A 44,605-nucleotide genomic window follows, 5' to 3' on the forward strand; every position below is an offset into this window, starting at 1 on the left:
ACAAACTAATTAAAAATAAAATTTACAATTTACATTGACTTATCACCACATGACTTAACTAATATTATATCATATGTATTCAATAAATAGGCGAAAAGAAAATAAAAAGATCATATTATTACATCAAGACTAATAATATGATCTAATTTAGTTAATTATTTCTTACTATATCAATTGGCGCTGCGCCAATTATCTTCTCAATCATTCCGCAGAACTTAATCAGAACAGAAGGTTTAGCTACCCAAGCAATGGTTGCTACAATGACGGGAACCATTTTAGCTATCATCCTTGATCCTATTTTCTTGTTTGTTTTCAAAATGGGTGCAATCGGTGTTGGGATTGCCAACGTTACAGGTTATCTAGTCACTGATGCTATTCTCATTTACTACGTTTTATACAAAACTGACTACATCAAATTAAAGCTAAAATATAGCAAAATTAGCGGCAAAACAATCAAAGATATCGTAGCAATCGGCATCCCCGGTTCAATCACCAACTTCGCTCAAAGCTTTGGCATGGCACTTCTTAACTCATCTTTAGCTCTATACGGTGCAAACAAAGTTGCCGCAATGGGAATCACCCAAAAGATTTACAGTATCGTTATCTTGGTAATCGTTGGTTTTGCCTTTGGTTCACAACCTTTAATTGGTTACAACTATGGTGCTAAAAACTGGAAACGATTAAAGAAAATTCTAAACTTTGATATTCTTGTACAAGTTGTCTACGCTGTAGTTTCAGGTGGACTGTTGTTCCTCTTTGCTCGTCCAGTTACTGCTTTATTTATGAATCAACCAGATATCGTTAATGCCGGCAGTTACATGTTAATTGCGACCATCATTACTACACCAATCGTTGGTATCATTTTAGTTTACACTACCGTCTTCCAATCAGTAGGTAATGCTTGGGCTGCCTTCATCATGGCAATTACTCGTCAAGGCGTTGTCTACTTTATCGCATTAGAAATTCTAAAAGTCACATTTGGCTACCACGGTATCGTTTGGGCTCAAGCAGCCAGTGATATCATCACCTGCATCATCGGTTACTTTATTTATGAAAAGAGCCTGGATCTCAAGGATAAAATCAAAGATTAGCCAAAATAAAAACTGCTCTCTTATTGAGAACAGTTTTTTTCATGCTTATCTTTCAATTAAAGCAATTTTTCAAAAGCGTCTTCATACTTAGGAATATCGCCGGCACCCATAAATACGATGACAGAATTCTTATTCTTAGTTAAATCAGCAATATTATCCAAATCAATTACTTCAGAACCTGGAATATTTTTAACTAAGTCTTCGCTTGAAATATCACCATTAGCTTCACGAGCTGAAGCATAAATTGGAGTTACATAAGCCTTGTCTACGCCACGTAAAATTTCTTCGAAGTCTTTTTGATACTTCTTAGTTCTTGAGAAAGTGTGTGGTTGGAAGACGACAACCAACTTCTTGTCTGGGAACTTTTGACGGGCAGCTTGGATAGTTGCACGCATTTCAGTTGGGTGGTGAGCATAGTCATCAATAACTGCAATGTCGCCAAAGTCTTTTTCACTAAATCTACGCTTAGCACCCTTAAAGGTAAGAAGACCATCACGAATGTCATCCATTGGTACCTTTTCAGTGTAGGCAACCGCAATAACAGCAGTTGAGTTCAAAATGCTGTGGTCACCAAACAAGTGAATTTCAAATTCGCCAAGATCCTTGCCATGTGCTAAAACATGGAACTTAGAACCAGTAGTTGACTTCTTAATGTCAACGGCTTGGAAGTCATCAGTATCTTTAAAGCCATAAGTATACTTAGGAATATCAGTCTTAAGGCTTTGAAGACGCTTGTCATCGCCCCAAACAAAGAGTGCCTTCTTAGTTTGATCAGCAGCTGATTGGAATGCACTAGTGTAATCAGCTTGATCCTTGAAGTAATCTGGGTGATCAAAGTCGATATTAGTCATAATTTGGTAATCTGGGTGATATGCCAAGAAGTGACGACGGTATTCATCAGCTTCGTAAACGAAGAAGCGTGAGTCTGGAACACCCTTACCACGACCGTCACCAATTAAGTAAGTAGTTGGTGCAACTTCACCTAAAACGTGTGACAAAAGACTAGTGGTTGAAGTCTTGCCGTGAGTACCTGAAATACCGATTGAAGTGTGCATTTGCACGATTTCTTCAACAGTATCTGGGTAGCTTTGCCACTTAACGCCTTTATCAAGACATGCCTTAACTTCTGGGTTATCTTCCTTGAAGGCGTTACCCTTAACGATTACTTGTTCATCGTTACTCTTGATGTTGCTTGGATCAAAGTTCTTAACATCAATTCCTACTTTTTCAAGTGGCACTTGAGTGAAAGTATATTTTTCGATATCACTACCTGCTACGTTGTAGCCTAAGTCATGTAAAAGCAAGGCAAGGGATGCCATACCTGTACCCTTAATACCAATGAACCAAATTTGCTTATTCTTGTCTAACATTTATTTACCCTCGAATTTTTAACGTTTTTATTCGTTAACTATTTTACCATTTTTGTATGATATAATTTTGAAAAATTACAGAAAGGTACCCAATATGAAATTTGATAAATTTTCTCCCGTAACTGGCAATGACTTAACAATCGTCCAAGGTCAATCACGCTACGGCGTTGACTGCCAAGATAGCACAATCGATATTTATGATTTAACTACTGACAAATACTGGCAAGATAATCCTTTTCCAGGTAATCAATTGGTCTTCTTCAATTTTCAAACTGGACAAAAATTTGAACCGATGTCACGTAAAGAAAACCAATTCTTCTTTAGCGTTATCTACCAAAATGGTTATTTCTATTTTTTACATGCCCAACTTGATCAAGATCAACTAACCTTATTCAAATATCTTCCTAGTCAAAAACCTGAAATTATTCATCAAATGCCACTTACTGGTTTACATACTCTTAATTTATCGCTAGTTAATGATCGAGCACATGTCTGGATTGCTTCTTTTAATGATGCCATTGACTTCTACTATCCGCAAAAATTTTCCGTAGTTAATGAACCCGATCAAAGCCTGCTTTTCATCGATGATAACAAGCTTTACTTTGAACAAAATAGTGACTTTTATTCAGATAACGAATACGAACACATTCCTGATCGGATAATCATCAAAGATTTTAATGATCATGTTCTCAACAACATGCAAGGAAATATCATCTTGCTATCTAATGGTCTATGGCAAAAAGTTAATGATAGTTTCATCTTGCCTTATTGGGGAGAACAGCACCCGTTAAATGGTCAAGATCGGTATTGGGTAACAATTTCTGATTATACTAATTTTGAAGATCTACGTAAGAGTTATTGGAAAAATAGAATCTATCCTGGTAATCGTCTGATCTTTTTTGATCAAAAGACTGGCAAAATTCTTTCACCATTTTCAGCTAAGCCTAATATTTGTTACGGTGAAGCAATTTTCAATGATGGATTTTTCTATTTTACTCAAGTAAACATTGAAGCAAACGAATTACATATTTTTAAATACTATCCTGAACAAGAAGCAGAAATTATTTTTACCTGCTCATTAAATGCGGTAAATTTAAATGATCTATATCTAATACGTTCTGATAATCAAGTACAATTAATCAGCAATACTGATCAGAACTCAGAAACAGAAAAATCCGTAGTCAAAGGTGTTTTCCCTGAAAAATTCACCCTAACTTGTACTGAAAGTAAACTGCCTCTATTTATGAAGAATCATCAAATGTATTTCAGTGATTATGAAGAGCAATACAATGACAATGGTGATTTTGTTAAATACGTTTACTACACCTGTAGCAAAAATTTAAACAATAAATTGATTTCAAAAGAACTTGGCTTGTACACTCTAGCTCCAGACGGCAAATGGTGGTTAAGCTAACAAAAAAGTTGATAAATTAGCTTCAAAACTAGTTTATCAACTTTTTACTTTATATTTTTATTAATTATCATGTGCTATTATTTTTCTTGACCAATTAGGTAGTTCAGAAGTCATAAAATGCTTATTATCAATCCGCTGATAAGTTCTAATTAATGAGTCACCTGAATTGTCATAGATACTTACAGAATCAAACTTTCTTATCAATTCGTATAATGTATTTAAGGATCTATCATATTTTTTCTAACACCGTGACCACCGTTTGCTACTCGAATTTTAACACGCTCAATTGCCAGTTCGGCTGATGATAAACCTACATGATGTTTAATATGTTCTTTTAATTCATTTGCGGCAATTCGCATTGCCGCTAAATTTTTAGAATTATCTTGCCAATCCCTACCATTTCGACGACTTATTTCATCTGCATTTATTTCATATGGTATGACTTTATTAAACTAACTTTGAGTTAATGTGGATTTTCCCGCTCCATTCACACCAGCAAAAATATACAAAATAGGCATTAATACGGTCCACCTTGACTAATAAGTTTTTGCTGTTTTTGTGCCAGAATATAATTATAAATACTATTCCATAATGTCCATTCATTTTGATCTTTTGCATCATTACAATGTTGCTCAACATCAATTAGACTAACGGCATTAATTGAGCGAATAATTTGTTCAGTATCTGACATAAAATCATATCCTTTGAGTATATATTATACAAAATTAAATCAAAAAAAGATTGCAAAACCATTCAGGTGTTGCAATCTTTTTTATATACTAAATTCAAATTATAAGGTAATTTCACCACTAGCGATCAATTCGTCGCACTTAGTTGGTTCAAATTCTGCACCAACTTCAAAGTTGTCAGGAACAACCATAATACCACGCTTTTGTGGTGCGTGTGGAAGTCCTAATTCACGAGCTGAACAAATCATACCATATGAATCAACACCGCGAAGAGCGCCTGGCCAAATTTGTTCACCATTTGGCATTAAAGTACCTGGAAGAGCAACAACAACCTTTTGGCCTTGTGCAATGTTAGGAGCACCACAAACGATTTGGTGTTCTTCACCGTCACCTACTTCAACAGTAGTTACGTGAAGGTGATCTGAATCTGGGTGCTTTTCACAGGTCTTAACGTAGCCGTAAACAAGAGTTGGCTTGCCATAAGCTAACTTATCATCAAAACCAACTTCAGCAAGCTTCTTATTTAATGCTGCAAGTTCATCATCTGAAAGCTTAACTGGACCATTTGGCAACTTGTCAAAGTCGATTAACTTATCAACATTGAAAAAGTTAAAACCAATAGTCTTGCCTTCATCGTTAGTTACGCGAGTAACATCTTCTTTTTCTTCAAATGAACTACGGCCTTCATCATGACCCATAATCACGATCAAAGTATTAGGATAAGCTTCTTTATTAGTACTAGTAATCATGCTTCTCTATTTTCTCCTTTTAATCAAGTGATCGTAAAAAGTTTTCTACTTCATCTTTAGTTTTACGGTCCTTATTTACTAGTCTACCAATTTCTTTGCCATCTTGGTAGACAACAAATGAAGGAATTCCCATAATCATTAATTTTTTTGCAACATCCATTGAGCCATCACGGTCAATTTGGTAAAACTTAGCATCTGAGAAATCTTTTTCAATTTCTGGCAAGAATGGATCTAAGAAACGGCAATCAGGGCACCAGTTTGCAGAAAATTCCAATACAACGCGGCCTGACTTCGTGATTTCTGTTAATTGATCTTCTGTTAATTCTTTAATCTTTTCCATAATTTTATCCCTCATTATCAGCTTACTATTTATAAGTATTTTAATGATTAAAAATTCATTTTACAAGTGCTATGCTTCAAAACTTGCATGCAATGCATAAATTGGATTGCCTTTAGCAGCAAATTTATGCTCGTATTCAGTTTCAATATTCTTCTCCACGATTTCAGGCTTTTCGTGATGTAAGTCTACTGAAACGAAATCAAAGTGCATCCCAAAATTATTCATACTTTGCACAGAATAAGCAAACAAACCAGAATTATCTGTCTTAAATTCGATATGACCGTCATTAGTTAAGACTTGTTGATATTTAGCTAAAAAGCTCTTATAAGTCAATCTACGCTTCTCGTGGCGGGTCTTTGGCCATGGATCACTAAAGTTTAAGTAAATGACATTTGTGCTGTTTTCAGGGAAGAAACAGTTAATATCAGCCGCATCCCCACGCAAAATTTGTAAGTTATCTAGACCCTTTTCAAGCTTAGTTCTCAAAATAATCCCAGCTGCAGTAGTTTGAAGTTCAAGTGCTACATAATTTTTATCGGGATTATTTTCAGCTAATGTAGTAATAAAATTTCCTTTACCAGAACCTACTTCAATTTCAATCGGATTGTCATTACCAAAACGTGCTGCCCAATCAATCTTCTTGTCAGGGTCAGGATTTTGCAAAACACTTTCAGGATGTTCATTAACGAGCTTTACAGCCCAAGGTTTATTTCTTAATCTCATTCTTTCAATTCCTATCTCTTTATTTTTTGTTGTTTAACTCTAACTGGCAAATAACCATAATTGATAATCATCGTGAAGACAAACAATACCACAATACTAATCCAAAGATGAGAATCATTTGGCAATAATATCAACCAGAATACGCTGACTAATAACCATTGAATCAAAAGTCCTAAGTTTAAGACTTTGACTAAGTCTTTCCCGCGATTATCACGCACAATGGGATAAACACGATACATGATGTTTGAATCAAATTCGGTTGCCATTGGCAATAATTGGTAAACGGTCAAGAAAATAACTAAGCAGGACAAACCAAGTGCCCAGCGCCAATCTTGTACTAGCCAGGAAATCAAAATGGCAAAAACTATCATTCTAACTAATAAATTCAAGTATTCTGGATTTCTAAGCAGTGATCTCCGGTACAAGAATAAGTTAGGATTTTCTTTAGCAATTGCCTTAGGTAAAAGAAAATCAAGATATTTTCTACGTTTAATCGTAACTTGTTTTTCTTCAACATCGGTGAACATGCTAAAGATACTGTAAACGCGGTCTTTTCTTGCCTTTTCACTTTCAACGGCATAGCGCCAGTTAAAAACTCCCTTATCTTTTTTTGTACCTAAGTGACCCATCATCATTAAAACAATGACTTCAATCGGATATACATAAGAACCAAGGCTACCAATTAATAAAACCACCAAGGTAATTAATAAGCTAACCCAATTAGGAAAATTGTAGTAAAAATACAAATTCTCTTTTTCAATTAATATCATGACTGCCTTTAAGAGAATCGTCCCAATTAAAATTAAAGCATATGACCAGACTGGAATTCCTGCCTTAATCGTAGCAAATGGAAATAAAATTCCCCCTAAGAGTACAATCAAGATTGTTGGCAAAACCAAGCTATACTTGATCATTGGTTTGAGATATTCATCCATCTGCTCATCTTGAGTGAACAAAAACTGCATATCAGCATCTTTTAACAAAGTAACCAAATGCCCCGTTAATAGCGGTAGCCACAATAAAAAGCCCACTAATGGCTTGTAAAACCATAAGTTATTGGGGATCACTTTCATGGCTTGTGCATACCAGAACATCAAAGCCCCGAATAAAAAGATCAAAGCCAAAATAAAGAAGTCATTGAAAACCAGTGTTAAATACTTAACTGATTGCTTAAGGTTTTCGTTTAACCTTTTTTTCGCTAAATCACGCATTGCCATTATCCTCTCTATTCAAAGCTAAATAGAGTTTATCAAATGGATCATCAGGCCTTAAACCATAGTGCTGACGAATTTCTTGCAAATTGCCAATCACTTCAATTGTTCCGCGATTTAAAACAGCATAATTAGAAATTGCTTGTTGCGCATCAGCTAATACGTGAGTAGTCATCAGCACCATCTTGCCGTTAGCAATTGACTGCTTAATTAAATCTATCAAATTGGCTACCGCAAGTGGATCAAGCCCAGTAAATGGTTCATCAATAACGAGCAAGCTTGTATCTGCTAAAAAGGCTGACACGATCATTACCTTTTGTCGCATCCCTTTAGAGAAGTGAATTGGTAACCAATCAAGCTTATCATCTAATCTAAACATTTTAAGCAATTCATGTGCTCGATCCCATGACTTACTTGCATCAAGGCCATAACTAAGCATGGTTAATTCCAAATGTTCCTTTAACGTTAATTCTGGATACAAAACCGGTGTTTCAGGAATATAAGCAACTTGCCGCTTAAATTTGGTTGGTTGCATCGTCAAATTCACGTCATTGAGTAAAATCTTACCCTTCTGTGGTCTAAGCAAACCTAAAATGTGCTTAATCGTAGTCGACTTACCCGCACCGTTTAAACCAATTAAGCCCAGTGCTTCTCCTGGCTTAATCTCCAAATTAATATCTTTAATAACTGGGACACCAGTATAGCCCCCAGTTAAGTGTTCAATTTTTAATGTCATTTCTTCGTTTCTTTCCTTAGTAAACTATCATGTTTTATAATATCATGGATATTAGTAGAAACTAAAGTCTAACAAATAAGAGGTAATTATATGGAAAATAAAAATTTAGTTGACGATTGTTTATTCTGCAAAATTATCCGCGGTGAAGTTCCAAGTTACACTGTCTTTGAAAACGACGACGTTAAAGCTTTCTTAGACATTTCTCAAGTTAACCCAGGCCACACTTTGATGATCCCTAAGAAGCACATCACTAACTTATTTGACTACACTAAGGAAGATGCCCAAAGATATTTGCAATACATTCCTGAAATTGCTAATGCAATCAAAAAGGCATTTCCTAACGTTACTGGTATGAACATTACCACTAACAACGGTAAGTCAGCTAACCAAGTAGTAATGCACTCACATATTCACTTCATTCCTCGTTTTGAAGGCGATGGCTTGAAGCTCATGACTCGTAACAACGCCGATCAATACGATGAAGCAAAATACAATGAAGTAGCTGATAAGATTAAAGCTCAATTTTAAGGAGAAATAATGAAACATTTTCTTTTAGGTACTATTTTTGGTGCAGCAGCTGGAACCGTTTTTTCTTGCATGAAAGATAGCGAAGGCAATCGTCCCGGCAAACCACTCAAAAATGAATTTGATGCATTTAAGCATGAAACTAGCCGCTTTAATCAAGCTTTACAAAAAGCCAAAAAAGCTAGTCAAGATTTAAATGATCAAATGCCTCAAGCTGAACGAACTATTAGTGATATCAGTGATAATATTGAAAAATATTCAAGACATATTGAGCCAACTGTTGATAAAATCAAACAAAAAAGTGATCAATTAAATCAAGATTTTGGTGAAAATAATATCGTTAAATAAGAAATATTAAAGAAAATTTGATTTTTTTATGAATATTGCTTATTTGAAAACGAAACAACTAATTTTATGGTATATTAGTTGACAGTTACTTAATTAAGGATGTGGAGATTTATTTATATGAAGAGTTATATGAAAAAAGTTGCTGCAGTTGTTGCTGTAGCTGGTGTTGCTTTATCTACTGCTGCCTGCTCAAATAGCGGCAACAATGCTACTGTTGCTTCATACAAGGGTGGTAAGATCACTCAACAACAATACTACGATGAAATGAAGAAGTCTCAAGCTGGTAAGTCAGCTTTGGCTAACATGATTATTAACCGTGCTTTGGAACAACAATACGGCAAATACGTTTCATCAAAGAAAGTTGACAAGCAATACAACAACTACAAGAAGCAATACGGTTCACAATTTAGTGCTGTTTTACAACAAAATGGTATGACCGCTTCAACATTTAAGCAAAACTTGAAGACTAACTTGCTTTCTGAAGCAGCTTTGAAGCACATTAAGAAGATTTCTAAAAAGCAAGAACAAGAAGCTTGGAAGAATTACCAACCTAAGGTAACTGTTCAACACATTTTAGTTGCTAAGAAGTCAACTGCTGAAGACATTATCAAGCAATTGAAGGATGGTAAGAGCTTCAAGAGTTTAGCTAAGAAGTACTCACTTGATACTGCTACTAAGAATAAAGCCGGTAAGCTTCCTGCATTTGATTCAACTGATAACACTTTAGACAGTGCATTCAAGACTGCCGCATTCAAGCTTAAGACTGGTGAAGTTACTGAAAGTCCAGTTAAGTCACAATCTGGTTACCACGTAATCAAGATGATTAGTCACCCAGCTAAGGGTAAGTTTGCTGATCACAAGAAGGCTATCGATGATGAAATTTACGCATCAATGGCTCAAGATCAAGCTGTTATGAAGGACGTTATTGCTACTGTATTGAAGAAGGCAGACGTTTCTATCAAGGATAACGACTTGAAGGATGTATTATCAGCTTACGTTTCAACTGGTGCTACTAAGTAATAAATTTTACTAAATTAAAAAATCCAATTCTCGCTTGAGAGTCGGATTTTTTCTTTACTCTTAATTATCTATCCTTTTAATAACAGAGTAAGTAACCGCTTTAATGCTACAATTAAAGTATAGAAAGAAGCTTTAATTATGAATGAAATCAAGTTAAAAGGTGGTCACTTATCACTTTCCGAATTAAACGCAATTTTTACTACCATTCCACAAGAATTTGATGTTCTTGATGAAAATGATATCGTCGTATGGTCATCAATGAATGAGCATCGCATCTTTCCTAGAACCGAGAAAGATATTGGTAAAACTGTCTTCGAAGTGCATCCCGGTCACTCACAAGGACGAGTTAAAGCAGTTTTAAAACAAATGCACGAAGGTGAGCGTAATTCAATTTCAATCAATATTCACAAAAACGGACAGCCATTAAATATTTCTTTTTATAGCCTTCATGATGATAATGGTAAATATTTAGGCTGCGTAGAAGTTACTCAACCCGTCCAAAGTTATCAGGTTAAAGGTAGTAAATGGCGTAATTTTATAAATATAATTCACAAAAAATAATTACTAAAAAAGCAGTACAAACGATAATTTGTACTGCTTTTCTCTATTCTAAATGTCGTGCCTTTTCCAGTGCTGGATCATGCTTAGGGTGATAATACCTCTTACCATCTTGGCTAAGCAATGGTTCTGTAAACTGCCCCTTAGGCGTATGCTGCAAAGCATTCGTTACAGCATACACAGTCGCATCTAAATCATCAATGCGGTGAAGCAATTCAGCTTCAAGCAAGGCTGGCAACTTAGGTGACCCATATTCAAATTTACCATGATGCGATAAGACCATATGTCTAAGCAAAAGCAAATCTTCTGATTCAAGATCAAAGTTTAATTCATTAGCTGCAAGCATAATTTGTTCATCTATTAATACTAAATGACCAACTAGATTTCCTTCAGCCGTGTACTGTGTTGCAGCAGGTCCTGTAAGCTCTAAAACTTTGCCCATATCATGTAAAATACATCCTGCGTAAAGCAAAGACCGATTAACTTGCTCATAATTATCAGCCAAACCTTTAGCATCCTTTAACATCGATAATGTGTGAAATGCTAATCCGCCTCGAACCGCATGGTGATTACTTTTGCCCGCTGGATAATCATAGAATCTTTTACCCCATTTTTTAAGCAAATATTCTACGATTGTCTTCCAAGTCTTATTTTGAATCTGAGCCACAAAATTGTTAATCTCCTGCTCCATTTCATTAATTGGTTCAGGAGCAGATTTAATAAACTGATCAAGCTCATATCCTTCTTGTGGACCTACAACACGCAAACTATAAATTCGAATCTGTGGTCGCCCTTGGTACTCTTCTCTTTTACCATTTAACTCAACGATCGTACCAGTACTAAAGGTCGCTGCATCCTGATTATTAGCATCCCAATAATTGCCACGGATTTCACCTGAGCCATCGCCAAATTGCATAGCTAAATAAAGATTATTTTTCTTATTATTACGCAATTGTGAATTCTTAATTAAGACCACAATATCCATTTCTTCGCCATCGTTATAATCTAACAATCGTTTAAGCATCTTGAGTTCCTTTCGTAAAAGTTAAAGGCGTAATTTCTAATTGATCAACCAATTTTTCTTGAGCAGTAAAAATCAATACTTGATTATTTTCACTAATCTTTTCAAGTAATTTCTTAATATAGCTGATTCGACGATCATCAAAATTAACAAATGAATCATCAATTAAAATTGGTAAATTAATCTTATCTTTGATTTGTTCAATAAATGCTAATTTCAATGCAAAGTAAAGCTGTTCGGCTGTCCCACGAGACAAGTATTTCACTTCACGCTTCTTACCATCTTTACGCATAACCGTTAGCTTTTTATCTAAAACGATATTTACGTAGCGACCACCAGTAAGCAAAGCAAAATATTCCTTAGCGGCATTCAGCATCTTAGGGAAACGCTCATTGGAAGCTAAATCGAGTGAACGGCTAATCCACTTAGAAGCTAGCAAATTAGCCAGATACTCTTGACTGCTGTTAACGAAATTAGTTTCGGTATTGGCTAGCTCCTGCTTTGCCTCAAAAACTGCAGTAGAATCAGCCAAATTGTCCAATTGAACCTGCAATTTAGCCACCTGCTGCTGTAATTCATCAATTTCTTCAGTTACATCAGAAGATTGGGCAGCCAGACTTTGAAGTTGTGCTAAAACCTTGCCTGGTTCTTTGGCTTCTTGTTTTAATTCATCTAAATCATCATGCAAACTTTTTTCAAGAGCATCATATTGAGCTTTAATTTTAGCTTGATCTAAAGACTCTTGATAAGCTGCATCATAATCCGCCATATTTTCTACATTAGCTTGCGCAAACACAGCCTTTAATTTTAAACCAAGCTCTTTTAACTCTTGCTTATCCTGATTCAGTGAACTAGTTAAATTAGACTTCTTCTGCGTTAATTCTTGTTGTTTATTAATTTGTTCTTCGATCTCATCTAATCCATTCAAAACCTGATCAAAATCATCGTCGATCGGCTCTCTTAAGACATTCTGGACATTGGCAGCTAATTGAGCAACTTGCTGATTAATTTTATTTAATTCTTCCGCATTAGTCTTTTCGGCACTCTCTTTAAGCTTGTATTGATTTAAATTAGTCAACACACTATTCAGATCCAACATATCAGGATCCAAATTATATTTTGAATAAAAAGCTTGCCTTTGATTTTTAACTGCCTTTTGTTTTGCTAAAATATCCGCTGCTTGTTTACTTGCCTGTGTATTTTTGACATAGCCAAAGCCTGCAAGTCCAATACCAGCTATTAACGCAATAATCCCTAACACTCCAGCAGTTCCTAATAAAATTAAACCTAGAACTACTAGTACAGCACCAACAATATACCAAAGTTTATCACTAGGGCTAATTTCATTAACTTCTTCATTTTGTTTTGCTGGCAACGCTAAGAAATCTTCTTTTAGCTGCTTAATATCTTCTGTATTTAAATCGCGCAGCTCATTAATTTCAGGTGATAAAGCAAGTAGTTGCTGCTCTTCTTGCTTCAACTGATCAGCTTTTTGTAAACAATTACGATATTCAACCTGCCATTGCAATAACTGCGGCTTTTGTTGAACAACTTTCTTAGATTCGTTTAGATCAATTAAGTCTTCTTCTGTTAACTCAGATAATCGCTCTTGTAAAGATTGCATCATCTTTTGTAAATTTCGCCCTTGAGCCATTAAATCTTGAGCTTTTTGGTAGTTTTCACTATCAAATTTGATATCTTTTATCTGCTTTTGTAAATCTAATAAAGTTGTATAGTTGCTTAATTCTTTCTGTAAATCATGCAAACTTGCCTGTTTAGTTTGAATATTTGCTAAAGCCTGCTGTGCCTTTTTCAACCGATCTTGATGATCTTTCAGATCCTGAGCAAGCTCTTCATAATCACTAAATTCCGCTTTAGTTTGAACTAACTTGTCACGATCCGTTTCTATTTGCTTTAATAGGCGGTTAACTTCTGGCTTTTTCCCAGTCTTTTTAAAAAGTTTGCCAGCTTCCTTGGCAAAATCATCACGTAATTTCAGTAATTGACCACTATTAGCCGCACCTAAATAATAAATACGCTCCAGCAAATCTTCCTGACTCAGACTAGTAACTTGGCCCAACATTTCCTGATTAAAAATAAAGCTATCAGCATAAAAAGAGCCATCAATATTTTGAATCTGGTCAAAAAACAAGCTTTCAGGGACAACTTGACCGTCTTTTTTAACGGTTAAAATTCCTTTTTTAGTTTTATCACCCTTGGCATAAAGACGTTCCAGCTCATATTCTGAATCACCGTTTTCAAAAATCAAGCTACCGCCCATTGGACTAACATGTGCTAGCGGCGTATAGTCTTCAAAAAATGGCGAAGCATTGCTACGCAAATGAAAACCAAACATTATTTGCTTAATAAAAGCTACAGTTGTACTCTTGCCGGCTTCGTTAGCACCAAAAAAGATATTAATTTGGTCACCAGGTAAATCAAATTTTTTATTAGAGAATTGGCCAAAGTTGACTATCTTAATTTGTTTCAGTCTCATCAGTAATTCCTTTCAATTTACCCATTAACTTAACCTCAGTTAGTTGCTTCACAGCCTTAATAAAAGCGGGATCTTCCGTTAATTGAGCTGCTATAGGATCCTTTTTCTTCCAATCGCTAACAATCTTATCAAACTCATCATTTTCAAATATTTCTGCCTTAGCTTGCTCAAAGGCTTGCTGATCATTTTCATTAAGTTCCAAATTAGAACTTATTTTCAACCGTACATCTACTAATTGCGAATCAAACGGCAAATTCTGTGAAATGTTTTGCCAAAAATCCGTGTCTTGCACTAACTCTTGTTCTTCATCAGTCATAAATTGGGCGCCAGCAGTAGTTAAACTGAAATAAGTTTTTTGTTTTGCATTATTTAGACTTGCAATAATTTCATTTTGTAAATCAGCTTTACTAATTTGAGTATCTAATTCAACTTGTACTCCTTGCCATAAAATTGGGCCTGTCGTCTTAAATTCAATACTTGTTTTTTTAGTATTCTCATCAATCACGCCAAGGTAGCATCCCTTAGCACCCATTTCATTGATGTGACGTCCTTGAATATTGCCTGAATAAACAATCCATGGCTTTTCACTCAAATTACGCCGAGCATGAATATGTCCTAAAGCAAAATAATCATAATTCAATGCTTGAACCTCAGATACCGTAAAAGGTGCATAAACATTTTTACGGCTATCAGCTTCTTTTTCTTGGGCGTGCATTAAACCAAAAGTATAATTATGTTCCTTTCCAGGAAAATCTGGAATTTTATCTTCTGTAATATGATTATTTAAATATGAAAAGCCCACAACATCGTAGTTAAAATTATCTTTAGTCTTAAATGTTGCTTTTTCTACTGCTTCATTTGCACCAAGCAATTTAAAATATGGGCTCTGATTAACCAATAAATCTTCACGTCGCATATGATCATGATTACCAAAAATCATTACTACTTGGATCTGCGCATCTGTTAAACGTTTAATCTGCTGTGCAAAAAACAACTGCGAACGTGGAGATGGCTTAGCACTATCAAAGGTATCACCTGCAATTAAAACCAGGTCGACCTTTTCAGCCAACGCCAAATCTACAATCCGTGTTAATGATTGGTCTGCTGCTTGATATATCTGATTAAATTCCTTAGATGGCAAAAAAGATAGCCCGCGAAATGGACTATCTAAATGCGCATCTGCAAAATGAATAAATTTCATCGCAAATTCTAGTTTCTAAGACCTTCATAAAGATCATTAATTGGCTTAGTGTAAGCCTTTTGGATTTCACCTAACAAATCATACAAACCTTGTTCACTCTTAAGAAGAGCAACGATCTTATCGTTCTTTTGAACTTGAGCATTCAATTCTTGGTAAGCCTTTTGATCTTCATCAGATAAAGGTTGACCACTTTGTTGAGCTTGCATGATCTTAGCTTGAAGTTCATCCATCTTCTTAAACATTGCTGCACTTTCACTGTCTGCTTGAACAGCCTTAACAGCGTCACCTACAGCCTTGTATTGGTCAGTCTTAGTTAAATCTTGTGCTAATTGATTAGCTGAATCATAAATATTAATCATATGGGTCCTCCTAAATTTTATCGGCCAAATAAACCTTTGACATCATTATACCATTCATTAATTTTCTGTCCTGCAGATCCGATACCATCTTGAATTTTTTGTCCCAAACCGTTGGTCCAATCAAAATTGGATCCATTGTTTTTGACAAGCTGACCTGGTGATTTTTCGGTAAATTGCGTTTGAGCAGTATATGGTAGGATCCCTTCCATTTCTGCTTTGTACAATCGTGTAATTCCTGTTTCAGATACTCCTTGCATATAACGCTGCTTACTTGTTTGATCAAAACCAACCCAAGTAGCTAACACGATATCAGGAGTATAACCGACGATCCATTGATCCTTTGTTCCAAAACCATATGAGTTAGGAACTTCAGTTGAACCAGTCTTACCAGCAACACGGAATCCATTAGGTTGAGCAGTCTGAGCAGTACCATTAGTGAAAACGCCAAGCATCATCGTCGTCATTTCTTTAGCAGTATTCTCAGAAATAATTCTATGATTACCTGGATTATTATTTTCGACTAACACATTGCCACTTGCATCAGTAATTTTAGTAATAAAGTAAGAATTATTAGGTAAATTACCTTTATTAGCAAAAGCAGAATATGCACGAGCCATCTGTAAAGGCGAAACCCCTGTAGAAAGTCCACCTAATGCCAAAGCTAGGTTGCGATCTGACTTAGGTACCTTTATACCAAAATTCTGAACAGATTGTACACCCTTATTTACACCAATTTTATCAAGCAGCCATACTGCAGGAACGTTTTTACTTTCCGCTAAAGCTTGGTACATCGGAATCTTATCAGAATAGCCATTATCAACATTATGCGGCTCATAACCATTTTTACCAAACTTTTGCAACTTGTTAGAAAGCTCAGAATCATAATGATAACCATCTTGAAGAGCCGGTACATAAACAGCGATTGGTTTAATTGATGAACCAGGCTGACGCTTCATTTGAATTGCACGGTTATAACCACGGAAAACGTGTTTACCGCGACCACCGATTACAGCTCGTACAGCACCTGTTTCTGGATCCATTGCCACACTTGCACCCTGACATTCTGTGCCATCAGTACCATTTTGTGGGAAAAGCCAGCTTTCATTAAAGGTATCTTGCAATCTTCCCTGATAATTTTGATTAAGAGTAGTGTAAATCTTAAGTCCCTTATTCATTACTTGCTCTTCAGTCAAGCCGTATTTGCTAATAGCTTCATCTACTACAGCATCAAAGAAATATGGATAACGATAGCCATCTTTATTTCTAAAGGTATTCCGCAAAGTTAACCCTTGCTTAGAGTAAGCTTTAGCTTGAGCAGCAGTTAACTTACCATTATCAGCCATTAATCCTAAAATCAAATTACGCCGCGCCAAAGCATTGGCCATATGATCAACAGGATTATAAAAACTTGGATTACGTAAAATTCCTGCTAATGTAGCAGCTTCTCCTACTGTCACATCACTGGCATTTTTACCAAAATACCTGCGACTGGCATCCTGCACGCCCCAGACACCATTGCCAAAATATGCATTATTCAAATACATCGTTAGAATATCTTTTTTGGAATAAACATGGTTAATTTCAATCGCAAAGAATAATTCTTCTAATTTTCGTGAAAAAGTCTGCTGCTGGGTCAAAAGCGAGTTTTTAGCCAGTTGCTGGGTTAGAGTCGAACCACCACCAGTTACTTGTCCGTGGTGAATAACCAAACTTACTGCTGCACGCGCCATTCCCTTAATACTAAAACCAGGATTTTTCCAGAAAGTACGATCTTCTGTCGAAATTACTGCATTTTGAATATTGGGAGAAATTTTATCATATTCAACGAATGTACCTTTTTGTGAATATAAAGAACCAGCTTTTTTGCCTTTATAATCATAAATAGTTGTCGTTGTTGAAAGTGAAGCCTTCAAATTTGAGATATTCGAAGTCTTAACTTTAATTGTATAATATGTACAAGTTATCAATATAAGAGTGAGCAGGATTAAAATAATCCAGCGTCCGATAAAGAAGCGGCGATCAATTCGATGCCAAACATCTTTAAAACCGCTTCTTTTTGGTTGGTCGTTATTCATTAATACAATGCTCCTTTTTAGAAACAAGAAAATTGTATCACATTGCTAGTACACTTGTTTAGACTGGCAACAGTCTTAGGAAATATTTATGGTTTATCATTTTACACTTTTTTATCCTAAAAATCTCGAACCCTTACCCGTCAATGACGTATTGCGTAAATTGCTTATTCCGAGAAAATGGCGTCACTACTTGCGCATTGAACAAAACATTACAATTAACGGCAAATACCGCTATTTTAATCAGGAAATTTCGCCAGGCGATAAAATTGACATCACATTAGATCAAGTTGAATCTACCCAGCAAAAATATCCAACTAGTGGAAAGTTACCCGATATCATTTACGAAGACGATAATTTATTGATTATTAATAAAAAGAAGGGGCAAAAAACTCACCCCAACTTAAATGAAACTGACACAGCTTTAAATGATTGCGCCACTTATTTAGGACAAAATCCCTACATTGTTCATCGATTAGATATGCTTACAGGCGGCTTACTGCTTGTTGCAAAAAATCCTGCAGTAGTGCCGATTTTAAATCGTGAATTAACCACCAAAACTTTTCATCGTGATTATTTAGCTAAAGTTGATCATGCAGAGAAATTAAACGATCAAGGTACAATTAATCAGCCAATTGATCATGATCCTGATGATCAGCGAAAAAGAATGATCTCACCTGCTGGACTTCATGCCGTAACACATTATCAAGTGTTAAAAAGAAATGATGATAATACAGCGGTAGTCAAACTAACTTTGGAAACTGGTCGTACTCATCAAATCCGTGTGCATTTAGCATCCCTTGGTACACCAATCGTTGGCGACCCGCTATATAACCCCAGCTTTGCTGGAGAAGATTTAGCGCTTGACGCTTATGAAATTTCGTTGATTAAACCTTTTTCTTTTGAGAAATTAACAATTAAATTACCAAAAGAAAAAATCAAATTGTAAACAAAAACCGTAGCCTTATCAAAGACTACGTTTTTTAGTTATAAACTATTTATTCTTCACTCATAACAACATTATTTTTAATGCTCACTTGCACCAGTAGATGCATCTGCATGATCTGCTTCTTCACTAGCACCGCTAACAAAATCAGCCTTCTTCATATCGCATCCTTCGGTATCCATGCCTGGCATCCAAACATCTTCTGGCTTCACTCCTCTTTCTTCGGCAAAGGCCTTAGTCAAAGTCTTCATATCCATTAACTTATAATTCTTAGGATGATCTGGATCAAAGATTTCGATTTGTGCCATCATACCGGCATCTTCATGTTCAATGATATGGCAGTGATACATAAAGACTCCCTCAAGTGGGAATTTAACCAATAAGCGCACAGTTTCTCCTGGTGCAACAGGAACTGTATCTTTGTAAACACCAACTTCATTTGGATATGGCTTTTTTCCATTACTAGATACTACTAAAAAGTGCGTGCCGTGAATATGGAATGGATGAATCATACCTTCTTTTTTTGAATTAGTATTAGTAACGTCCCAATATTCAGCTTGACCGACTTTTTGTTTCATATCGATTCTTTGCATAGCAAAACGTTTACCATTCATCTTATCACAGCCATCCATGGTGACCTTACGAACGGGCAAACTTGGGTCAACTTCTGGAATTTCTGGTGTAAACAAAGTGGCAGGAATTTCTGAATTATCATCCTCAAATTTATGAATCCGGAATTCGATCAATTTGAAGTCATCAGTGTAAAGACTTACTACGTCGCCCTCATGGTATTGACCAAAATCGACTATAACTTGTAATCTCTCACCTGGTGTTACTAACAACTTCGTCATCTTGATTGGATGTGGTAAGAAAGAATCATCTCCTGCAATTTGAGTCATAACTAAATCGTCATCAAAGTGCAAACGCCATTCACGTCGGTTAGAGCCACCTAAGAAAAGCAATCTGACCTTTTGCGTAGTAACATCAACGTAAGGACGAACGACTCCATTAATTATCGGAGTATCGCCAAAAATCCCCATTTGATTGTACTCAGCCCGATAATCCAATTGGTTATGTTCATGGAAAGTACGATCTTGTAAAATAACCGGAAATTCATCAATACCATACTTTTTTGGAATTGGCAGCTTAGCTTCGTTTTCATCAGTTACTACTACACCCATCGCAAGACCCATCTAAACTTGGGCAGCCGTTGATGGACATGGATGAGCATGCAGCCAAGTTAAAGCAGCTGGTTGATTAACTGTAAATTCGATCTGCTTTTCTTCACCGGGATAAACTGGGGCATGACAACCACCATCCGTAATAGGCCCTGGAACTTCTATACCATGCCAATGATAAGTAGTTAATTCTGGCAAACTATTTTTTAAAGTTACATGAACACGTTTGCCTTTCTCAACTACCATCGTCTTTCCTAATAAAGGTGCATTATAGCCCCAAGTCTTAGTCTTCTCACCAGGTAAAATTTGACTTTCACCTACAATTGATTCTAGTGTGAACCAAACATCAGTAGCAGTTTCCTTATCAGGCTTTAATACTGGTGGAACAGTTAACGGCTGAGCTTCTACTCCTTCAGGAATTTTCAAATTCTTATAGTCAAAGTGATTTTTGTCAAAGTCTTCCTTATCTTCAAAATAATCTCTATAAATTTTTTCAGACATTTCTTTCACTCTTTCGATACTCTTTATGTTTTTACTCACTTTTGTCTTAGCACCCTCTTTCTAAGCAAGCAAAGCATTTGAATTCTGTTATTTTTTAATTCGACTACTTCTTAGCTATATTAATTTTTATCACTTAAATTTATTACAAATACTTAATAATTCTTAAAATAGTTATTTAATCGTTAAAACAGCTTTATTAATTTATGAAAAATAAAAAGATTGATTATTCGCATCACATAATGTGATTTATAATAATCAATCTTTTCATCTACCTACTATTATTCATAATGCAACACACTAGCATCAAATGAATTTGTATCCTTCACTCCTGTATACATCATCATTTCAGCCAATTCTTCATTCATCTTTTTCAGATTATCTTCTGTCGCCCTAGTACCACTCTTCAATAATTCTGATAAAATTCCGCGACCAATCAAAACTGCATCTGCACCCAAAGCTAAAGCCTTATATGCATCATATCCACTCATTAAAGACCCATCAGCATAAATCTCCATACCGCTACCAGCTAACGCTTTCTTAATTTCGGGCAAGATTGATAAAGGCGGAATACCAAATGGTACGCGTCCATGGTGATGAGATACTACAATCGCCTTGCAGCCAGCTTGACGCGCCTTAAGTGCATCCGAAACTGACAGCACTCCTTTAGCAATAAATGGTAAATTGGTACTTTCAGCATAATGCTTTAAATCTTCCATCGTAATTGGACCTAATGGAATACCATCAACTACATCATATTTACCATTCTTACCTGCAATATGGTCTATGTCGATCCCAACAGCAACGGCACCTTTTTCTTCGGCGAATTTAATTTCATCTAAGATCTTATTGTGATCCGCAAATGGCTTAATGATTCGAATAGTATCGCCGCCTTGAGCAACAATCTCACCATATTCTTCATTTGTTTCCATACCGATCCAATTCAGTAAATCCATGTTGCGTGCAGCTATTGCCTTTTCCTGCATTGGTTTTCTAGTTTTATCACTTAATACTTTGTTCAAGTGAGATACAGCGGCTGGCATTAATGGGGATGAATATTTTCTACCTAAGATTGTAGTAGTTAAATCTGGTTCTACCGCATCGATCACGCGCATCTCCACTAAAATGTTATCTAAGAAGACACGATTATGAACATTAGCGTCATCAGCCTTGCCACTAGTTACTGGAATCATTCCTTTAGGACCAGGCCATTCACTTTTGACTTGCACTGTCTCTTCACTCTTATTTTTATCAGGCTCCATCAAAGATGAACCAGAATTAACATCAATAGTTTGGGATGCGCCCGTCACTACATCATTTTGATTGTCTTTATTCATAAAAATCCCCTTTCAAATCACAACGTAACAAGACTGATTTCAAAAATATTATTATTCATCGCCAGATCCTGCGCCATCTTAAAATAAGTCATATTTTTAGGAAACTTAAGGTTGCAAACGCAGATATACACATTTTGCGCATCAGTTTGCTTATTAGCATCAACTTTAAAATTAAAATGTTTTACCTGTATTTTATTCTACTTAAAGTACGGCTGTAAAACTTGATCAAGTGTATGACGATCAGTATATTTTAATTCAACCTGCTTATATGTATTTACTTTAACAATTTTACGTAAAATGACTACCACCAGCAAAACAAACGCTCCACCGACAATTGCAATGCAGTAATATCCCATGCCAATTGCTAAACCGATACTTGCAGTAGCCCACAAAGATGCCGCTGTAGTAAGTCCCATTACAAAATGGTGAGTAATAACGATGGTGCCTGCGCCGATAAAGCCAATGCCGCCAATCACTTGAGCGATTAGACGAGCTGGATCGACTCCGAGAACGGTTGACAAATCGTGGTAATTTTTAGCGTAATACAGAACCTGATTACAAATTGCTTCTTGTATCAATGCTAAGATACACGCTCCTAGACAAACCAAGATATGCGTTCTAAGGCCAGCTGGATGATTATGCTCTTCTCTATCCAAGCCAACAATTGCCGCAAAAATTGTAGCCATTGATAAACGTAAAATTATTTCTAAAAAATTAAGTTTGAAACTCATCATAATCTGGGGAACTTGGTTCCATACCCAATGGGCAAAAATTATTCTTTCTTACACCTTTATTCAAAAAAATAATTAAGAATAGTCAACGAAAGCTATTTTCGAGCAAAATTCTTGCATTTTTTCAAAATAACTATACCTATTTTCTCAGTTAAGAGTATAATCTTTGGTTGTACTATTTTTCACATATTTTTTCTACTGGAGGAGTAAAAAGTATCTACTATGGAACATACTTGGTTAATGAAATATTTCGCTGAATTTTTCGGTACGATTATTTTGGTAGTTTTAGGCAACGGTTCAGTTGCCAATTCAGTATTGCGTGACACTGGAGGTAACAGTCGCGATGGACAAGCCAATGGTGGGTGGCTGCTTATCGCATTTGGCTTCGGTTTTGGTGTCATGCTTCCTGCAATGTTGTTCGGTTCAATTTCAGGTAACCACTTGAATCCGGCCGTAACTCTTGCACAAGCATGTGCAGGTGCATTTCCTTGGGATCAAGTTCTGCCATATATCTTGGTGCAAATGCTTGGTGCAATCGTAGGTCAGCTTTTGTTAGTCGCTGTCTACTGGCCATACATTAAGAGAACTGCCAGCGATGACGCTGTTTTTGCCAGCTTTGCGACTGGTGACTCTGCCAACAGTAAGCTGAACGGTTTTATCACTGAATTTGTTGGTACAGCTATTCTTTTATTCGTAGCTGTTGGTTTATACCGTGGCATGTTCTTCAAGCAATCAGAAGATATTGCCAACATCGGTGTTGGTTTCTTAATCACCGCATTGGTTATGGCTGTTGGTGGTCCTACAGGTCCTGCATTAAACCCTGCAAGAGACTTAGGTCCACGTATCGTTTATGCACTTTGCCCATTGCCTCATAAGGGTTCCGCTCACTGGGATTACGGTTGGGTACCAGTAGTTGCTCCAATTGCTGGTGGTATCTGCGGTGCATTGTTATACAAGATTGCATTTGGATTATAGAAAAACAAAAGATCGATGATCTTCGTTAAAAAACGGTGATCATCGATCTTTTTAATTATCTACAAATTTTAATTAATCTTTTTCTTCAGTTACTTTAGCTTGTTCCTTTTCATACAACATCTTATCGTAACTACGTACGAATGGAAGATATACAAAGAAAGAAACTACCAAGATTATAGCCTGCCAAATAGCAACTTTCCAGCCACCAATTAAAAATCCAGAAACTACTGGTGGTGTAGTCCATGGTACTTGTACACCATTCAAGTAAGGCAAGATACCTGTTTTAATTAATAAATAAGTTGAACCTGCTGAAAGTGGTGGCATGATGAAGAACGGAATAGCTAACATTGGGTTCATTACGATTGGCAAACCAAACAAAACTGGTTCATTAATATTAAAGATTCCTGGAACCAATGCTAATTTACCGATACTCTTTAATTGTGTTGACTTAGCCATAAAGGTCATAAAGACTACCAAACCAATAGTCATACCAGCACCGGTAACAGTTGAGAATTGATCAAATAAACCTTGAATAACAATATGGCCACCGTGAGCAGCATCAACATAACCTAATTTTTTAAAGATTGCAGCATTTTCAAGAGCATTTGCACTCAAAATTGGTCCTGCAATACCACCAACTAAGGTAGATCCATGCACACCAAAGAACCAGAAGAATGGTACTAATAATGTTAATAGCAAAATGCCACCAAATGAATCAGTTACACCTTGCAATGGAGTTTGAATAGTAGTGTAAATCCATTGAGTTAAAGTGGTGTGTGCTACTTTGTCAAAGAAAATGTAAACTAACAACCACCAAACAGTTAAAACAGCTGATGGAATCAAAGCAACAAATGAGTTAGCAACTGCTGGTGGAACTTGATCTGGCAATTTAATTGTAATCTTCTTTTTAACAAACCAAGTATAAATCCAACCAGTGATTAAACCTACAATGATAGCGGCAATCATTCCTTGACCGCCAAGCCAAGTACGATCGATGAATCCGATCAATAAGTTTGGAGCTTTAGCAGCAGAAATAATCGTCTTAGCGCCATCCTTAACTGGAGTAGTTGAATTCATAATAATCAAGAATCCGACAAAAGCGGTCATCCCTGCTGGTAATCCTTCAACATGCTCATTTTTAGCCCATGTATAAGCGATACCAACAACTGCAAAAACAGCTACAATACCAAATGAAGCGTTATATGCTTGATTCCAATATGGAGTTAAGCCCATTTGATTCATCCAATTAGCTACTGCTGGAATTGGAAATGAAGCTAAAAGCAAAAATACTGAACCTACCATGATGAATGGTAAGGAAAGGACCATCCCATCCTTAAGGGCTTTAATCGCTCTAGTATTAACGAATTTCATGATAGGAGGTAGAATTTTTTGATTAATAAAGTTCTGCATAAAAGTACTCTCCTCAATACTCTTAATATTTCACATGACACTTACATTTTATGAAAGCGATTTTATATAAGCAATATATTTTAAGCACTTAGGCATCAACAACTAATTAAGTTTTATATTCCATCTATGGAACGTCTCGTTTCATAAGTGAAAATTCTATGTTATCCTTTAATCAATAGTTAGTTATGGGGAGATGTATTATGGCTTTTTTCGGATTTAAAGATTTATCATCATTGTCAAACATTGATATGACTATTTATCGCTATGTTACCCAAAATTCTGATAAAGTCGTTTATATGCGTGTCCGAGATATTGCACAAAATGCACATGTTTCAAGCTCGTCAGTCATGCGCTTTATTCATAAAATTGGCTTCAATAGTTTCCCGGAATTTAAAGCTTATCTTAAAAACGATGCCTTACAACATAAGCCTAAAAACACTAAATTTACTTATATTAATGAGAATAATTTTCCTAAAGATATTGAAACTCGTTTAATGATAGTAGCTAATGCCGTTTTTCAAAGCGATAATATTACCACTGTCGGTATGGGCGACTCTGCATTCCTAGCAGAATATGCAGCTAGAAGAATTGCATCCCTAGGCTTTAATACAACTGCTGTAACAGACCCTTTCTATCCTCTACATGCCAAGCTAGAAAATACTACCAATAATATTATCTTTTGTTTTTCTGTTTCTGGAGAAACGACTGAACTAATTGAATTGATTAATGAATTTGTTAACGATGAAGATGTAAAAATTGTCTGCATCACTAGCAATGAAGATAGCAGTATTGCAAAAATGAGTCGCTATGTTCTTAACTATTATGAAAAAACGCGACGCCTTAGTAATTATTATGATATGTCTTCTCAGGTACCCGTAATGTATATCATCGAAGGGCTTGATCGGATATTAGAAAATATGATCAATGAATAGTACACCCTGTGCCATTCTTGAAACATAAAACTAATTTTATATTCTATTTCAAAACTTCTTTATTCTCTTACTTGATCGCAAGCGATTTCATATAATGCAAGTAAGTAATGAATCAAAGGAGTTTTTTTATGACTAGAACTTTAGATAAGAATTTTTTATGGGGTGGCGCCGTTGCTGCTCATCAACTTGAAGGTGGATATCAAGAAGACGGAAAAGGAATCTCCATCGCTGACATTATGACTCTTGGCGATCGTGATCATCCTCGTGAAATCACTAAGACAATCGAAAAAGATAAATATTATCCTAACCATGTAGGAATCGATTTTTACCATCATTATAAAGAAGACATTAAGATGATGGCAGAGATGGGATTCAAAGCATTTAGAACTTCAATTGCGTGGACACGCATCTTCCCTAATGGCGATGAAGATGCGCCTAATGAAGCAGGACTTAAATTCTATGATGATTTATTTGATGAATTGTTAAAATATGGTATCCAACCCGTTGTCACCCTTTCTCACTTCGAGATGCCTTATCATTTAGTAACTGAATATGGTGGCTGGTCCAACCGCAAATTAATTGATTTCTTTGCTCGCTTTGCTCATGTATGTTTTGAAAGATATCACAACAAAGTTAAGTATTGGATGACCTTTAATGAAATTAACAATCAAGCCAATTATGAAGATATTGGCAATGTGTTAAAAAATTCTGGTCTACTTTTCAAAAAAGGTGACGATAAAGAAAAAATGATGTATCAAGCAGCACACTATGAATTAGTAGCTAGTGCTGAAGCTGTTCAAATTGGACACGCTATTGATCCATCATTACAAATTGGCTGTATGTTGGCCTTTTGCCCTATTTACCCTGCTTCATCTAAACCCGAAGATATTCTTTTTTCCCAGCGTGCAATGGATTCACGTCTTTACTTTGGCGATGTGCATGTTAACGGTGAATATCCAAATTGGTTAAAAGCCTACTTCGATCGTAAGAATTATCACTTAGATATTACTAAAAAAGATTTGCAGATATTGAAAAATGGTACAGTAGATTATATTGCATTCTCCTACTACATGTCCTTCACTGCCAAATACACTGATCACATGGATTATCGTGAATATCAAGATTTAGTTTCCAACCCATATATCAAGACTAATGATTGGGGCTGGGCTATCGACCCTGTTGGTTTGCGCTATGCAATGAACTGGATGACGACTCGCTGGCACAAGCCATTATTTATCGTAGAAAACGGACTTGGTGCTTACGATAAAATGACTGCTGATCATCAAATTCACGATGATTATCGCATTCAGTACTTCCGTGACCACATTAAGCAAATGGAAAAAACAGTAATCGATGATGGTGTTGACTTAATCGGCTATTTGCCATGGGGATGCATCGATTTAGTTAGTGCAAGTACCGGTGAAATGAAGAAACGCTATGGCTTTATCTACGTTGATGAAGATGATTATGGTAAAGGCAGCTTCAAGCGCTACCCTAAGGATTCTTTTTACTGGTATAAAAAAGTAATTGCCTCAAATGGTGCGGATTTAGATTAATGACAAATAAAAGATCGATGATCTTCGTTAAAAAACGTTGATCATCGATCTTTTTTGATATTATTTTAAAATTCAAACAAGCGGTGGTTAATGATAATTCTAAATTCACGATCTTCTTCATCAGCTAAACAACTAGCGACTAATGGTTCATAGCCTCTCTTTTCCTCATCAAACTGATTTCTTTCGGCATCTAGATCTTTAAAGACCTCATCGGGTAACTTATCAACTGGAATTTTGGCTGCTTTTGCTAATTCATCAAAACTAACGACTACTCCATCCTGCAAAACGTCATCGTCCTTGCTTTCATTATATTTCTTTACCAATAACTTCATAATAGCCAAAGTCTCAGGTCTCAAGTAACTTAACGAATCAAAATCAATTACATAATCATCCATTGCATTTCCCATCCTTTCGTGAAAAATTATTTTTCTCACTTTTAGTATGGTATCCTTTTTGAAAATACCCAAGCAATATGACCTTTAATTTAAATTATTCCACGCTGCAGTCCCATAAAAATAGTAATAATCAGTAAATCAGCACTGCCGCCAAGACTATAATTTTTCTCTTTAAAAATGCAATTTAGCTCTAGCATGAATTGTTTACCAGCTCGAGTGCCATAACCACCCAATGCCAAATATTTTTGCGCCTGCTTGTGCGACCAATCAATTACTTCAACATTACCAGCCCTTTTAATCAAATTAGAATCTTCAATCTCACTAACAATCTTCATCAAGGTATCAAGCAAGCGCGTATTCAAGTCGCCACTTGTCTGTGCTAGAAATGGCAATGCGACACTTCTCACCAAAGGGTAGCCTGCCTCTGCTTCTGCTCTAACGCCGCCTTTGCCATATTGCAAAAATTGTCTTTCGCCAGCAGTCTCGCTCTTCTCTCCCAAATCATGCTTAACTAATCCCTTAGTCATCATCTGAATTACTTCAAACTCATTACCGCCATGTTTTTGACAATATGCACATGCACAGACGAATAAACCTAATGAAAAAACCGCCCCTTTATGCGTATTCACATTATTCGTAGCGGCAAGCATTGCCTTCTCTGCCTTAATCCCAGCTTGTCGCAGCAGTTCAAACATCTGTCTTAAATCTTGTCCAGTAAAGTTAAAACCAATCTCAGCGGCTTGAACAAAATATTTTTCCAAACTTAAGCTACTATCAATGAACATATAGACGTTCATATCGGGATGAGAACCCACATCAGCTGGATCAACCAAGCCAGGCTTAGGATTAGTAACTACTTCATAAAGTAATGCTTTTAATGCATTTTGAGCGATCTCTTCTATTGCCATTTGTCTCTTTCTAATTACTCAAGTATCGATTTTTTAACAAAAAGTGCCGCAAAATCTGATTAAAACGATCTGGTACCTCTGCCATGATATCATGTCCACAATTATCAACCAAAGCCATATTTACGCGATCATTTTGTGTAGTCATCCATTTTGCAAAAAGAAAATTATAATATGGACCTTGAACGGCCGCAATTACATCGATAGGTACTTGGCTATCTTTGACCACCCCACGCCAATCATGGGCAATATGCTCACACAACAAATCAAAATTATCAGATCTACTAAAAGGGTGATCTATTCTAGCATTATTCAGTTTCATCGCTACTCGATTATCTATACCGTGCAAAGTCTCATGCACAGCAGGAACCATTTTAGCTTCTCTTACATAGTTACTTAACGTATAGTTCATAAAACCATATGACCAATCCGAAGTATTCAACATAAAAGGCGTTTGGTCTACGATAACCGCCAGTTTAACTAAATCTGGTTCGGTTTTAATCAAATTAAAAAGTAAACTGCCACCCATTGAATGACCGACAAACACAGCTTGTTTTATGCCTAAACATTGTACCAATTCAATCAAATCATCAGTTAGACGTTGTAAAGTATGATCATTTTTTGTTCTTTGACTCCGACCAAAATTGCGATGATCGTATGTGATCACCTGATATCCCATTTTAGTAAAATAGTCAACCTGCATAGTCCATACTTCTTGATAACCGCCAAAGCCAGCAACAAAAATAATTGGTTTGCCATTACCTTTTATCTGGTAATTAATTTTAATTCCATCATTAGTTACAAAATCCATTTCATCCCTCTTTAATTGCCTGCCATGGATTTTCACTTAAAATTGGACCAGTGGCAGTTTTAATTAAAATCTGCTGATCACGTCCCAATGCATATTCTTCCAAAGAAAAGCTATTCTCACCATAAACTACTTGTACATCCGCATGCGTGCCAAATTGATTTAATCTAGCTAAAAATTTTCTTGCTTCAGCTACGTTCATTTTAGGTAAATCGGGCATAATCAAGTCTAAATCACTAGTATGCTCTGGACTTTCTTTGACCATCTTTACACCAGTTGCCATTTCATAAGCAAGTGAACCACTAATTCCCCACTGATAATCAGTTAAAAGTGGTGCAATCTTAACCAGTGCTTGAAAAGCAATTAATTTTTGCCTTTCAATTGGCAAATCACACCAAGACTCATGCTTAATAAAATAATCTGGATGATACTGCTTAACTATACTAGACTTTTTTAAATAGCCAGCCAAGCGTTGATTACGCTCGTAACCGCGCAAACCTACCGGAATTAAACCATTTTTGAATTGACCACGTCTGACCACTACGATTTTAGCCTTAGACAAAGAATCCTTTGCCCATTCAGGTAAAGGATTCTCTTCTAATATTAAGTCGTCATCATTGGTAAACGTTAATAAATCATGCGGCCAAATATTAGTTATTTTTCCCATTGATCATCAACCATTTCGCGCATCTTAATTGTAGCTTTGCGTCCACTTTCAATTGCAATTGGAGTCTCATAACGGAAGCGCAAGTCAGTTGGTTGATCCTTTGTACTTGCAATAGCTTCATCGATTAATTCATGAACTTCCTTAACTGCATCATCGTTGGCATCCCAAGATGAAACATCATGCACTAGCTTGTATAAAGCACCCAATTTTTCATAATTGAAGATATCGTAAGCCATTGCAGGAACATGTTTAGTAGCTTCTTCAAGTTCGGCAATAGTTCTTTGGGTAATTCTAGCAGCAGATGCCTTAGACATCGCTTGAATAGTGATTGACTTATCAGCTAAGGCGATCATGCGGTTAGATTGCAAACCATGAGCTAAGAAACCACCTGAAACAGCATCCCCAGGAATAAAGTCAATTACTGGGTGGCCAGCTTGACGAGCCTTAGCATAAGCAGCAGCACTAGAAGCTAATCCAATGTGAATTCCAATTAATTCTTCTTTGTAACCATAAGCCTGACTTGGTACATCTACAATCAAAATGATTGGACGCTTAACCTCTTTATCCTTGTCTTCTTCAACAATCTTATTAACGATCTTAGAGATGACAAATCCTTCTTGCAAGCCCACTTCACCATTACGTACGCGTGGGAAGCGATTATTCTTGTCTGGCACGATAGCAATATATTCTTTGCCATCAACTTCAGCTGCTAAAACTGTTGGATATTCTGACTTAGCATTTTTAATGCCAGTTAATTTTTCAAACCATAAACGACCGCGGCTCTTATCACCTGGTGTATTGCTAGATACAGCACTTGGAATTTCATGCTTTTCAGCTTTTGTTTCGTTGAAAATCTTGCGATATTCTTCAGTAGTTAATGGCTTTGAAAAATCGATCTTATCAAGCAAAGTTAAATAGAAATCAGCCTTATCAGTTCTGTGAGCATCCTTCTTTTGATCGATTGCTTCAGAAATCGCATTCTTAATAGTTTCAACATCATCTTCAACTAATTCATCAGCAATGCCAGTCTTAACTCTTTGACGAGTACCCAAAGTATTCCAAATTAAGTCCTTATCGCTAGAGTCAAATTCACGTACGCCTGCTTCTTGTTCGATAACTTCCGGTCCGTTCAAGGCAACTCTAGCCTTCTTGGTAGTAATTAGGTATGACAAAACAGCACTAGTGATTGACATACCACCAAAACTACCAACTCTACCCGGCACCAAACCAATTACAGGAACATATTTCTTCAACGCGATAACTGAATTTTGAATTTCAGAAATTGACAAAAGGCCATAATTTGCTTCTTGAAGACGTACACCACCAGTATCCAAAATAATGATTGGATAGATAGTCTTACCATTCTTATTGTCATCTAAGGCTTCTTCTAAAGCAGCAACGATCTTGGCACCGGAAACTTCACCAATACCACCACCTTGGAATTTACCTTCAATGGAAATCACGACAACATTTTTGCCATTCAAGGTACCTTTAACTAAGATAACCCCATCATCACTTTCGGGCACAATCTTCTGTGGCTCAAGGTGAGGCGAAATCATATCATATTCTGGACCAACTAATTCGCGACCAGAGTTTTCATCAACTAATGCAAATGCACGCTGACGACCATTTAATTCAACAAAACTATTTTTCATCTTTCAAAGCCTCCATTGCTTGAGTCAAACGCAAGTTAACAACACCAGGGGTTGCACCAAAATCGTGAACAATAAACTTACCGTTTAATGGATAACGAGCAAAGAAACGATCGAGCACATTTTGCCAAACTTTTTCAAAGCCATCGCTCCCAGTAGTGATATCTAATGTTGTCTTTTCCCCATCTGCTGGGTAAACCAAGATTTCTAAGTCACCGGAGGCTACCACACCAACGTGGGCAAATTTCTTTACGGGTGTAGAATTTTGATATTCAAAGTGTAATTTTTCCATTATTCTTTCCTCCTCAATTATGACCAAGATCTAAATTTTGCAGGTGGATTGTAAAGGCCATGGGACCATTCAACAATATCATCCATAGTTTGAGCTGCAAGAAGTGAACGCTTAGCATCTTCACGGCGTACGCCTAAGTCTTCTGGCAATGCGACAATGCCCTTTTCACGCAGCTTCTTTACTTCTTCTGGATTTGAACGTAAACCAACAGGAGTTACACCAGCAATTGCTTCAATTGCGGCTTTTCTTTCTTCCATGCTGTCGGTCTTGTAAAGATATGCGATACCTTCTTCAGTGACGATATGCGTGGTATCTTCTGAATAAATCATGATTGGCACGTTAGCCAACTTAGCTTCTTTTCTAACTTCTTCAGCATCCAAGTGATCAACAAAGACTGGCTTCTTATTTGCACCAAAGGTTTCAACCATTTGAACAACCAATTTTTGACCCTTAGCCAATGGATCATCATCTGGCTTTAAGCTTTGCCAAGCTGGAGTTGAGTGACGACGACCAGTTGGGTTAGAACCCATGTTAGGTGCACCACCAAAGCCTGACAAACGACCATTAGTAACAGTTGAAGAGTTACCCCATTGGTCAATTTGCAAAGTAGAACCAACGAACATATCAAGTGCATATTGACCAGCAACCTGACCTAAAGCACGATTAGAACGCATGGTACCATCTTTACCAACAAAGAAAATGTCTGGACGAGCGGCAATGTATTTTTCCATCCCGACTTCGCCACCAAATGAGTGGATTGATTGAACCCAACCACTTTCAATTGCTGGAATTAAAGTTGGAGTTGGATTCAATTCCCAATTGCGACAGATCTTGCCCTTGAGTCCTAATTGTTCACCATATGTTGGCAATAGAAGTTCGATTGCAGAAGTGTTAAAGCCAACACCGTGATTTAAGGTTTGAACATGATGCTTAGCATAGATTCCTTTAATTGCCATCATCCCCATCAAAATTTGTAATTCGGTGATTGCTTGTGGATCACGAGTAAACAAAGGCTCCAATTGATATGGCTTATCAGCTGGAACAATGACATCGACCCAGTCGCTAGGAATATCAACACGTGGTAATTTATCAACAACTTCGTTTGCTTGCACGATCACGATTCCATTATGAAAGGCTGCGGCTTCCACAATTGTTGGGGTTTCTTCAGTGTTAAAACCAGTGTAAAGGTTACCTTCACGGTCAACTTTATCCGCGGCAACCAAGACAACGTTCGGAATCAAATCAATAAATAAACGACCAAATAATTCAAGATAAGTATGAATATCACCAACCGTCATTGTGCCGTCAGCAATCATTTGCGATACACGTGTACTTTGTGGGCCGGCAAATGAAAAGTCCATCTTTGAGGCAATACCTAAGTCAAAAATATCAAGGTGTTCTGGACGTGAAATACTAGACATAATCATGTGTAAATCATGAACACGTTCAGGATCCACTTTAGTTAAAGCTTCTGATAAAAATGATGCTTGCTTTTGATTATCCCCTTCAAGCACCACCTTGTCGCCTGGCTTAATTAAAGTATTCAACACTTCAACGACATCTTCAGTTTTAGCAAATTTACCATTCAATAATGAACTGGCGCTTGCTAAACGTGCATTTTTCGCATCTCGATGAGTATGCCAATTCTTTTCTTCTGTCATTCTTTTTTCTCCCATTTGTTAAATAAATAGTCCGCATCATCAATCGACATTGCCGATAACGTAACCATATGTAATTGATCCGTCTTTGCTTTTAGTAGTTTGGTAAAAGCTGTTCCAGGTGAAAATTCGGAGCTAACATCAGGTTGATATTCAAGAGCAACCTGCATCATCGTTTCCCAAAGTACTGGGTAAATTACGTTGTTTCCTAAATCATATTTGATATCTTTTAAGCTCCTTACTGCGTGACCATTGTAATTAGCTAAATATATGCAACTAGGTTGATGCAAATTAAGCTGAGCAATAAAAGTATTCAGCTGATCGGCTGTCTTCTGCATTAGCGGCGAATGCGATGGGTTAGGCACATGCAGCAATTTTGCTTTTGATGCACCATTTTCTTTAGCCAATGCTAGAACTTGCTTAATCGCAATGAGTTTCCCAGAAATAGTATTCTGCATTTCTGAGTTTTGATTAGAAATATAAACTGGATTGGTATCTGAATGAACTTCAGCAACTAACTTTTTTACTTCTGGACGGCTCAAGCCAACTACAACACCCATGCCGTAGCCTTCTGGATAACATTCCTGCATCAACTTAGCTCTAAGAGCTACTAACTTGAAAACATCTTCTTTATTTATGACACCAGCTGCATAAGCTGCCGCAAATATGCCTAAAGAATGTCCTGCAACTAAAGTCGGCTGCCAGCCTAACTTTTTCAATTGATCGACTTGATCAATCTGCAAAAGCAAAATACTTAGCTGAATTTGAACTGAATCTTGATAGCCCTCAGCAGTATCCAGTAGCTTGACATTGGTCCATTTTTCTACCTGCTCTTTCAGTTGAGGATCGACTTGGTCAAGCATGCCCGGATTTTGACCACCTTGACCCGGAAATAACCATAAGTTTCGCAAAATAATCACCTCTTTGGATCTCACATTTTTAGTTTAAAACGTTTGAATGCCAATTTATAATATATAAATAGAATAATACTTAACCAAATAGTTATGAATCGAGTGAACATAATGAATTTAACTACATTAAAATACTTTATTTCGGTTGCTTCTCTTGGATCAATTACCGAGGCAGCCCAAGAAGCTTATGTCAGTCAATCTGCCGTTAGCAAAACCATCAAACAGTTAGAGGAAGAAATCGGTGTAAAATTGTTTGATCGCGAAGGCAGAACAATTAAATTAAACCAACAAGGCAAACTATTTTATTCGTATGTTTCGGACAGCTTAAATTTGCTTGATCGCGGTATTAAAGCAGTTCAGGGGTCCAAAAATATTGATCAGAGCCCACTAAATGTTTTGTTTACTGTGGCTTCACCTTTAATTTCTAAAATAATTTTACGGATGCAAGAAGTCTTGCCTAATATCAGTTTAAATATTCATCAGAAAAATAATTTTGCCAAAGATCTAGAACAATTTGACTTTATTATTTCTACTGCCAAGATCCCTAACTTTAATAGCATCCCCATCACCACCGAAGAATTACTAATCGGCGCTAAAAAAGGCATCCTTCCTAACAAGGATTTTATTGAATTAAAAGATTTAGAAAAATATATCTTTGTTGGCCTTGATAAAGAAACCGAACTACAACAAACTATCGATCAATTTTTAATGGCTCACAAAATCAAACTAAATTATCAATATCAATCCGATGAACCAGCAACGGTGCGGCAATTAATTGCAAGCGGAATTGGAATCGGTTTTATCCCAGCCATTAGTTGGCAGGATTTTGAAACTAAAAATATCACTAAGGCTCATATTTATCCTGAAGCTCCTCGACGCACGATTTATTTAAATTCGCCTCATCATAATTTGACTGATACACAGCGTCTTTTTAGCAATGAAATTGCCAATGTTTTCTTGCAAGAAAGAGATGCCGCAACAAAATATTTATTAATTTAAGCCGTTGCTTTTTTCAAAAAATACCGTTAAATTAAACTTGAACTTCTTTTGGATCTCACAATTCAAAAGAAAAGAGAGATTTTTATGAAAAAATATCAGTTTAACAGCTCTAGTGCAGCTGATATTGGTGATTATTTGAAAGTTTTCGCCTGTACGGCTGTGATATCGCAGCCAATTATGTCGATGATCATGGGTACCGGGCAGCCCACTCATGTGCAGAACGTTTTTGGCATTTTTTATAATTTAGTGAAATATACGGCACCGGCCTTTATCTTTGGTATTTTGTACACTACCATTCGGACTAATGATGAAAAAGGCAGTTTCTCATATGCCAAACATATGCGAGCTAACTGGTCTAATCTGTTTGTACCGACTATTTGGTGGACATTGATTTACCTTTTTGGAATGCCATGGGTGCAACAAGTCAATCATTTTAATAGCATCGGTTCATTTTGCTGGCAATTTATTAATGGTAATGCGGCACCACACCTTTGGTACAACACGATGATGTTGCAATTCATTATCTTAATGCCACTTTTTTGGGCACTAAGCCGCTTTGTCGGTCATAACTTAACACGCGGAATTTGGGTTGCAATCATTACTTTTGTGCTATACTTCGCCTGGCTGTGGTTATATGACTACTACGTTTTCCACGGCGCCCATGAATATGACTGGTATCTACTTGACCGCGTGTTCATTTCATTCTTTATCTATGGTGTGTACGGGATGTTAGCTTGGCAACTGCGAAGTTATTATAATCAATTAGTTACTAAGTTATGGTGGCTGATTTCAATTTTATTCATTGGATGCTTCATTTGGAGTAATATTGAATTACAAAAATTTGGTCATCCTATCAACTTTAACAATGCTCCATATTACAAGCCATCAATGACCTTGTACTGTTTGACAGTTATTGCACTAATCTCCGCATTTTGCTTGCACCAAGTTAGAAAAAATTCACAGACTAGCTTAAATGTCTTTCACTTTTTAGCTACCTATGCTTATCGAGCATATTTATCCAATGTCTTTTGGAATCAACTAGTTTGGCGCGGACTTAACATGCAATATCACGCAATCTATCATCCAATCTTGACTTTGTTTGGCACCTGGATTTTAACGTGGATCCTGTCTTTCACTTCCGCATATTGCTTGCATGTCTGGTGGATGAAAGCAAAAAGTTTAATTTTAAGATAAAAAAGAAGTTACTCACGCGGAGTAACCTCTTTTGCTTTATTCTTCAATTCCATATAATTCTGCAGCTTCCAGCAAAAAATCTTTCATGAATGGTAATGAAAATGTGACCTTACCATATCCTGTATCTACGATTACTTGACTGTCCATCAATCTTTGGCGATATTGAGAAATATAATTGGAACTCTTTTTCATTTGTTCACGAATATAACTTATTTCCACAATATTCTTAGGGCAATTAGCCATAATAAATAAGAATTTCCTATCTGTTGGCGACAATTCAGATAGTATCTTAGTATAAGCATTACGAAAAAGATCATTTTTAAATAATGGGATAGATTTCTCCACACTTTCTTCCGTAACCTTATTATCAGAATTTTGCCAGACATAATATCCCAGATCTTGAAATGCATAAGCATATCCCTTAGTCAGTTTGGTTATTTTCATTAGAGTATTATTATCGATTTCTTTGTTTCCTCTCTCAAAGGCTTTTTGATAGCGATATTTAATGTCAAAAAGATCAAGCGGACCTAATGGCACGCGCCCACTTCTCAGAAGAAAAGTTAAGACATCATTATTTTGCAGTTCAGAAACATTTTTAGGTACCCCCGTCATCATAATATTAATAGGGTACTCCTTTAGCACCATTATCTGATAAATAGAAGCCAAATTAACAATTTCAGGAGTTTCTTTAACTTCATCTATTGCAATCAATAGAGATTGATCATGCTTTTTTAATACTTTTAACATTTCTTCTAATAAAACTTGATAAGTAGACTGAGGATTAGAAACATGCACTTCAAGTTCAAAACCAAATGCTGAGAACTTCACCCCATCAATCCTATCTAGTGCTTTTTTAATTGTATTATTAGCTTCCTGATAAATACTCTGAATTAAGGTGGCAAGCAAATCATTAGTCATAGCTAAATAGATAACGAGCCAATTATTCTTCTGTTCTAATGTGGAGGTTATATCAGCTAACAAAGAAGTTTTTCCTACGCCACGCATCCCATAAATCATTGAAGTTTGATAAGGACCTGTTCCACTTTCAAGTGATTGGACTATATCTTCTACTATTTTCTGTCGCCCTAAATATATTTTTGGTACCTTACCAAAGTTAGGATCAAAAGGATTATTCATGTTAGTCATTATTTTAATCCACCTACTTTTATATCTTTTTAGTTCTTGAAATTTATTTTAGATCTCTTTAGATCTTCTGTCTATTTTTAGATCTCTTTAGATCTTATAAAATTTCTTTTAAGATAAAAAAGAAGCTACTCATGCGGAGTAACTTCTTTTATTTAAATCTTGGGTTTTTATAATTTTATTTAAAATTTACGGTAATTAAGCTTTCTTAGCATTCTTTTGTTCTTCAGCAACAGCCTTATTATCAGCAATCTTGAAGAATGGGAACCAAATCAAAGTACTTAAGACTACTACAACCATAGCGATGATAAAGAATGGAATACCACCTGAGAAGAATGCTTGAACAACACCAGGCATAGTCCATGGTAATTGAATAAATGGGTTAACAGTAGCATGGAACAAATCAATCAATCCCCAACTTACCAAACCATTAATGATAGGTTCAAACAGCATTGGTAAGAAGAAAACAGGATTTAACATAATTGGCATCCCGAATACCAATGGTTCATTAATATTGAACAATGCTGGTACTCCGGCCAATTTTAACATTTGTTTGTAGCGATCAGATTTTGCTCTAAACATAGAAATAATTAAACCGATTGTAGCACCCTGACCACCAAAAGCACTGTTTAAAATGACAGAAAGCATTGCCATGGTGACGTATGGCATTGGCTGTCCTGCCTTAAAGGCATTCTGGTTAACAATACCGTTAGCAATGATAATTGGCATTACAATACCATAAACCATGTTAGGGTGAATACCAAAGAACCATAAAACATTAGCCAAGGTGTAAATAGCAATAATACTAATTGGAGAAGCAGTAAATGTCTGCAGTGGTGTTTGAACCAATTTAGTAACACAATCAAAGATGTTACCAAATGCAGTATAACTAAATGCTCCTCTAATTAAAGTCATTAATACCAAAATAATTCCGGCAATTAATGATGGCTGAAGTGAAGCTGAAACATTAGGTGGAACACTGTCAGGCAATTTAATTACGATATTCTTTTTATTGAGGAATACGTAAAGCATCCCGACAACCCAACCAACAAGAATAGCAACAACCATACCAGATGAACCAAGGTAATTGGTACCAAATGCTGTCACTTGAGTCAACTTAGCGTGCGTCCCAAATGCTCTAGCCATATAATCTTGTGGAGCTAAAATCATAAAACTTGATGCGGCAAGCAATCCTGCTGGCAATGGATTATATTTACATTTTTCTGCGTAAACATAAGCAAAGTTAAATACAACAAAGAGTGACAATACATTCATAGTTGCATTTTGTGCAGCGTTAAATTGTGTTGCCCAACCTATTTTTTGTAAAAAGTTAGTCCAAGCTGGAATTGGAAAATTACCAATTAACAGAACGAAGGCACCACCCAAAGTAATTGGAGTTACTTTCATGAAAGCATCTGCTAAAGATGAGAAGAACAAATTGTTTCCCATCCATTTAGCTATTGGTGCTAAAAACTTATCTAGAAATTTTTGTAGATTATTCACAATCTTTCCTCCTTTTTCATCTCGCTTTCTATTCTATGTAAGCGCTTATAATAGTACAATAGTTTTAGCCTTATCTGGTAAAAATCTATACTTTTAGGTTTCTGTTCTTTTATTCGAACACTGTGTTCTTTATAATTGAATTATAAATTTATTCGTTGGGAGGAAAAGAATGGCTATTTTTGATTTTAATAATCTTTCATCCTTATCAGATGTAGAACTCTCCGTTTACCGTTTTGTTGTTAATAATCCCGAAAAAGTAGCGTATATGCGTGTACGTGATATTGCCAAAAAGACGCATGTGGCTAATTCCTCAGTAATGCGTTTTGTTCATAAAATAGGCTTTGCAAGCTTTCCTGAATTCAAAGCCTATTTAAAAAATATCAATCAAACCGTTGCACCTCAAAAAGCATTAATATTTATTGATCAACAAAATTTTCCTAATGATATTGAAAACAAATTGCGAGTCGTTGCTGATCAACTTTATCAATCTGATAATATTCCTATCATGGAAACTGGCAATTCTGCCTCCACCGCCGTCTATGCTGCAAGAATGCTAGCATTATTAGGATTCAACGCATTTCCTATTACCGATCCTTTTTATCCATTAAATAGACAACTAGAAAATACCAGTAACAATACCATTATTTGCTTTTCGGTCTCAGGTGAAACTACCGAATTAATCGAACAACTTAATTACTGTACTAAACGTTCTGATAATCAAGTAGTAGCTATCACCAGTAATCCAACTAGTACTATTGCAAACATCAGTAAATATGTGCTTAATTATCAAGAACATAAGCAACGATTATTTAAATATTGTGATCTTTCTTCACAAATTCCGGCAATGTATATAGTTGAAGGACTAGTTGAAATATTAATTGGAAAGAATCGAGATCTAATTAAGCAAAAACAAGATCAGGAAAAAGAACGTGAATAAAAGGCCCAGCTTTTGCTGAGCCTTTTACTTTATGCTTTCTATATTAATCAAAATTACCATGATTTAGCTTAATGTATTGATCAATTTTTCGAAGATTTTAATTATTAAACAAAGCAAAATAAAAAAGTTCAGCTTTCACTGAACTTACAAATCATAAACTATCCATCCATTGATCTAAATCTTTTAAACTACCAATTTTAATAATGGTATGATTTTCTACCTCTTTTTTGCCTTGTAATGCTTCCACAGTATCTAAAAATTTTAAACTTTTATCATTTTTTTAAAGTCATAAATTTAACCTTTTACTATTTACTTTTCTTCTTCGGTACAAATACTAGTGCAAGGACTAAATTAACAATTATCAGCACAAGCAGCACCATAAAAGTCCATTTAGAACCAATTGCCGTGCCATTACCTACATGATTATTTTGTGCAATCGCAATCAAAGTCCCAGCTAATGCAGTTCCGAGTGCTCCAGAAAATTGCTGCAAAGTATTGAAGATCGCATTGCCTTGGGCATGGTTGGCTTTGCTCAAAGTAATCAATCCACTGGTCATCAGACTGCCAAAACACATCCCATAACCGCCATAATAAAGAACATACAATAATACAATGGCAATACTGCTGAGTGGTGCTAATATATTCATCAAAATCAAACTAGTTAGACTGGCAATTACGCCAATAATGATCGGCAAACGCGCACCTTTTTTATCGAGCAGCTTTCCTGCTAAGGCTGCCATCAAGGCATTTATCACCGCACCTGGAAATGTAATCCAACCAGCCAGAGAAACGGATCCATGATTAACGGCTTGCACATAGATTGGAAAGATAAAGCCTAAGGCCAAAGTCGCAATTTTAGCAAAACAATAGGCAATTAGTTGCATGCTAAAACGCAAATTTTTAAATAATTGAGGACTAATCAAGGCTTCCTTATCGGACCAAGATATTTTTAGCCAAATTAATAAGCTGATGATTCCTAAAACTAAAAAGCCTAAAACTGGAACTGACAGGAACGAATACTTAGCAATTCGGGTAAAACCGAGTATCAAGCAAACCAAAGCGACGGCAAGAGATAACCACTGACCATACTTGATCTTCACTTTTTGCAAAGGATTGATTTGCCCGATTGAATACATCCCTGTTAGCAGGCTAATAATAATCAGAAAAAGTGAAATGATGAAAATCCAACGCCAATTAAGTGCATCAGTTACGATACCACCGAACAACGGCCCAAAGGCCACGGCACAAGCGGTAATCATCGTTCCGATCCCCATCATGAAGCCGAGTTTTTCTTTAGGTACTTCAGCTAAGATAATGTTGTACATCAGCGGCAAGCCTATACCGGTACCGATTCCTTGCAAGGCTCGACCCACTAACAAAAGATCAAACCATGGAGTAACGATATCAATCAGCAAACCCACTATAAATAACGAAACTCCTAGAATAAAAATACTTTTAGTAGGAATTCGCAATCTAATCTGAGAACTAATCGGTACAATCGTCGCAATCACTAGCAACATCAAGGTGTTAACCCATTGAACTTGATCGGTAGTAAGCGCAAAATCTCTGGTCAAGATTGGAAAAGTAACTGTCGTTGCCGTTTCGTCAAGGATTCCCAAAAACTAGAGCATCCCTGCGGATAAAATCGCCATCACCAAACGTGGCGTAACTTTTTTAGTCATTGTTCATCTTCTTTTCTTTAACAGGCAAGCGAATAATCGTTTTTAAATTTTCCACCTTCGTGCGCTGAGGATTTGATAAGTAAATTTCATGATGACGCCGCTTATCCGAAAAATCTAATTTCAAATTATTTTCAGTAATAAATTGATGCATCTTGTCGATTGTAGCTGGCTCATCATCATAACTGCCATGATGCATGATTTGCACGCATTTTCCTTCAGTCAAAGTAAGTAATTTAACTGGTGAAAAATCCAACCCCTTCTTAACTGCAGTTTCTTTTTTAGTCCAAGTCAAAACATCATCTGTCACAAACTCAGGCATCCGAATGCAGGAAATAAAATTGAATCTTTCTTTATGAGCATAATCAATGCCTTTAACGCCATCTTGCCACCAAAATCCTTCAAGCGGTGGAACCACGAAGTCGAAATAATCTTTAATCTGATGTGAGCCTTTTTTACTCATTTTAATTGTATAGGCTAGACTATACAACAATTGTAGATCCTGCTTGTATTCTCCGCCCTCTTGATTGGGATCGCCTAACAGCTAGATATTGCATCTGCGGAACATCAACCAATTCAGGCTTCTTGCCCGAACGATAGAATTGTTTTTCTTCTTTTTTAAAATCGTAAGCCATATTCTGCCTCTATAGTTGATGAAATTTAACTGTCTTATTCTTAAGTGAAATTTTCTTCACTTCAAAGCCATAATCAGGCAGTTCTTTCTTATAACGTAAAAATGAATGATCGATTGGTAGACCTGCTGCTTTTTAAACCTCATCAAATGAGAGCTAAAAGTCGCCAGTTTTGTTGTTTTTAATATATTGCCATAATTGATCGTATTTACTCATATCTATATCTTCACTTTCTTTAAGCTAAATGTTCTAAATTATATTTTTCCACAAACTCTGCAAAAAATGGCAGTGCTAGTTGAACTACTCCTCTTTCAGGTGAAGTAATCAACTGATCATCTAGCAAGCGTGCACGATATACTGAAATATAGTTAATCGGTTTATGCAAAATATCTTGCAATTGCTTTGTTGTCACCCGATTGGTTCCAGCTTTAATCATCGCATTAATAAAGTCACGATCGGTTTTAGAAATGTCCATATACATTCTTTCATAAGCATTTCTGAATAAATCTTTTTTAGTGGCCTCTATTGTCTGCTTTAAAACCTCCTCATCTAGCTGCAAAGACTCTTGACTAAAACGCCAGGCATAGTAACCAATAGTTTGAAAAGCATAAGCGTAACCTTTTACCGCACGACTCATTTCATCTAATACCATGAAGTCAATTTCACGTTTACCTTTAGTAAATGCCTTCTCATAGCTAGCGGTTATTGTTTCCTCATCTAACGGAGATAAGTAAATCCGATTGCTACGCAATAAAAAAGTAAGAGTATTATCATTCTGTACTTCAGAAATTCTGCTTGGTAATCCTGTCATTAATAATGAAATATCATATTCATCACCAATTAAAGTTTGATATTCTGATCCAAAGGCTCGCACATCATCACTAATTTCAATTTCATCAATGCCAATCAAAATAGATTTGCCTTGCTTTTTTAAGCGACTCAATAAAATAGAAATATATTCATCATAATCAATTTGCTGAGATTCTTGGAATGCTTGCCAGGTAATACCATTGCCCATAATATTTAAGCTTTTAACATTCTTTAATAAATCAACTAATGAAATCCCTGCTGCTCGTTGAAGACCATGCATTAATTGGAATAATAGATTACCTTGCCCATTGTTTAAACGAATGAATATCCAATTGTCTAATTTCTCTAAAGACCTTTGAACATTTAAAAGAAAAACAGTTTTTCCCGATCCTCTCGTTCCATACACCAAAGACGTTTGATATTTAGCATCATGTGTTTGCAGTCCTGTCAAATAATCGGTTAATGCTTCTTCTTGATCAATGATAATTTTAGGAAAACGTCCAAAACTAGGCATAAACGGATTTAACATTTTTTCTTCCATAAGATTCCTTTTTATAGATTTTTTATAATCAAAATTTACGTTTTATAGAGTTTTTATAATTATTGTCTTTTATTTTATACTTCTTTTATAATTAACTCAATTTCTCACTCTGGCCAAAACAGATCATCTAAAGTCTTATCTAGTGCTTGACAAATTTTAATACAAAAATTAACCGATGGATTGTAATTACCTTTTTCAATCGCCGAGATTGTCTGTCTTGAAACATCAACTTTCTTAGCTAATTGTTCCTGTGACCCATCCTTATCAGCTACCAATCAAAAAAGCCCGAAATTGTACCGCACTACAAATTTCGGGCTTTTTTTATTAAGCTTTTTTCTCGCCGATTGTAAAATTAAATTGAACACTTGATAAAAAATAAAAAGTCCATTCGG

At 36.1% G+C, this 44,605-nt stretch carries 41 protein-coding genes and 4 pseudogenes; 13 read left to right on the forward strand and 32 right to left on the reverse strand.

Annotation, left to right across the window (positions count from 1 at the left end; genetic code table 11):
* Positions 1–158 precede the first annotated feature (158 nt).
* Positions 159–1,091, forward strand: a pseudogene (locus CP357_RS02645) (MATE family efflux transporter); the annotation flags it as partial.
* Positions 1,092–1,147: 56 nt separating this feature from the next.
* Here the strand turns inward: CP357_RS02645 and murC are convergent.
* Positions 1,148–2,461, reverse strand: a complete 1,314-nt coding sequence (murC, locus tag CP357_RS02650; protein WP_098036473.1) for a UDP-N-acetylmuramate--L-alanine ligase — start codon at positions 2,459–2,461, stop codon at positions 1,148–1,150.
* A gap of 94 nt (positions 2,462–2,555) precedes the next feature.
* Here murC and CP357_RS02655 point away from each other — a divergent pair, with 94 nt between their 5' ends.
* Positions 2,556–3,875, forward strand: a complete 1,320-nt coding sequence (locus tag CP357_RS02655) for a hypothetical protein (RefSeq protein ID WP_098036474.1) — start codon at positions 2,556–2,558, stop codon at positions 3,873–3,875.
* 218 nt (positions 3,876–4,093) lie between these two features.
* Here CP357_RS02655 and CP357_RS10445 read toward each other — a convergent pair whose 3' ends face one another.
* The 7 genes from CP357_RS10445 to CP357_RS02680 all read right to left on the reverse strand — a co-directional run bounded on the left by CP357_RS10445 (position 4,094) and on the right by CP357_RS02680 (position 8,323).
* Positions 4,094–4,234: a hypothetical protein gene (locus tag CP357_RS10445; RefSeq protein WP_233187195.1), complete on the reverse strand. Its 141-nt coding sequence runs from the start codon at positions 4,232–4,234 to the stop codon at positions 4,094–4,096.
* A 158-nt stretch (positions 4,235–4,392) separates the two neighbouring features.
* Positions 4,393–4,566: a hypothetical protein gene (locus CP357_RS10195; RefSeq protein ID WP_158227253.1), complete on the reverse strand. Its 174-nt coding sequence runs from the start codon at positions 4,564–4,566 to the stop codon at positions 4,393–4,395.
* 99 nt (positions 4,567–4,665) lie between these two features.
* The gene (gene ytpR / locus CP357_RS02660; RefSeq protein ID WP_012212147.1) at positions 4,666–5,313 is read right to left on the reverse strand and encodes a YtpR family tRNA-binding protein; all 648 of its coding nucleotides are present in this window, start codon (positions 5,311–5,313) and stop codon (positions 4,666–4,668) included.
* 19 nt (positions 5,314–5,332) lie between these two features.
* Positions 5,333–5,653 carry a thioredoxin family protein gene (locus CP357_RS02665; protein ID WP_025005554.1) on the reverse strand — a complete coding sequence of 107 codons (321 nt, stop codon included), beginning with the start codon at positions 5,651–5,653 and terminating at the stop codon, positions 5,333–5,335.
* A gap of 69 nt (positions 5,654–5,722) precedes the next feature.
* Positions 5,723–6,376, reverse strand: a complete 654-nt coding sequence (gene trmB / locus CP357_RS02670) for a tRNA (guanosine(46)-N7)-methyltransferase TrmB (RefSeq protein WP_098036475.1) — start codon at positions 6,374–6,376, stop codon at positions 5,723–5,725.
* Between the two features lie 11 nt (positions 6,377–6,387).
* Entirely contained in the window at positions 6,388–7,587 is a 1,200-nt protein-coding gene (locus CP357_RS02675) for an ABC transporter permease (RefSeq protein ID WP_198995847.1), read from the reverse strand.
* On the reverse strand, positions 7,580–8,323 hold the full coding sequence (locus CP357_RS02680; RefSeq protein WP_025005551.1) for an ABC transporter ATP-binding protein: 744 nt from the start codon (positions 8,321–8,323) through the stop codon (positions 7,580–7,582). The genes CP357_RS02675 and CP357_RS02680 overlap by 8 nt, the downstream gene beginning before the upstream one ends.
* A 90-nt stretch (positions 8,324–8,413) precedes the next feature.
* On the opposite strand from CP357_RS02680, the gene CP357_RS02685 reads away from it, so the two are divergent.
* The 4 genes from CP357_RS02685 to CP357_RS02700 all read left to right on the forward strand — a co-directional run bounded on the left by CP357_RS02685 (position 8,414) and on the right by CP357_RS02700 (position 10,777).
* Positions 8,414–8,851: an HIT family protein gene (locus CP357_RS02685; protein ID WP_003627196.1), complete on the forward strand. Its 438-nt coding sequence runs from the start codon at positions 8,414–8,416 to the stop codon at positions 8,849–8,851.
* A gap of 9 nt (positions 8,852–8,860) precedes the next feature.
* Positions 8,861–9,196, forward strand: coding sequence for a hypothetical protein (locus CP357_RS02690; protein ID WP_098036477.1), 336 nt, complete (start codon positions 8,861–8,863; stop codon positions 9,194–9,196).
* Between the two features lie 117 nt (positions 9,197–9,313).
* The gene (locus tag CP357_RS02695) at positions 9,314–10,216 is read left to right on the forward strand and encodes a peptidylprolyl isomerase PrsA (protein ID WP_025005549.1); all 903 of its coding nucleotides are present in this window, start codon (positions 9,314–9,316) and stop codon (positions 10,214–10,216) included.
* A gap of 138 nt (positions 10,217–10,354) precedes the next feature.
* Complete coding sequence (locus CP357_RS02700; RefSeq protein WP_098036478.1) at positions 10,355–10,777, forward strand: PAS domain-containing protein; 423 nt, start codon at positions 10,355–10,357, stop codon at positions 10,775–10,777.
* 43 nt (positions 10,778–10,820) lie between these two features.
* Here the strand turns inward: CP357_RS02700 and CP357_RS02705 are convergent, their stop codons facing one another.
* The 5 genes from CP357_RS02705 to CP357_RS02725 are packed head-to-tail and all read right to left on the reverse strand — an operon-like array spanning position 10,821 to position 17,927.
* Positions 10,821–11,798: a 3'-5' exoribonuclease YhaM family protein gene (locus tag CP357_RS02705; protein ID WP_098036479.1), complete on the reverse strand. Its 978-nt coding sequence runs from the start codon at positions 11,796–11,798 to the stop codon at positions 10,821–10,823.
* A complete protein-coding gene (locus CP357_RS02710) occupies positions 11,791–14,292 on the reverse strand; it encodes an AAA family ATPase (RefSeq protein ID WP_098036480.1) in 2,502 nt (833 codons plus the stop codon). The genes CP357_RS02705 and CP357_RS02710 overlap by 8 nt, the downstream gene beginning before the upstream one ends.
* On the reverse strand, positions 14,273–15,493 hold the full coding sequence (locus CP357_RS02715) for a DNA repair exonuclease (RefSeq protein WP_087176128.1): 1,221 nt from the start codon (positions 15,491–15,493) through the stop codon (positions 14,273–14,275). Before CP357_RS02715 ends, CP357_RS02710 begins: the two co-directional genes overlap by 20 nt.
* An 8-nt stretch (positions 15,494–15,501) precedes the next feature.
* A complete protein-coding gene (locus tag CP357_RS02720; protein WP_025005546.1) occupies positions 15,502–15,852 on the reverse strand; it encodes a YlbF family regulator in 351 nt (116 codons plus the stop codon).
* A 17-nt stretch (positions 15,853–15,869) separates the two neighbouring features.
* Positions 15,870–17,927 (reverse strand): PBP1A family penicillin-binding protein, encoded by a 2,058-nt coding sequence (locus CP357_RS02725; protein WP_098036481.1) that lies wholly within the window; start codon positions 17,925–17,927, stop codon positions 15,870–15,872.
* 88 nt (positions 17,928–18,015) lie between these two features.
* On the opposite strand from CP357_RS02725, the gene CP357_RS02730 reads away from it, so the two are divergent.
* Positions 18,016–18,873: an RluA family pseudouridine synthase gene (locus CP357_RS02730; RefSeq protein WP_098036482.1), complete on the forward strand. Its 858-nt coding sequence runs from the start codon at positions 18,016–18,018 to the stop codon at positions 18,871–18,873.
* Between the two features lie 77 nt (positions 18,874–18,950).
* Here CP357_RS02730 and CP357_RS02735 read toward each other — a convergent pair.
* From CP357_RS02735 to CP357_RS10450, 3 genes and pseudogenes are all read right to left on the reverse strand, one after another.
* A pseudogene (locus CP357_RS02735) lies at positions 18,951–20,549 on the reverse strand (multicopper oxidase family protein).
* 278 nt (positions 20,550–20,827) lie between these two features.
* Positions 20,828–21,883 carry an alpha-hydroxy-acid oxidizing protein gene (locus CP357_RS02740; protein WP_098036483.1) on the reverse strand — a complete coding sequence of 352 codons (1,056 nt, stop codon included), beginning with the start codon at positions 21,881–21,883 and terminating at the stop codon, positions 20,828–20,830.
* A 197-nt stretch (positions 21,884–22,080) separates the two neighbouring features.
* Positions 22,081–22,569, reverse strand: coding sequence for an MgtC/SapB family protein (locus tag CP357_RS10450; protein WP_233187196.1), 489 nt, complete (start codon positions 22,567–22,569; stop codon positions 22,081–22,083).
* A 267-nt stretch (positions 22,570–22,836) separates the two neighbouring features.
* On the opposite strand from CP357_RS10450, the gene CP357_RS02750 reads away from it, so the two are divergent.
* Complete coding sequence (locus CP357_RS02750) at positions 22,837–23,589, forward strand: MIP/aquaporin family protein (protein ID WP_025005542.1); 753 nt, start codon at positions 22,837–22,839, stop codon at positions 23,587–23,589.
* Positions 23,590–23,661: 72 nt separating this feature from the next.
* Here the strand turns inward: CP357_RS02750 and CP357_RS02755 are convergent, their stop codons facing one another.
* Positions 23,662–24,999, reverse strand: coding sequence for a PTS sugar transporter subunit IIC (locus CP357_RS02755; RefSeq protein ID WP_098036484.1), 1,338 nt, complete (start codon positions 24,997–24,999; stop codon positions 23,662–23,664).
* 200 nt (positions 25,000–25,199) lie between these two features.
* On the opposite strand from CP357_RS02755, the gene CP357_RS02760 reads away from it, so the two are divergent.
* Together CP357_RS02760 and CP357_RS02765 are read left to right on the forward strand one after the other, a co-directional pair.
* The gene (locus CP357_RS02760) at positions 25,200–25,931 is read left to right on the forward strand and encodes a MurR/RpiR family transcriptional regulator (RefSeq protein WP_098036485.1); all 732 of its coding nucleotides are present in this window, start codon (positions 25,200–25,202) and stop codon (positions 25,929–25,931) included.
* Between the two features lie 128 nt (positions 25,932–26,059).
* Complete coding sequence (locus CP357_RS02765) at positions 26,060–27,487, forward strand: 6-phospho-beta-glucosidase (protein ID WP_098036486.1); 1,428 nt, start codon at positions 26,060–26,062, stop codon at positions 27,485–27,487.
* Positions 27,488–27,552: 65 nt separating this feature from the next.
* Here the strand turns inward: CP357_RS02765 and CP357_RS02770 are convergent, their stop codons facing one another.
* From CP357_RS02770 to CP357_RS02805, 8 genes are all read right to left on the reverse strand, one after another.
* A complete protein-coding gene (locus CP357_RS02770; RefSeq protein ID WP_098036487.1) occupies positions 27,553–27,882 on the reverse strand; it encodes a hypothetical protein in 330 nt (109 codons plus the stop codon).
* 89 nt (positions 27,883–27,971) lie between these two features.
* Positions 27,972–28,790: a triphosphoribosyl-dephospho-CoA synthase gene (locus tag CP357_RS02775; protein WP_098036488.1), complete on the reverse strand. Its 819-nt coding sequence runs from the start codon at positions 28,788–28,790 to the stop codon at positions 27,972–27,974.
* A gap of 10 nt (positions 28,791–28,800) precedes the next feature.
* Positions 28,801–29,598 carry an alpha/beta fold hydrolase gene (locus tag CP357_RS02780; RefSeq protein ID WP_089143107.1) on the reverse strand — a complete coding sequence of 266 codons (798 nt, stop codon included), beginning with the start codon at positions 29,596–29,598 and terminating at the stop codon, positions 28,801–28,803.
* 1 nt (position 29,599) lies between these two features.
* On the reverse strand, positions 29,600–30,262 hold the full coding sequence (locus CP357_RS02785) for a malonate decarboxylase holo-ACP synthase (protein WP_098036489.1): 663 nt from the start codon (positions 30,260–30,262) through the stop codon (positions 29,600–29,602).
* Positions 30,250–31,917 carry a biotin-independent malonate decarboxylase subunit beta gene (gene mdcD / locus CP357_RS02790; protein WP_089143105.1) on the reverse strand — a complete coding sequence of 556 codons (1,668 nt, stop codon included), beginning with the start codon at positions 31,915–31,917 and terminating at the stop codon, positions 30,250–30,252. Before mdcD ends, CP357_RS02785 begins: the two co-directional genes overlap by 13 nt.
* On the reverse strand, positions 31,907–32,206 hold the full coding sequence (locus CP357_RS02795) for a malonate decarboxylase subunit delta (protein WP_025005536.1): 300 nt from the start codon (positions 32,204–32,206) through the stop codon (positions 31,907–31,909). Before CP357_RS02795 ends, mdcD begins: the two co-directional genes overlap by 11 nt.
* Before the next feature lie 17 nt (positions 32,207–32,223).
* Positions 32,224–33,867 (reverse strand): malonate decarboxylase subunit alpha, encoded by a 1,644-nt coding sequence (mdcA, locus tag CP357_RS02800; protein ID WP_098036490.1) that lies wholly within the window; start codon positions 33,865–33,867, stop codon positions 32,224–32,226.
* Positions 33,864–34,784, reverse strand: coding sequence for an acyltransferase domain-containing protein (locus CP357_RS02805; RefSeq protein ID WP_306426703.1), 921 nt, complete (start codon positions 34,782–34,784; stop codon positions 33,864–33,866). Before CP357_RS02805 ends, mdcA begins: the two co-directional genes overlap by 4 nt.
* A 102-nt stretch (positions 34,785–34,886) precedes the next feature.
* Between CP357_RS02805 and CP357_RS02810 the strand changes: the two genes are divergently transcribed.
* Positions 34,887–35,774, forward strand: coding sequence for a LysR family transcriptional regulator (locus CP357_RS02810; protein WP_013086724.1), 888 nt, complete (start codon positions 34,887–34,889; stop codon positions 35,772–35,774).
* Between the two features lie 84 nt (positions 35,775–35,858).
* Positions 35,859–36,968: an acyltransferase family protein gene (locus CP357_RS02815; protein ID WP_098036491.1), complete on the forward strand. Its 1,110-nt coding sequence runs from the start codon at positions 35,859–35,861 to the stop codon at positions 36,966–36,968.
* A 36-nt stretch (positions 36,969–37,004) separates the two neighbouring features.
* Here the strand turns inward: CP357_RS02815 and CP357_RS02820 are convergent, their stop codons facing one another.
* Together CP357_RS02820 and CP357_RS02825 are read right to left on the reverse strand one after the other, a co-directional pair.
* Entirely contained in the window at positions 37,005–38,114 is a 1,110-nt protein-coding gene (locus CP357_RS02820; RefSeq protein ID WP_098036492.1) for an ATP-binding protein, read from the reverse strand.
* A 195-nt stretch (positions 38,115–38,309) separates the two neighbouring features.
* Complete coding sequence (locus tag CP357_RS02825; protein ID WP_098036493.1) at positions 38,310–39,614, reverse strand: PTS sugar transporter subunit IIC; 1,305 nt, start codon at positions 39,612–39,614, stop codon at positions 38,310–38,312.
* Positions 39,615–39,783: 169 nt separating this feature from the next.
* On the opposite strand from CP357_RS02825, the gene CP357_RS02830 reads away from it, so the two are divergent.
* Entirely contained in the window at positions 39,784–40,551 is a 768-nt protein-coding gene (locus CP357_RS02830; protein WP_098036494.1) for a MurR/RpiR family transcriptional regulator, read from the forward strand.
* A gap of 305 nt (positions 40,552–40,856) precedes the next feature.
* Here CP357_RS02830 and CP357_RS02835 read toward each other — a convergent pair whose 3' ends face one another.
* The 5 genes and pseudogenes from CP357_RS02835 to CP357_RS02855 form a co-directional block, all read right to left on the reverse strand.
* Positions 40,857–42,170 (reverse strand): MFS transporter, encoded by a 1,314-nt coding sequence (locus CP357_RS02835; RefSeq protein ID WP_233187197.1) that lies wholly within the window; start codon positions 42,168–42,170, stop codon positions 40,857–40,859.
* Between the two features lie 55 nt (positions 42,171–42,225).
* A pseudogene (locus tag CP357_RS02840) lies at positions 42,226–42,865 on the reverse strand (GyrI-like domain-containing protein).
* 9 nt (positions 42,866–42,874) lie between these two features.
* A pseudogene (locus CP357_RS10455) lies at positions 42,875–43,078 on the reverse strand (hypothetical protein).
* A gap of 19 nt (positions 43,079–43,097) precedes the next feature.
* Positions 43,098–44,213, reverse strand: a complete 1,116-nt coding sequence (locus CP357_RS02850; RefSeq protein WP_098036495.1) for an ATP-binding protein — start codon at positions 44,211–44,213, stop codon at positions 43,098–43,100.
* A gap of 104 nt (positions 44,214–44,317) precedes the next feature.
* Entirely contained in the window at positions 44,318–44,488 is a 171-nt protein-coding gene (locus CP357_RS02855) for a helix-turn-helix transcriptional regulator (RefSeq protein ID WP_098036496.1), read from the reverse strand.
* Positions 44,489–44,605 lie beyond the last annotated feature (117 nt).

The organism is Lactobacillus sp. UMNPBX6 (assembly GCF_002553975.1).
Classification (GTDB): Bacteria; Bacillota; Bacilli; order Lactobacillales; family Lactobacillaceae; genus Lactobacillus; species Lactobacillus gallinarum.

What these genes read in the sequence shown, in the direction of transcription:
- murC (WP_098036473.1), bottom strand. Translation starts at nt 2,461, where the DNA reads ATGTTAGACAAGAATAAGCAAATTTGGTTCATTGGTATTAAGGGTACA.
- CP357_RS02675 (WP_198995847.1), bottom strand. Translation starts at nt 7,587, where the DNA reads ATGCGTGATTTAGCGAAAAAAAGGTTAAACGAAAACCTTAAGCAATCA.
- trmB (WP_098036475.1), bottom strand. Translation starts at nt 6,376, where the DNA reads ATGAGATTAAGAAATAAACCTTGGGCTGTAAAGCTCGTTAATGAACAT.
- CP357_RS02725 (WP_098036481.1), bottom strand. Translation starts at nt 17,927, where the DNA reads ATGAATAACGACCAACCAAAAAGAAGCGGTTTTAAAGATGTTTGGCAT.
- CP357_RS02850 (WP_098036495.1), bottom strand. Translation starts at nt 44,213, where the DNA reads ATGGAAGAAAAAATGTTAAATCCGTTTATGCCTAGTTTTGGACGTTTT.
- CP357_RS02760 (WP_098036485.1), top strand. Translation starts at nt 25,200, where the DNA reads ATGGCTTTTTTCGGATTTAAAGATTTATCATCATTGTCAAACATTGAT.
- CP357_RS02700 (WP_098036478.1), top strand. Translation starts at nt 10,355, where the DNA reads ATGAATGAAATCAAGTTAAAAGGTGGTCACTTATCACTTTCCGAATTA.
- CP357_RS02820 (WP_098036492.1), bottom strand. Translation starts at nt 38,114, where the DNA reads ATGACTAACATGAATAATCCTTTTGATCCTAACTTTGGTAAGGTACCA.
- CP357_RS02665 (WP_025005554.1), bottom strand. Translation starts at nt 5,653, where the DNA reads ATGGAAAAGATTAAAGAATTAACAGAAGATCAATTAACAGAAATCACG.
- CP357_RS02780 (WP_089143107.1), bottom strand. Translation starts at nt 29,598, where the DNA reads ATGGATTTTGTAACTAATGATGGAATTAAAATTAATTACCAGATAAAA.
- CP357_RS02750 (WP_025005542.1), top strand. Translation starts at nt 22,837, where the DNA reads ATGGAACATACTTGGTTAATGAAATATTTCGCTGAATTTTTCGGTACG.
- CP357_RS02655 (WP_098036474.1), top strand. Translation starts at nt 2,556, where the DNA reads ATGAAATTTGATAAATTTTCTCCCGTAACTGGCAATGACTTAACAATC.
- CP357_RS02740 (WP_098036483.1), bottom strand. Translation starts at nt 21,883, where the DNA reads ATGAATAAAGACAATCAAAATGATGTAGTGACGGGCGCATCCCAAACT.
- CP357_RS02755 (WP_098036484.1), bottom strand. Translation starts at nt 24,999, where the DNA reads ATGCAGAACTTTATTAATCAAAAAATTCTACCTCCTATCATGAAATTC.
- CP357_RS10450 (WP_233187196.1), bottom strand. Translation starts at nt 22,569, where the DNA reads ATGGCTACAATTTTTGCGGCAATTGTTGGCTTGGATAGAGAAGAGCAT.
- CP357_RS02690 (WP_098036477.1), top strand. Translation starts at nt 8,861, where the DNA reads ATGAAACATTTTCTTTTAGGTACTATTTTTGGTGCAGCAGCTGGAACC.
- ytpR (WP_012212147.1), bottom strand. Translation starts at nt 5,313, where the DNA reads ATGATTACTAGTACTAATAAAGAAGCTTATCCTAATACTTTGATCGTG.
- CP357_RS10445 (WP_233187195.1), bottom strand. Translation starts at nt 4,234, where the DNA reads ATGCGAATTGCCGCAAATGAATTAAAAGAACATATTAAACATCATGTA.
- mdcD (WP_089143105.1), bottom strand. Translation starts at nt 31,917, where the DNA reads ATGAAAAATAGTTTTGTTGAATTAAATGGTCGTCAGCGTGCATTTGCA.
- CP357_RS02830 (WP_098036494.1), top strand. Translation starts at nt 39,784, where the DNA reads ATGGCTATTTTTGATTTTAATAATCTTTCATCCTTATCAGATGTAGAA.
- CP357_RS02680 (WP_025005551.1), bottom strand. Translation starts at nt 8,323, where the DNA reads ATGACATTAAAAATTGAACACTTAACTGGGGGCTATACTGGTGTCCCA.
- CP357_RS02710 (WP_098036480.1), bottom strand. Translation starts at nt 14,292, where the DNA reads ATGAGACTGAAACAAATTAAGATAGTCAACTTTGGCCAATTCTCTAAT.
- CP357_RS02715 (WP_087176128.1), bottom strand. Translation starts at nt 15,493, where the DNA reads ATGAAATTTATTCATTTTGCAGATGCGCATTTAGATAGTCCATTTCGC.
- CP357_RS02785 (WP_098036489.1), bottom strand. Translation starts at nt 30,262, where the DNA reads ATGGGAAAAATAACTAATATTTGGCCGCATGATTTATTAACGTTTACC.
- CP357_RS02770 (WP_098036487.1), bottom strand. Translation starts at nt 27,882, where the DNA reads ATGGATGATTATGTAATTGATTTTGATTCGTTAAGTTACTTGAGACCT.
- CP357_RS02685 (WP_003627196.1), top strand. Translation starts at nt 8,414, where the DNA reads ATGGAAAATAAAAATTTAGTTGACGATTGTTTATTCTGCAAAATTATC.
- CP357_RS02815 (WP_098036491.1), top strand. Translation starts at nt 35,859, where the DNA reads ATGAAAAAATATCAGTTTAACAGCTCTAGTGCAGCTGATATTGGTGAT.
- CP357_RS02695 (WP_025005549.1), top strand. Translation starts at nt 9,314, where the DNA reads ATGAAGAGTTATATGAAAAAAGTTGCTGCAGTTGTTGCTGTAGCTGGT.
- CP357_RS02720 (WP_025005546.1), bottom strand. Translation starts at nt 15,852, where the DNA reads ATGATTAATATTTATGATTCAGCTAATCAATTAGCACAAGATTTAACT.
- CP357_RS02795 (WP_025005536.1), bottom strand. Translation starts at nt 32,206, where the DNA reads ATGGAAAAATTACACTTTGAATATCAAAATTCTACACCCGTAAAGAAA.
- mdcA (WP_098036490.1), bottom strand. Translation starts at nt 33,867, where the DNA reads ATGACAGAAGAAAAGAATTGGCATACTCATCGAGATGCGAAAAATGCA.
- CP357_RS02730 (WP_098036482.1), top strand. Translation starts at nt 18,016, where the DNA reads ATGGTTTATCATTTTACACTTTTTTATCCTAAAAATCTCGAACCCTTA.
- CP357_RS02810 (WP_013086724.1), top strand. Translation starts at nt 34,887, where the DNA reads ATGAATTTAACTACATTAAAATACTTTATTTCGGTTGCTTCTCTTGGA.
- CP357_RS02765 (WP_098036486.1), top strand. Translation starts at nt 26,060, where the DNA reads ATGACTAGAACTTTAGATAAGAATTTTTTATGGGGTGGCGCCGTTGCT.
- CP357_RS02705 (WP_098036479.1), bottom strand. Translation starts at nt 11,798, where the DNA reads ATGCTTAAACGATTGTTAGATTATAACGATGGCGAAGAAATGGATATT.
- CP357_RS02775 (WP_098036488.1), bottom strand. Translation starts at nt 28,790, where the DNA reads ATGGCAATAGAAGAGATCGCTCAAAATGCATTAAAAGCATTACTTTAT.
- CP357_RS10195 (WP_158227253.1), bottom strand. Translation starts at nt 4,566, where the DNA reads ATGTCAGATACTGAACAAATTATTCGCTCAATTAATGCCGTTAGTCTA.